The sequence below is a fragment of the Bacillus sp. RK1064 genome (genome assembly GCF_051488405.1).
Taxonomy (GTDB): domain Bacteria; phylum Bacillota; class Bacilli; order Bacillales; family Bacillaceae; genus Bacillus.
In genome coordinates this window covers 2292476-2350146 of the sequence record NZ_JBPSCZ010000001.1, presented here as the reverse complement: position 1 = coordinate 2350146, position 57671 = coordinate 2292476, and the positions used below count along the sequence as shown (strand labels likewise).

54 protein-coding genes (2 of these 54 running past the window's edge) are annotated in these 57671 nt (G+C 41.7%); 25 read left to right on the top strand and 29 right to left on the bottom strand.

Features of this window, described 5'->3' with window-relative positions; genetic code table 11:
• Nucleotides 1–55, bottom strand: partial view of a DUF4885 family protein gene (locus ACSSTM_RS12025; protein ID WP_334750656.1) — the beginning only. 902 nt of this gene lie to the left of the window's left edge; only the first 55 of its 957 coding nucleotides appear in the window; the start codon lies at nt 53–55; its stop codon lies off the left edge, out of view.
• A 108-nt stretch (nt 56–163) separates the two neighbouring features.
• Between ACSSTM_RS12025 and ACSSTM_RS12020 the strand changes: the two genes are divergently transcribed.
• The 13 genes from ACSSTM_RS12020 to ACSSTM_RS11960 all read left to right on the top strand — a co-directional run bounded on the left by ACSSTM_RS12020 (nt 164) and on the right by ACSSTM_RS11960 (nt 19598).
• A complete protein-coding gene (locus ACSSTM_RS12020; RefSeq protein WP_420735000.1) occupies nt 164–1021 on the top strand; it encodes a hypothetical protein in 858 nt (285 codons plus the stop codon).
• Nucleotides 1022–1615: 594 nt separating this feature from the next.
• Complete coding sequence (locus tag ACSSTM_RS12015; RefSeq protein WP_420735001.1) at nt 1616–2497, top strand: alpha/beta hydrolase; 882 nt, start codon at nt 1616–1618, stop codon at nt 2495–2497.
• 7 nt (nt 2498–2504) lie between these two features.
• Entirely contained in the window at nt 2505–3290 is a 786-nt protein-coding gene (locus ACSSTM_RS12010; protein ID WP_095286163.1) for a 2,3-dihydro-2,3-dihydroxybenzoate dehydrogenase, read from the top strand.
• Nucleotides 3291–3316: 26 nt separating this feature from the next.
• A complete protein-coding gene (dhbC, locus tag ACSSTM_RS12005; RefSeq protein ID WP_095286164.1) occupies nt 3317–4498 on the top strand; it encodes an isochorismate synthase DhbC in 1182 nt (393 codons plus the stop codon).
• A gap of 23 nt (nt 4499–4521) precedes the next feature.
• The gene (locus tag ACSSTM_RS12000) at nt 4522–6141 is read left to right on the top strand and encodes a (2,3-dihydroxybenzoyl)adenylate synthase (protein ID WP_095286165.1); all 1620 of its coding nucleotides are present in this window, start codon (nt 4522–4524) and stop codon (nt 6139–6141) included.
• A 19-nt stretch (nt 6142–6160) separates the two neighbouring features.
• The gene (locus ACSSTM_RS11995; RefSeq protein WP_095286166.1) at nt 6161–7066 is read left to right on the top strand and encodes an isochorismatase family protein; all 906 of its coding nucleotides are present in this window, start codon (nt 6161–6163) and stop codon (nt 7064–7066) included.
• A gap of 15 nt (nt 7067–7081) precedes the next feature.
• The gene (locus ACSSTM_RS11990; protein WP_420735003.1) at nt 7082–14230 is read left to right on the top strand and encodes an amino acid adenylation domain-containing protein; all 7149 of its coding nucleotides are present in this window, start codon (nt 7082–7084) and stop codon (nt 14228–14230) included.
• Nucleotides 14231–14250: 20 nt separating this feature from the next.
• Nucleotides 14251–14478 carry an MbtH family protein gene (locus ACSSTM_RS11985; RefSeq protein ID WP_025093680.1) on the top strand — a complete coding sequence of 76 codons (228 nt, stop codon included), beginning with the start codon at nt 14251–14253 and terminating at the stop codon, nt 14476–14478.
• A 124-nt stretch (nt 14479–14602) separates the two neighbouring features.
• On the top strand, nt 14603–16228 hold the full coding sequence (locus ACSSTM_RS11980; RefSeq protein WP_095286168.1) for an AraC family transcriptional regulator: 1626 nt from the start codon (nt 14603–14605) through the stop codon (nt 16226–16228).
• 98 nt (nt 16229–16326) lie between these two features.
• A complete protein-coding gene (locus tag ACSSTM_RS11975) occupies nt 16327–17292 on the top strand; it encodes an ABC transporter substrate-binding protein (protein ID WP_095286169.1) in 966 nt (321 codons plus the stop codon).
• Nucleotides 17293–17407: 115 nt separating this feature from the next.
• A complete protein-coding gene (locus tag ACSSTM_RS11970) occupies nt 17408–18142 on the top strand; it encodes an alpha/beta hydrolase (protein ID WP_060597691.1) in 735 nt (244 codons plus the stop codon).
• Nucleotides 18143–18214: 72 nt separating this feature from the next.
• Entirely contained in the window at nt 18215–18361 is a 147-nt protein-coding gene (locus ACSSTM_RS11965) for a YycC family protein (RefSeq protein ID WP_003214589.1), read from the top strand.
• 22 nt (nt 18362–18383) lie between these two features.
• A complete protein-coding gene (locus ACSSTM_RS11960) occupies nt 18384–19598 on the top strand; it encodes a CynX/NimT family MFS transporter (protein WP_095286170.1) in 1215 nt (404 codons plus the stop codon).
• A gap of 41 nt (nt 19599–19639) precedes the next feature.
• Here the strand turns inward: ACSSTM_RS11960 and rplI are convergent, their stop codons facing one another.
• From rplI to ACSSTM_RS11945, 3 genes are read right to left on the bottom strand one after another with little or no spacing between them, the layout of a single operon-like run.
• Nucleotides 19640–20089, bottom strand: a complete 450-nt coding sequence (gene rplI / locus ACSSTM_RS11955) for a 50S ribosomal protein L9 (protein ID WP_095286171.1) — start codon at nt 20087–20089, stop codon at nt 19640–19642.
• A complete protein-coding gene (locus ACSSTM_RS11950) occupies nt 20086–22065 on the bottom strand; it encodes a DHH family phosphoesterase (protein ID WP_034660639.1) in 1980 nt (659 codons plus the stop codon). The genes rplI and ACSSTM_RS11950 overlap by 4 nt, the downstream gene beginning before the upstream one ends.
• A 30-nt stretch (nt 22066–22095) precedes the next feature.
• Nucleotides 22096–23034, bottom strand: a complete 939-nt coding sequence (locus ACSSTM_RS11945) for a YybS family protein (RefSeq protein WP_034660744.1) — start codon at nt 23032–23034, stop codon at nt 22096–22098.
• A 302-nt stretch (nt 23035–23336) separates the two neighbouring features.
• Here ACSSTM_RS11945 and ACSSTM_RS11940 point away from each other — a divergent pair, with 302 nt between their 5' ends.
• Complete coding sequence (locus tag ACSSTM_RS11940) at nt 23337–24263, top strand: manganese-dependent inorganic pyrophosphatase (protein ID WP_095286172.1); 927 nt, start codon at nt 23337–23339, stop codon at nt 24261–24263.
• A 47-nt stretch (nt 24264–24310) separates the two neighbouring features.
• Here ACSSTM_RS11940 and ACSSTM_RS11935 read toward each other — a convergent pair whose 3' ends face one another.
• The 3 genes from ACSSTM_RS11935 to ACSSTM_RS11925 all read right to left on the bottom strand — a co-directional run bounded on the left by ACSSTM_RS11935 (nt 24311) and on the right by ACSSTM_RS11925 (nt 26469).
• Nucleotides 24311–25168 carry a DUF3298 and DUF4163 domain-containing protein gene (locus ACSSTM_RS11935; RefSeq protein WP_034660641.1) on the bottom strand — a complete coding sequence of 286 codons (858 nt, stop codon included), beginning with the start codon at nt 25166–25168 and terminating at the stop codon, nt 24311–24313.
• On the bottom strand, nt 25169–25663 hold the full coding sequence (locus tag ACSSTM_RS11930) for an RNA polymerase sigma factor (protein WP_034660642.1): 495 nt from the start codon (nt 25661–25663) through the stop codon (nt 25169–25171).
• Between the two features lie 149 nt (nt 25664–25812).
• Nucleotides 25813–26469 (bottom strand): hypothetical protein, encoded by a 657-nt coding sequence (locus tag ACSSTM_RS11925; RefSeq protein ID WP_034660643.1) that lies wholly within the window; start codon nt 26467–26469, stop codon nt 25813–25815.
• A gap of 194 nt (nt 26470–26663) precedes the next feature.
• Between ACSSTM_RS11925 and katX the strand changes: the two genes are divergently transcribed.
• Nucleotides 26664–28163, top strand: a complete 1500-nt coding sequence (gene katX, locus ACSSTM_RS11920) for a catalase KatX (protein WP_254637664.1) — start codon at nt 26664–26666, stop codon at nt 28161–28163.
• Between the two features lie 48 nt (nt 28164–28211).
• Here katX and wrbA read toward each other — a convergent pair whose 3' ends face one another.
• From wrbA to ACSSTM_RS11870, 10 genes are all read right to left on the bottom strand, one after another.
• Entirely contained in the window at nt 28212–28826 is a 615-nt protein-coding gene (gene wrbA / locus ACSSTM_RS11915) for an NAD(P)H:quinone oxidoreductase (RefSeq protein WP_003215063.1), read from the bottom strand.
• A gap of 72 nt (nt 28827–28898) precedes the next feature.
• Nucleotides 28899–29507: an alpha/beta hydrolase gene (locus ACSSTM_RS11910; protein ID WP_080869564.1), complete on the bottom strand. Its 609-nt coding sequence runs from the start codon at nt 29505–29507 to the stop codon at nt 28899–28901.
• Nucleotides 29504–30475 carry a ring-cleaving dioxygenase gene (locus tag ACSSTM_RS11905; RefSeq protein ID WP_342689352.1) on the bottom strand — a complete coding sequence of 324 codons (972 nt, stop codon included), beginning with the start codon at nt 30473–30475 and terminating at the stop codon, nt 29504–29506. Before ACSSTM_RS11905 ends, ACSSTM_RS11910 begins: the two co-directional genes overlap by 4 nt.
• Before the next feature lie 190 nt (nt 30476–30665).
• The gene (locus ACSSTM_RS11900) at nt 30666–32183 is read right to left on the bottom strand and encodes an ABC transporter permease/substrate-binding protein (protein WP_342689353.1); all 1518 of its coding nucleotides are present in this window, start codon (nt 32181–32183) and stop codon (nt 30666–30668) included.
• Nucleotides 32176–33141: an ABC transporter ATP-binding protein gene (locus ACSSTM_RS11895; RefSeq protein WP_342689354.1), complete on the bottom strand. Its 966-nt coding sequence runs from the start codon at nt 33139–33141 to the stop codon at nt 32176–32178. Before ACSSTM_RS11895 ends, ACSSTM_RS11900 begins: the two co-directional genes overlap by 8 nt.
• Nucleotides 33142–33353: 212 nt before the next feature.
• The gene (gene rpsR, locus ACSSTM_RS11890) at nt 33354–33593 is read right to left on the bottom strand and encodes a 30S ribosomal protein S18 (protein ID WP_008347556.1); all 240 of its coding nucleotides are present in this window, start codon (nt 33591–33593) and stop codon (nt 33354–33356) included.
• A gap of 40 nt (nt 33594–33633) precedes the next feature.
• The gene (gene ssbA / locus ACSSTM_RS11885; protein WP_034660649.1) at nt 33634–34179 is read right to left on the bottom strand and encodes a single-stranded DNA-binding protein SsbA; all 546 of its coding nucleotides are present in this window, start codon (nt 34177–34179) and stop codon (nt 33634–33636) included.
• Between the two features lie 36 nt (nt 34180–34215).
• Complete coding sequence (rpsF, locus tag ACSSTM_RS11880; protein WP_003215073.1) at nt 34216–34503, bottom strand: 30S ribosomal protein S6; 288 nt, start codon at nt 34501–34503, stop codon at nt 34216–34218.
• Nucleotides 34504–34611: 108 nt separating this feature from the next.
• Nucleotides 34612–35712, bottom strand: coding sequence for a redox-regulated ATPase YchF (gene ychF, locus ACSSTM_RS11875; protein WP_034660650.1), 1101 nt, complete (start codon nt 35710–35712; stop codon nt 34612–34614).
• A 216-nt stretch (nt 35713–35928) separates the two neighbouring features.
• Complete coding sequence (locus tag ACSSTM_RS11870) at nt 35929–36135, bottom strand: DUF951 domain-containing protein (RefSeq protein WP_012011910.1); 207 nt, start codon at nt 36133–36135, stop codon at nt 35929–35931.
• Nucleotides 36136–36429: 294 nt separating this feature from the next.
• Here ACSSTM_RS11870 and ACSSTM_RS11865 point away from each other — a divergent pair, with 294 nt between their 5' ends.
• Complete coding sequence (locus ACSSTM_RS11865) at nt 36430–37749, top strand: phage hydrolase (protein ID WP_034660651.1); 1320 nt, start codon at nt 36430–36432, stop codon at nt 37747–37749.
• A gap of 15 nt (nt 37750–37764) precedes the next feature.
• A complete protein-coding gene (locus tag ACSSTM_RS11860; protein WP_095286176.1) occupies nt 37765–38175 on the top strand; it encodes a hypothetical protein in 411 nt (136 codons plus the stop codon).
• 25 nt (nt 38176–38200) lie between these two features.
• Here the strand turns inward: ACSSTM_RS11860 and ACSSTM_RS11855 are convergent, their stop codons facing one another.
• Nucleotides 38201–39256, bottom strand: coding sequence for a YkvI family membrane protein (locus tag ACSSTM_RS11855; protein ID WP_095286177.1), 1056 nt, complete (start codon nt 39254–39256; stop codon nt 38201–38203).
• Between the two features lie 72 nt (nt 39257–39328).
• Between ACSSTM_RS11855 and yyaC the strand changes: the two genes are divergently transcribed.
• Entirely contained in the window at nt 39329–39955 is a 627-nt protein-coding gene (gene yyaC, locus ACSSTM_RS11850) for a spore protease YyaC (protein ID WP_034660655.1), read from the top strand.
• A gap of 25 nt (nt 39956–39980) precedes the next feature.
• Here yyaC and ACSSTM_RS11845 read toward each other — a convergent pair whose 3' ends face one another.
• From ACSSTM_RS11845 to rpmH, 11 genes are all read right to left on the bottom strand, one after another.
• A complete protein-coding gene (locus tag ACSSTM_RS11845; RefSeq protein WP_034660656.1) occupies nt 39981–40835 on the bottom strand; it encodes a ParB/RepB/Spo0J family partition protein in 855 nt (284 codons plus the stop codon).
• Nucleotides 40828–41589, bottom strand: a complete 762-nt coding sequence (gene soj / locus ACSSTM_RS11840; protein ID WP_034620351.1) for a sporulation initiation inhibitor protein Soj — start codon at nt 41587–41589, stop codon at nt 40828–40830. Before soj ends, ACSSTM_RS11845 begins: the two co-directional genes overlap by 8 nt.
• A 237-nt stretch (nt 41590–41826) precedes the next feature.
• Entirely contained in the window at nt 41827–42651 is an 825-nt protein-coding gene (locus ACSSTM_RS11835; protein ID WP_034660658.1) for an orthopoxovirus pf05708 family protein, read from the bottom strand.
• Nucleotides 42652–42769: 118 nt separating this feature from the next.
• A complete protein-coding gene (gene noc / locus ACSSTM_RS11830; RefSeq protein WP_034660661.1) occupies nt 42770–43645 on the bottom strand; it encodes a nucleoid occlusion protein in 876 nt (291 codons plus the stop codon).
• Nucleotides 43646–43750: 105 nt separating this feature from the next.
• Nucleotides 43751–44470 carry a 16S rRNA (guanine(527)-N(7))-methyltransferase RsmG gene (gene rsmG / locus ACSSTM_RS11825; RefSeq protein ID WP_034660662.1) on the bottom strand — a complete coding sequence of 240 codons (720 nt, stop codon included), beginning with the start codon at nt 44468–44470 and terminating at the stop codon, nt 43751–43753.
• A gap of 13 nt (nt 44471–44483) precedes the next feature.
• The gene (gene mnmG, locus ACSSTM_RS11820; protein WP_420735004.1) at nt 44484–46370 is read right to left on the bottom strand and encodes a tRNA uridine-5-carboxymethylaminomethyl(34) synthesis enzyme MnmG; all 1887 of its coding nucleotides are present in this window, start codon (nt 46368–46370) and stop codon (nt 44484–44486) included.
• Between the two features lie 17 nt (nt 46371–46387).
• Nucleotides 46388–47767, bottom strand: a complete 1380-nt coding sequence (gene mnmE / locus ACSSTM_RS11815; protein WP_060597707.1) for a tRNA uridine-5-carboxymethylaminomethyl(34) synthesis GTPase MnmE — start codon at nt 47765–47767, stop codon at nt 46388–46390.
• A gap of 402 nt (nt 47768–48169) precedes the next feature.
• Nucleotides 48170–48793 carry an RNA-binding cell elongation regulator Jag/EloR gene (jag, locus tag ACSSTM_RS11810; protein WP_420735005.1) on the bottom strand — a complete coding sequence of 208 codons (624 nt, stop codon included), beginning with the start codon at nt 48791–48793 and terminating at the stop codon, nt 48170–48172.
• On the bottom strand, nt 48790–49572 hold the full coding sequence (spoIIIJ, locus tag ACSSTM_RS11805) for a YidC family membrane integrase SpoIIIJ (protein ID WP_420735007.1): 783 nt from the start codon (nt 49570–49572) through the stop codon (nt 48790–48792). Before spoIIIJ ends, jag begins: the two co-directional genes overlap by 4 nt.
• Nucleotides 49573–49730: 158 nt before the next feature.
• Nucleotides 49731–50090 (bottom strand): ribonuclease P protein component, encoded by a 360-nt coding sequence (gene rnpA, locus ACSSTM_RS11800; RefSeq protein ID WP_034660668.1) that lies wholly within the window; start codon nt 50088–50090, stop codon nt 49731–49733.
• A 78-nt stretch (nt 50091–50168) separates the two neighbouring features.
• Nucleotides 50169–50303, bottom strand: a complete 135-nt coding sequence (gene rpmH / locus ACSSTM_RS11795; RefSeq protein WP_008360908.1) for a 50S ribosomal protein L34 — start codon at nt 50301–50303, stop codon at nt 50169–50171.
• Between the two features lie 619 nt (nt 50304–50922).
• Here rpmH and dnaA point away from each other — a divergent pair.
• The 7 genes from dnaA to gyrA form a co-directional block, all read left to right on the top strand.
• A complete protein-coding gene (gene dnaA / locus ACSSTM_RS11790) occupies nt 50923–52263 on the top strand; it encodes a chromosomal replication initiator protein DnaA (RefSeq protein WP_034660669.1) in 1341 nt (446 codons plus the stop codon).
• Nucleotides 52264–52459: 196 nt separating this feature from the next.
• Nucleotides 52460–53596 carry a DNA polymerase III subunit beta gene (gene dnaN, locus ACSSTM_RS11785; RefSeq protein WP_034660670.1) on the top strand — a complete coding sequence of 379 codons (1137 nt, stop codon included), beginning with the start codon at nt 52460–52462 and terminating at the stop codon, nt 53594–53596.
• A gap of 150 nt (nt 53597–53746) precedes the next feature.
• Nucleotides 53747–53962 carry a S4 domain-containing protein YaaA gene (gene yaaA, locus ACSSTM_RS11780; RefSeq protein WP_003215257.1) on the top strand — a complete coding sequence of 72 codons (216 nt, stop codon included), beginning with the start codon at nt 53747–53749 and terminating at the stop codon, nt 53960–53962.
• A 16-nt stretch (nt 53963–53978) separates the two neighbouring features.
• The gene (gene recF / locus ACSSTM_RS11775) at nt 53979–55091 is read left to right on the top strand and encodes a DNA replication/repair protein RecF (protein ID WP_034660671.1); all 1113 of its coding nucleotides are present in this window, start codon (nt 53979–53981) and stop codon (nt 55089–55091) included.
• A 17-nt stretch (nt 55092–55108) separates the two neighbouring features.
• Nucleotides 55109–55354 carry an extracellular matrix regulator RemB gene (gene remB, locus ACSSTM_RS11770; RefSeq protein ID WP_008360920.1) on the top strand — a complete coding sequence of 82 codons (246 nt, stop codon included), beginning with the start codon at nt 55109–55111 and terminating at the stop codon, nt 55352–55354.
• A 57-nt stretch (nt 55355–55411) separates the two neighbouring features.
• Nucleotides 55412–57328, top strand: coding sequence for a DNA topoisomerase (ATP-hydrolyzing) subunit B (gene gyrB, locus ACSSTM_RS11765; RefSeq protein ID WP_095286181.1), 1917 nt, complete (start codon nt 55412–55414; stop codon nt 57326–57328).
• Between the two features lie 232 nt (nt 57329–57560).
• Nucleotides 57561–57671: the 5' end (the start) of a DNA gyrase subunit A gene (gene gyrA, locus ACSSTM_RS11760; RefSeq protein WP_034660673.1), read on the top strand. 2394 nt of this gene lie beyond the right edge of the window; the window shows 111 of its 2505 coding nt (coding positions 1–111); the start codon lies at nt 57561–57563; its stop codon lies beyond the right edge, outside the window.

Below are 57671 nucleotides of genomic sequence, written 5' to 3'. Positions count from 1 at the left end.
CGATTCGGTTCTGATTGTTTGAAGCACCTGCCGTGTATGACGTATTAATATTCATTTTGATTCTCCTTTTTAAAAAAATAGTGATTATTAAATATATCGGCAATTCAGTTAAAATTTGTTAGTTTTGATCCGATATAGTAATTATTACAAGGAGGGTTAAAATATGACAAATACTATCTTCAAACGTTTTTTATTACCTGCATTGGTATTAGTGCTTGTTACTAGTTTTTTTGCACCTAATTCTGCGGAAGCAGCTATTACAGGGAATAACAGTCCTAACACAGCAAGTTCAATGGGATATTGGAAAAATAGTCGTCCAGATACAACAATCTTACCTGAAGGTGAAAATGAAGCGTATTATCAGTTTACGATCAATAAAGGTGAAAGAGTTTATGTCAGAAGTTCTTATAATAAGCAATATACAGGGATGAATATCGAGGTGTATAATTCTAAATATTTTAGGACAGGGTCCGAAGTTATTAATCCTGATTCAGTAACGCCTTTTATTTTTGCTAATACTGGTGAAGTTACATCAACTTCAGAGACTTATTTTGTGAAAGTGACCCGTGGTACATATACAGGGAATATGTACTTTACTGTTTCCATTCAAGATCGTATTAAATCTGGTAATGGGACATTCAATTTTACGGGGACTTCTACCAACTTGGGGAATTCTTCTTTAAATTTTTTAGGAGTTGATTCTTCAGTCATTACAATGGATTTAACTAATAATTCCACAGTTCCTAAACGTGCTGTAGTTAAATCGATTACGACAACTAGTACCCAAACACCCAACCAAGGGAATGTCACACACAAACTGATGGCTGATGAAAACAAGATTTGGAACGAATCCGTTTTTTCCTCTGCAACAAGTGGTTCTTACCGTATTTCTCTGGAAGATCAATTAAAAGTCGCTCAAAAATGGAGCTTTAAGTACAATGCAAAAGCTACTGCGAGATCTACTATGAGCAATGTCAAAGCCGATATCCGTTACGAATATGATGTCACAGATGGATTCTAATTTAATGGTGTTTACAGACATGTTCACCAATTGATCAAAAAGTAAGGGTACATCCCTTACTTTTTTAATTGTGGCATTTTTGATGCTATACTTCGCCACTCTTAAAACAGCTACGCATGATATTGAATAAGTTGTGAGATATGATCACCAGCTTTTTGAAAAATCCTCCTCTTTTTTCCTAAAAATACAAGCGGGTCTATAGACTTATTTTTCCTCAAAATTATTTCAAGAAGAAAAGCCTATATTTATTCCTGAATCAAACAGAAGAAAATAGTAAATATTCCAAGGCAGTCAAGGTCTTTTGACATTTCTCCTCTTTTTAAATGACAAGGTCCGGTATTCCCTATTTCAAATCATTTGTTAGTGAGTTAGTCCGTTATTTTCTGAATATTAAGATTAAAATATCAAATACACAACTTTATGAACATTTGACTTCATAATTGATAACCATTATCATTTGATTTGCTTGCGTGATAGTTGAGAATCATTTTCATTTGGAGGAACCATTCTTCAATTACTACACTCTTCCAATATCCGCAAGCCTGCTTTTATCATTGTATGAGGGTCGAATTTGAGGAAGGAGATTTTCTAAATATGTCCAAACGCCCTGAAGGAATGGGTACTGAGGATTCACTTTTCGGAGAAAGCCGTCCTTTTTTTATACCTGGGACGGAGCAACTGGATATCACAGCGCACCCATACAGACTTTTTATATTTAAACCGAATACTACTCCTCCAGCGGCTGGTTTTCCAGTCATGTACGTGCTTGATGGGAATTCACTTTTTGGCACAATGGTCGAAGCCATTCGTTTACAGTCAAGAAGACCTGAAAAAACAGGTGTCGTACCTGCCATCATTATTGGAATTGGCTATCAGACAGAAGCGCCCTATCATCCGCTCAGGCATTATGATCTCACTCTTACCAGCCCTGATGCTTCCATTGGGGGCAAAAGAAAGGACTTCTCCATCCATACATATGGCGGGGCCTCTGCTTTCTTTTCTTTTTTAGAAAAGACTGTAAAGCCTTATATCGAGCAACGCTGTCCGATCAACCTGAGTCGTCAAACACTGTTTGGGCATTCTCTTGGCGGTCTTTTTGTATTACACACACTATTTGAGCACCCTGATGCTTATCAGACATATATTGCGGGCAGTCCTTCTATCCACTGGAATAAAAAATTATTTCTAGAAAAAGAATACCAATTCACCAACCGTATACGTCAGGTGCCTATGGATGTAAGGCTGTTTGTAGGTGTAGGTGAGCTAGAAAAACATCATCCATGTCAAATGAATGATCATGCAAAGTCACTAGCAAATCGTATGTTGCCTTTATCCTCATATGGCTTACATACGGCCTATCATGAGTTCCCTGAAGAAGGACATACGTCCGTTTTACCGGTGCTGATGAATTACGCTTTCCGTTTTGCACTCTATCATGATGATCCTTTAACAACCACAGACATGAAAGAAAGGTAGTGAACACATGAAACATAGTGGTCTATCTCAAAAGATTGCCCTTATCACAGGCGCAGGACAAGGTATTGGGCAAGCAGTCGCAAAAAGACTATCCGAAGAAGGTGCGATCATTGCAGCAGTTGACGCAAATGAAGATCAGCTGCAAAGCACCATCCAACAAATGAATGATGAAGGCATACGCGCCTTTGCCTATCCAGGTGACATTACCGATCAAGCTTCTGTTCAGCACATTGTCGATCAAATTGAAAAGCAGCTCGGACCCATTTATTTACTAGTCAATGTAGCAGGCATTCTTCGAATCGGTTCTATTGACCAGCTTTGTGCAGATGACTGGCACCAAACCTTCGCAGTCAACACACATGGTGTCTTTTACGTATCTCAAGCTGTCTCCAAATACATGATGAAAAGATCAGAAGGGGTCATTGTGACCGTCAGCTCTAACGCAGGTGCCATCCCTAGAATGAATATGGCTGCCTATGCCGCATCAAAAGCCGCAGCTACTTCCTTTACAAAAACGCTTGGATTAGAGCTAGCAGCCTATGGAATCAGATGCAATGTCGTCTCTCCTGGCTCTACCGCAACACCTATGCAATGGGCTTTATGGTCTGATGATCAAGGAGCAGATCAGGTGATTAAAGGTTCATTAGAGACGTATAAAACCGGTATTCCTTTACAAAAAATCGCTGATCCTCAAAACATCGCTGATGCAGTAATCTTCTTTGCATCTGAGCAATCCAGTCATATTACGATGCAGAATCTCACGATTGATGGTGGCGCAACACTCGGAATCTAGCATTTCATCAAAAAGGAGGCCTTTTCATGAAACATTCATTATTGTCGTCAGAAGAAAAAGTACAGTTGATTCAAGACTATCAGCCAGGCGCTTTTTTCCTTGCTTCCCCTAAACGTACGATACTGGCAGAAGGGATTTTCCAGCATATTGAAACCAATCAGCTAAATGAACTATCCACAAGGGTAGCTCACGTATTTGACGCTGCCAAACAAGCTGGTATTCGAACACCGATTGTTGCTGGTGCTGTTCCGTTTGATCCGGCGCAACCCGTTCGTTTAAGTGTTCCAATCCATGTACAGTTTAGTGATCCACTCGAATTTCATCAAGGAGATGAGGAGTCGGAAGTGGCAGCTCCATCCTATGAGGTGACGCCTGTTCCCTCTCCAGATGTCTACATGAATGGTGTTAACGAAGGGTTAGCTAAAATTGAGAAAGGAGAGCTTAGCAAAATCGTACTCTCTAGATCTCTCTATCTCAAATCAAATCGAGAAATTAATACGAAAGCAATACTTGAACGACTTGCTCGTCATAATACGACTGGCTATACGTTTGCTGCAAATGTAGCTGACCCGGAATCTTCCCAAAAGCGCACACTGCTTGGGGCAAGCCCTGAGCTGCTTCTTTCAAAAACTGGTTCATCTGTTATTTCCAATCCACTTGCTGGTTCTCGGCCACGCAGTTCAGATCCAGTAGAAGACCAGCGTCGTCACGCTGAACTCCTTACTTCAGCGAAGGATTTACACGAGCATGCAGTGGTTGTCGATGCTGTCACTAAAGCGCTTGCTCCTTACTGTCATACACTAGATGTGCCTGCATCACCATCCGTCATACAAACAGAAACGATGTGGCATTTATCTACTGTCGTTAAAGGTGAATTAGCAGATGCAGGTGTATCCTCAATTGATTTAGCGCTTAGTCTTCATCCAACACCCGCAGTATGCGGAACACCTACAGCAGATGCTCGTGAAGCAATCCAAGCGATTGAACCCTTCGATCGAGGATTTTTCACAGGAATGATCGGTTGGTCAGATGCAAATGGTGATGGTGATTGGATTGTCACCATTCGTTGTGCAGAAGCTGAGGGGCACTCCCTTCGCCTCTTTGCTGGTGCAGGAGTGGTCAAAGGATCAAAGGCAGAAGAAGAGCTAGCCGAAACATCTGCAAAATTCAACACGATGCTTCATGCGATGGGCATCCATCAGTTATAAAAATACATAGGAGATGACAAAACATGTTTGTTCAACCACCTACATGGCCAGAAGAATTTGCAAAACGCTACCGTGAAAACGGCTGTTGGCGTGGGGAAACCTTTAGCGGCATGCTTCGTGAACGCGCCGCATCGTTAGGGAATAAAACAGCAATTACATACGCTGATACGCACATGAGCTACCAAGAACTTGATGAGCGCGTCAGCAGTCTTGCCGCCGGTTTTCATCAGCTTGGAATTCAAAAGGGAAGTCGAGTTGTCGTTCAGCTTCCTAACATTCCTGCTTTTTTTGAAGTCATTTTCGCTTTATTTCGAATCGGTGCTTTACCCGTCTTCTCGCTACCATCTCATAGAAGCAGCGAAATCACTTATTTTATTGAGTTTGCCGAAGCAGACGCATATGTCATACCAGATATCGATGGTAGCTTTGATTATCGATCACTCGCACGTCAAGTGAAAGAAAAGCTTCCCTCATTACCTCATGTCATTGTTGCAGGGGAAGCTGAGGAATTCCTTGACTTGGATGATCTGCGCAAGGACCCATCACTTGATCCTCAAATTCATGTAGAGGCAAGCGATATTGCGTTTCTTCAGTTATCTGGAGGCAGCACAGGCCTTTCAAAGCTCATTCCTCGCACACATGATGACTATATTTATAGTCTTTGGAAAAGCAATGAGGTGTGCGAGCTTACACAAGATAGTGTGTATCTAGCTACACTTCCAGTTGCACACAACTATCCATTAAGCTCGCCTGGAGTCCTTGGGACGTTATACGCAGGTGGAAGAGTCGTTCTTGCACCTGGATCAAGCCCTGATGTAGTCTTTCCACTCATTGAAAAAGAACGAGCGACCATTACCGCTGTGGTTCCACCTATCGCATTGATTTGGCTAGAGGCCGCTCCTCATCGATCAGATGACTTATCGAGTCTTGAGGTCTTACAAGTCGGTGGTGCTAAATTAAGTGCTGAAGCAGCAAAACGAGTGATGCCTGCCCTTGGGTGTAAATTACAGCAAGTTTTTGGCATGGCAGAAGGTCTGGTCAACTATACCAGACTAAATGATCCTGAACATGTCATTATTCATACACAAGGACGCCCGATGTCTGAATATGATGAGGTACTAGTGGTAGATGATGAGGACAAGCCCGTCCCGAATGAAGTGGCTGGACATCTTTTAACAAGAGGACCTTATACGATTCGTGGCTACTATAAAGCTGATGAACAAAACAAAAAAGCATTTACACCCGATGGCTTTTACAGAACAGGTGACATCGTGCGATTAACCAAAGAAGGAAATGTTGTTGTAGAAGGCAGAGACAAGGATCAAATCAATCGTGGTGGCGAAAAGGTTGCCGCTGAAGAAGTCGAAAACCATTTACTTGCGCATGCTGACATTCATGATGCCGCCATGGTGTCCATGCCAGATCCGTTTCTTGGCGAACGCTCATGTGCCTTTGTTATTGCGAAAGGAAACAACAAGCCAGCACCACACGCATTAAAGTCATTTCTAAGAGAACGCGGGCTCGCTGCCTATAAAATTCCCGACCGCATTGAATGGATCGATGCGTTCCCACAAACAGGTGTAGGCAAAGTCAGTAAAAAAGCATTAAGAGAATTAGCTGCAATCCATACTGCCAACGTATAAAAAAAGAGGAGTGAAAACCATGGCAATCCCTACTATTCCTGGGTATCCAATGCCGAGCACACAAGATTTACCCGAAAATAAAGTGAACTGGATACCGGATCCGAAACGTGCTGTTCTGCTGATACATGACATGCAGCAATATTTTTTAAATGCATTTCAACAAGATACATCACCAATCACAGAGTTAGTTCAACATATTGAACAATTACGTAATACATGCAATGAACTTGGAATTCCAGTCGTCTATACAGCTCAACCTGGTGACCAAGACCCGAAGGATCGTGCCTTATTAACAGATTTTTGGGGACCTGGACTTGGTGATGATGAAGCATTGACAAAAATCATTGATCAGCTTGCTCCATCTGAAGCAGATACAATGCTGACAAAATGGCGTTATAGCGCTTTCAAAAAATCCAATTTTTTAGATATTCTTCAAGAAGGCGGGCGTGATCAACTGATCATTACTGGCGTATATGCACATATTGGCTGTATGCTGACAGCCGCAGAAGCATTCATGCTCGATATTGAAACCTTTTTTGTCGCCGATGCCGTTGCTGACTTTTCACTTAAGCATCACAAAATGGCAATGACCTATGCAGCTGAACGCTGTGCGGTCACCACAACGACAAACCAAATCATTAGTCGTTTAACAGGACAGGAAGCAGACGATGACCTATCTTTTGAGGCCATCCTTCACCAAGTAGCTGAGTATCTCGAAATCGAGCCGAATGAAATACCGCTTGACGAGAATCTCGTCTACCTTGGGCTTGATTCTATTAGAATGATGAGCCTAGCGGAAAAGTGGAGACAGCAAGGAATGACAGTCAATTTCGTTGAGCTTGCAGCAAATCCAACGCTCACTCATTGGCGAGCTCTTCTTTTCCCAGAAAAACAGCCATCTATCCCAAATATCGATTACATGTAAAGGAGGTATAGACTCTTGTCGATCCAGTCAGTCGATTCATTCCCACTAACCGGTGCCCAATCAGGCATATGGTATGCGCAGCAGCTTGATCCATCTAATCCCATTTTCAATACAGCTGAGTATATAGATATTAAAGGTTATATTGACCCCATACACTTTGAAGCAGCCATTAGAAAGACTGTCTTAGAAGCAGATTCCTTGTATATGCGCTTCGTTGAGGATACTGACGGTCCAAAGCAATGGTTTACATCTAAGAAGGAGATTCCATTTCAATATATCAATTTACAATATGAAAAACAGCCGCTTGATGCGGCTAAAGCATGGATGAATGCAGATCTTTCAACACCAGTCTCTTTAGAGAAAGATGTATTATTCCGTGAAGTACTTTTTCAACTTGCTGACGACCGATTTATCTGGTATCAGCGCATTCATCACATTGCCATTGATGGATTCGCCTTTTCGCTCATTGCACGCCGTGTTGCTGAGGTCTATTCAGCCCTATCGAAAGGGACACCTGTGCCTCCTCAAACATTTGGAGCCTTACATGACGTAGTCCAAGAGGAGATCACCTATCAACAGTCCAATCGGTATGAAGATGATCGAGCGTTTTGGAAAAATCGCTTTGCTGATCAACCTGAAATTGTGAGCCTTGCTGAGCTTGCCCCAAGAACTTCAGATGATTTTATCCGAAAAACCGCTAGCTATGATGCCGAAAAGGTAAGCAAAATGAAAAAAATTGCTCAAGCTTTCGGTTGTACCTGGCATGAAATGATTCTTGCCGCATCCGCTCTATATATGCATCGTATGACTGGTGCACACGATATTGTTTTAGGATTGCCTGTTATGATGCGCCTTGGATCTTGCGCCTTGCAAACACCCGGAATGGTCATGAACCTAGTACCGCTTCGTTTAACATGCAAACCAGAAATGACGCTCTCAGCACTTGTTCGCCAAGTATCTGATGAACTGAAAGCCATTCGGCCTCATCAAAGATATCGTCACGAAGACATGCGGAGAGACTTTAAACTCATCGGAAGAAATCAACGATTATTCGGCCCACAGATCAATATCATGCCATTTGATTATGATCTCATGTTCGATCAGAGCATTGGTCAAGCACATAATCTTTCAGCAGGACCCGTAGATGATTTATCGATCAACATATACGACCGCGCGGACGGGAACGGATTTCAAATCGACTTTGATGCAAACCCTGCCGTTTACAAAGAGCAAGCAGTTGACGCTCATCAGCATCGTTTTCTTCAATTGCTCGAGGAAATAACTGGACTAGAACAAGATCAGACAATCAGTCAATTCAACCTTCTTTTGTCTAAAGAAAAAGAGAACATCCTCAAGCACTGGAATGATACAAAACGAGAATTACCAAAAGAATCTTTACGGGAACTATTTGAAAAACAAGTCAGCAAAACACCACAAGCAAAAGCAATACAGTTTGAAGGAACCACTTTGACCTACGAAGAGTTAAATCAACGGGTAAATCAATTAGCTCATTATTTGAAAAGGCATGGCATTGGACCAGAACAATTTGTCGCAATTGCTCTGCCTCGATCCATCGATATGGTCGTAAGTCTGTTGGCCGTCGTCAAAACAGGAGCCGCATATCTGCCATTAGACCCTGATTACCCTAGCGATCGTGTCGCCTATATGCTAAATGATGCCAAACCAGCGTGCTTGCTCACAGTCAAAGAGACAGCAGACCGTTTGGACCATCCACACATCGTTCAACTGGATGATTCAACTGTTTATCAGGAGATCGTAGGCAGCCCGCATCTCAATCCGACCTGGAACGAAGGCTCTCCACATCACCCGGCTTACATCCTCTACACGTCAGGATCGACAGGCAAACCAAAGGGTGTTGTTGTAACGAAACGAAATGTGATCAACTTTATATTGTCCATGCAAGATTCATTTTTATTAGATCAAGGAGACCAGCTTTTAGCGGTAACGACCATTGCCTTTGATATTTCCGGGCTAGAAATGTTCCTCCCACTCTTACATGGGGCTGCTCTTTTATTGGCAAAAAAAGAAATCATACAAGAGCCAGCAAAGCTTTCAGACATGATTCGTTCTCATCATGTCACAATCATGCAGGCAACACCAACGTTGTGGCATGTATTGGCAGATGAATACCCTGACGTGATAACAGGTATGCGTGTTCTTGTTGGAGGAGAAGCACTCCCTGCTTCCCTTTTGCACACATTGCAATCTCTTCAATGCGACATTACCAATTTGTACGGACCTACAGAAACGACGATCTGGTCTACGATGGAAAATGTCACAGCACATCAAGAGAATAGCGGGCCGCCAATTGGCAAACCCATTTGGAATACGAGTATTTACATTTTAGATGAAGGGCTAAACCCTGTCCCAGCAGGATCAATCGGTGAACTTTATATTGCAGGTGAAGGAGTATCCAGAGGATATCTTGGACGATATGATTTAACGGCTGAACGTTTTGTGGCTGATCCATTCGGTACAAAAGGCACGAGAATGTATCGTACTGGTGATTTAGCCAGATGGCATGAGGATGGTTCAATTGATTATATCAGCCGTGCCGATCATCAAATTAAAATCCGCGGCTTCCGTATTGAACTAGGTGAAATCGAAACCGTGATTATGCAACACCCATCCATAAAGCATACATCTGTTATCGTTCGTGAGGATCAACCTGGACAACAGCTGCTTTGTGCGTATGTTGTGCTGACAGATGGCACTTCTCTGCACCCTTCAGAGCTCAGGCAGTTTGTGGCTGCATCACTTCCTGATTACATGGTGCCTTCTGCTGTTGTCGTTTTGCCAGAACTTCCACTTACACCAAACGGCAAAATCGATCGCAAAGCATTACCAGCACCAAATATGTCTTTAGTTAGTTCTGAGCGTACACCTAGAACACCCCAAGAAGACATGTTATGTAGTTTATTTGCAGAAACCCTTGGCCTATCTCAAATTGGCATAGATGATAGTTTCTTTGACTTAGGCGGACATTCCTTACTCGCCGCTCGTCTGCTTAGACGTATACGCGATACACTTGGTGCAGACCTAAGCATGAGTACCATTTTTGAATCACCTCGAGTTGCTGAGCTTGCGCAGCACATTGACAAAGCGAAGGACATTCGGCCGCCGCTTCAGGTAGAAAACAAGCCAGATGAGATTCCGTTATCCTTTGCCCAAAAACGGCTCTGGTTCCTTCATTGCCTTGAAGGGCCAAGTCCAACTTACAATATCCCACTTGTCATTCAGCTGACAGGTACACTAGATCAAAAAGCTCTAATTGGTGCATTGGCAGATATCACTGAAAAACATGAAACCCTTAGAACCATTTTTCCAAATAAGAACGGCATGCCAAGACAGGTCATTTTACATCCAAAAAGTGTTCAGCCTGAACTCCATGTCACAGCTTCAAGCGATCAACAAATTGAGAATCAGTTAAACGAAGCCATTCGCTATAGCTTTAAGATTGAAGAAGAACCCGCACTGCGAGCAGATTTATTCATGCTTGATGCAAATCGATCCGTACTGCTTCTATTGCTGCATCACATCGCTGGTGACGGCTGGTCACTTGCACCATTGACACGAGACTTAGCTGCTGCTTACGAAGCACGTATACAAGGGAAATCACTCTCCTTGCCAGCCGAACCTGTTCAATATGCTGACTATGCTATTTGGCAGCAGAAGCTGTTGGGCAGTGAAGAAGAGACGGATAGTCTATTTGCCAAGCAACTAAGCTATTGGACAGGTGCCTTACATGACCTGCCAGAAGAACTGGAGCTTCCCTATGACTTCCCGCGTCCACAGGAAGGAAGCTTCAACGGTGCTACGATAGACTTTACGATTGAGCCCGCTTTACACCAGCTGCTCCTTGAGCTTGCAAAGCAGCATCAAGTGAGTTTGTTCATGGTGCTTCAAGCATCACTTGCAGCATTACTGACACGCCTTGGGGCGGGGACAGATATCCCAATTGGCAGTCCAATTGCTGGACGGAATGACGATGCACTTGACGACATTGTGGGATTGTTTGTGAACACACTAGTATTACGTACAAATACAGCTGGTAATCCAACCTTTAGTGAGCTATTGAAGCGAGTTCGAGACGTTGACTTAGCAGCCTATGAGCATCAGGATCTGCCATTTGAACGGCTAGTCGAAATCCTAAATCCAACCCGATCCAGATCACGCAATCCATTGTTCCAGGTCATGCTTGCCTTCCAAAATACACCGAAGGCGGAAATGAAGCTGACACAACTTGACTCAGATCTCTACGTGAAACCAGTAGGGTCAGCTAAATTTGATCTGACCATCGAATTGACAGAACAAAGAACTGAAACTGGATCAGCAGCAGGATTAACAGGTTTGTTTGAATTCAGTACAGATGTATTTAAACAAAGCACCATTCGAGCAATCGCTGACAGAATGAAGCGCTTTTTAACAGAAGTAGCTGAGCGCCCACACCTGCCGATTGGTCAAGTGAACATTTTGTCGGATAAAGAACGACAAACATTTCTCCCTGACAAAAAGACATTCGCTCAGTTAGACCAAGCACCTAGTCTCCCAGCCTTATTTGAAAAAACGGCGCAGCAATACCCTGTTCGAGTGGCTGTAACGGATGGCAATCAACAGCTTACCTATGAAGAGTTAAACAACAAAGCCAATCGTCTTGCTCATTTATTAATAGAAAGAGGCGTTGGACCAGAACAGTTCGTTGCACTTGCCCTGCCTAGATCAATCGATATGCTCGTAAGCTTATTAGCCGTTCATAAAGCAGGCGCAGCCTATGTTCCGCTTGATCCTGACTATCCAGCAGACAGGCTGGCATACATGATACAAGATGCCAAACCCGTTTGCAGCATCACAACAAAAGCAGATGCAGTGCATCTCCCTGCTGATTGTGATTTGATTTTGTTAGACGAAAAAGAAACGAGCGATCAATTGCTCACTACACCAAATCACAATCCGGCTGATATAGACAGAATTGAGCCACTATCTTCTCTGCATCCGGCCTATATTATTTATACATCCGGTTCTACAGGGAAACCAAAAGGGGTGGTCATCCCACACCAAAATGTCATCCGTCTTCTGACATCTACTGCACATTGGTTCCATTTTGATGAAGAAGATGTTTGGACAATGTTTCATTCGTATGCCTTTGATTTTTCAGTATGGGAAATATGGGGACCACTTTTATATGGAGGTCGACTTGTCATTGTACCTCATACCATCTCTCGCTCTCCAGAAGAGATGCTGCAGCTTCTAGTCGAGGAAGGTGTGACTGTGCTTAATCAAACACCTTCTGCCTTCTATCAGCTCATGCAGATAGACAAGGAACAACAGACACTTGGTCAAGCATTATCACTCCGCTATGTCATCTTTGGCGGTGAAGCATTAGAGCTTAGCAGATTAGAAGATTGGTACAGCCGTCACCCAGACTGTAAGCCAAAGCTAATTAACATGTACGGCATTACAGAAACCACCGTACACGTTACGTACAATATACTCAATCGAGACATGATCGCAAAGAAATCCAGTAGCTTAATAGGCGAACCGATTCCTGATCTACACGTTTACGTACTAGATGAATACCTACAACCTGTTCCCCCTGGGACGACAGGTGAAATGTATGTAGCTGGAGCTGGCTTGGCAAGAGGTTATCTAAGCAGGCCTGACCTGACCTCAGATCGATTCCCTGCCGACCCTTATGGAGCACCTGGCACAAGGATGTATCGTACAGGTGACCTCGCACGCTGGACAGAAGAAGGGGCACTTGATTACATTGGCAGAGCTGATCATCAAATTAAAATACGCGGGTTTAGGATTGAACTTGGAGAAATCGAAGCCGTTCTGGCACGCCACGATGCAGTTGCACAAGTTGCCGTCATTATGCGAGAGGATCAGCCTGGTGACAAACGCTTAGTCGCATATATCGTAACAACTGAAGAAGACTGTTTCGATACAGAGACCCTTCGTCATTTTGCCGCAGCCAGTCTTCCTGATTACATGGTGCCTGCGGCATATGTACAGATTGATACCATGCCACTTACAACAAACGGGAAGCTTGATCAAAAATCACTGCCGGCACCTCAATTGCATATAAAGCAAACGGATGGCCGCGGCCCAAGAAATCCGAAGGAGGAAATCCTATGTCATCTCTTTGAAGAGGTGCTTGATTTGCCAAAAATCAGCATTGACGATCGCTTTTTTGACATTGGCGGGCATTCCTTACTTGCGGTTCGTTTAATCAGCCGCATTCGTGATGCACTTGGTGTCAAACTAAGCATCGGAACGTTGTTTGAAGCACCAAATGTTGCAAGTTTGGCAGAGAAACTAGAAACAGGAAGCGATGAAAACGCACTAGAAATCTTGCTGCCACTACGAACAAATGGAGAAAGATATCCTCTCTTCTGTGTTCACCCAGCAGGTGGTCTTAGCTGGTGCTATGCTGGTCTCTTGAATACATTAGAGAAAGACATCCCTATTTATGGATTACAGGCACGAGGAATCGCAAGAAAAGATGACTACCCGCGCACACTAGATGATATGGCTGCGGATTATATCAAGCACATCCAAACGATTCAGCCAAAAGGCCCTTATCATCTTCTTGGCTGGTCACTAGGCGGAAACGTTGTACAGGCAATAGCTACACAGCTCCAGCAGCAAGGTGAAGAAATCTCACTCGTTGCGATGCTGGATGCCTATCCGAACCATTTCTTACCGATTAAAGAAGCACCTGATGAAGAAGAAGCACTAATCGCTCTTCTTGCGCTCGGCGGTTATGATCCAGATACCTTAACAGATGAACCGCTCACAATGAAAAGTGCCATCGACATCTTGAAAAAAGATGGCAGTGCACTAGCAAGCTTAAGTGAAGATGCCATTAGAAATCTAAAAGAAACCTATGTCAATTCAGTTCGATTGCTCGGAGAATATCAGCCAAAAACTTATCATGGAGACATATTATTCTTTAGATCTACCATTATCCCAGATTGGTTTACACCAATTGATCCCGAAGCATGGGCACCTTATATCAACGGAAAAATTGAACAGCACGACATTCATTGCCGGCACAAAGACATGTGCCAGCCTAAACCCCTAGCAGAAATTGGTGTCATCTTAGACAACACACTGCATCGGGTCAAACAAAAGCACTAAGAATAAAGGAGAGATGACAAATGACAAATCCCTTTGATCGTGAAGACGGTGTCTTTCTTGTGCTTGTCAATGAACAAGGACAGCATTCACTTTGGCCATCATTTGCACCAGTGCCAGATGGATGGGAAAAGGTCTTTGGTGAAGACACTAGAAATGCCTGCATCGATTATATCCAGACACACTGGCAGGACTTACGGCCTTTAAGCTTAACAAAAGAACCTGCCCTAGCACATGGAAAAACGGAATAAATCATCGCACCCTGATCTCACTCAGGGTGCTTTTTTGACAGAATAAACATCACCATCTTTCCAGCCCTTTCTGCTACAATTTAATTGAGAATGTTTATCAATCATTAAGAGATCAGGTGGTTTTATGGGAAATAACAATCAATTACGTACAATGGCAAATGCCGAACAATTCATCTATCGATTAACATATACTGAAAAAATAAATAATGCAGAGCTTCCGCATACGGAGCAACAGCTATCAGATACATTCTGCCTCCTCTTCAGCATAAGCGGCAGCGGTTTACTCACATTGAACGATCAAAAATGGCGATTGAAAAATCTGACACTCTATACGATCATGCCTGGGGAAACATTTATGTTGAAAACAGAGCCTTATCAAAAACACGAGCTCTATCTGCTTCGCTTTCAGCTCTACACACTGCAAGATCAAAACATAGGAGAAGTATCAACTGAACATGCCCGTTCTTTACTGAATGTATGGCAATTTATCGATATTAGCTCGATTGAACAAATTCATTCTTTACTGCCTGAAATGACAGAGGAATGGAAAAGACCTGAATCCATTAGCTTTTTTAGAAGCCAAACTCTTTTTCAACAGCTCATTATGCAGCTTTTCACACTGCATAAAGAAGATATTTGTGACACGGCACATGCCCTTTTCAAAACAAAACAATATATTGATCAACATTCCGAAGAACCCCTCAGCCTTACAAGTCTATCTCATATGGCTCGCATCAGCGCCAATCATTACAGTGAGCTATTTAAAAAGCATTTTGATGTGAGTGTCACTGATTATATCACCAAGAAAAGGATGGCTAGAGCCAAACAGTTAATGGCAAAAAGCAATGCAAAGCTCAAAGACATTGCACTGGAAATCGGCTATCAAGATCCCTATTACTTTAGCCGCATCTTTAAGAAAAAAACTGGCATGACCCCTTCTGCTTATATGAAAAGCCGTCAGCGGAAAATTGCAGCCTATGGTCATTCCATACTCGGTCAGCTCACACCAATTCATATCATCCCATATGCTGCCCCTCTTCATCCTAAATGGACAGCACATGATTTTAAGCATCATGCAGAAGAAATTCCGATTCACCTGAGTGCACATCGTATCAACGAGCACGCTGAAGCCAATTTACAGCAATTAAAGGAAACAAAACCTGAGCTGATCATTGCCAATGATCATGTGACAGAGGAAGAAAAACAAGTGTTGAAAACCATCTGTCCTGTTCACTTTGTTCCATTCACACAATTGAATTGGCGCGCTCAATTCAGACAAACAGCTATGTTCCTGAACGAAGCGAAGGAAGCAGAAGAATGGTTGCTTCATTACGAGGAAATCGTCATTCAAGCGAAAAAGGCATGCCTTGTTGATCATCCACCAAAAACCGTCCTGCCTCTTCGTATCTTTCAAGATCAGCTCTACTTGTCTGTAAATCGCACCATGTCAGAAGTGATTTTTCATGACATTGGTCTTCTGCCAGCTTTTCAGAATGATGGTCAGCTAATAGAAAAAAAAATCAGCATTCGCTCCATACAACAGCTAGACCCAGACGCCATCTTCCTCTTCTTGCATAAGGAGCCAAAAACCATTGCATTTTATCAAAAGTTAAAGCAACAGGAGGCTTGGCAAAATCTCAAGGCTGTGAGTCAACAAGCAGTCTATCCACTCGCTTCTGACCCTTGGCGTGAATACACAGCAGCCAGTCATCAACGAGTCATTCAGGACCTTTTATCTTTTTTTCCGTAAAAAGTCCATCATTTGATAGAGAATTGTCTATGGCTAAAAGGACGAAAGCCTAATACAATCTTTAATTGAGAACAATTATCAGTTAAAGGAGAAAACAAATGAAAAAATGGTTAGCATTGCTTACCCTTTGTATCATGACGATGACCACAGCAGCCTGTGGTGCTACAGAAAATAAACCTGCTTCAAACACAGCCAAAAGCAAGTCAGCTGAAGCAACAGAAACAAAAATCAATTACTTAGATCAAACGTACAAGCTCAAAACACCAGTGAAACGAATCGTCATTGCTGGAAGCCTAGAATCAATGGAAGATGCAAAATTACTTGGTATCCAACCTATTGGTGCTTCTACCGTAGGCGGCACATTCCCTGAATTATTTAAAGACATCACAGCGAAAACAGAAGGCATCGGTGAAAAAACAGAACCAAACCTAGAGAAAATCTTAAAACTAAAACCAGACGTGATACTCGGATCAACAAAGTTCCCGCCTGCAACAATTAAAAAACTGGATAAAGTCCAAACGACGATCCCAGTATCCCATGTCTCTTCTGACTGGGAAAGCAATCTTTTATTGCTCGGTACACTGACTGGAAAGAGTGAAGAAGCCAAAAACATCATTTCTGATTATCAGAAAGATCTCAAACAAGCGAAAGAAACCCTGAAAGACAAAAGCAACAACAAAACAGCTGTCATTTTGCGCATTAGACAGGGCGACCTGTACGTGTATCCAGAAGACGTATACTTCAACTCAACCTTATATGGGGACTTAGGATTTTCAGCACCAAGTGATATCAAAAAAGCCAAAGCACAAGCGATGATTTCGATGGAGCGCCTGGGCGAACTAAATCCTGACTATATTTTTGTTCAGTTCTCTAAAGCGGAAAACTCATCGAATCCAAACGCATTGAAGGACTTAGAGCAAAATAAAATTTGGACAAGCCTAAAAGCTGTGAAAAATGGGCACATCAATGCAAATGTCGTTGATCCTATGCTTCAAGGAGGAACAGCACTAAGCAAAACAACCTTCCTTGATAAAGCTGTCAAATGGTTAGAGAAAAACAACTAAAAAAAGAAGCGCCAATTTGCGCGATCAGATTGTTGACAAAGGGCTAAAATGATCTTTATTTTTAGCTCTTTGTCTTCTTTTCAGCGTAGTTGAAAACCTTGAGGAGAGAATACACATGAACGGAACGTTTCTATATGACGAGTTTAATGGGCGTCAGCTTGATATTTACCTTCCACAGGACACCTCTATTGATGTTCCAGCTGTCTTTGTACAAGATGGCTCTTCTTTGTTTAGAACACACCTGCTAGAGATCGAAAGAATGATCGAAGCCAATACCATCTCGCCAATCATCATTGTCGGCATACACCCCTTCAATCGACTTGATGAATATACACCATGGAAGGCGTCATCACTGCGTTCTGAGTTTCCTGACTTTAATGGCGAGGCACAGACGTATATGTCATTTTTAGCAAATGACTTGCTCCCATATATCAAAAGAGAATATCCAGTCAAGCAGACCTGTCATCAACATAGTCACGTAGGTGCTTCATTAGGTGGACTATTTGCTATTTATACCCTATTGATGCACCCTGCCCTTTTTAAAAACATCGCATCTATCTCTGGGTCATTTTGGTATCAAGATTTTCTACCGTTTGCTAAACAACAAAGCATTCAGTGTGTGGAGCACCTTGTCTATTTATCTGTAGGCAGTGAAGAAGGTAAAGGCAAAACATCTGCTCAACAGCACATGCCTTTATTCAACAAACAACTACATGACCTTTTATTACAGAAAGGGATGCAGGATTGGCAGCTGCAATATCACATCGAACAAGGGGAGGGCCATCATCTGAAACAATTTCAAAAAAATTTCTTATCGGCCATAAAGTGGTTTTATAAAAGAGAACTCTAATTTTTTATCAGCATAGCACAAAGCCGATATGTTATATTGGAACGTATAGATTGAAAGAGGAGGGATTTGCTCATGAGACCTTTACAAATCTCAGCCGATACAGCACAAAAACTTGCGGCATCACTCAATGTACCCATTGAACAAATCATGCATATGCCGCAGCATATCTTAATCGCTAAACTAGCAGAACTTGAACAGAAGAAAGATCGTTCTTCTTAAAGAAATAAAGGAGTTTACATTCATGGAACAACATCTAGAACAATCAACATTACATCCTCGCAGTAAAGGACAAACCATCCTGCTGATTGCTGGGATTTTACTCATTGCATTTAATCTACGGCCTGCCATTACGTCCGTGGGGCCTCTCATCGGCGCCATTCGTTCCGATTTACAGCTTTCAAATGGACTTGCGGGTTTTCTCACAACATTACCACTGCTCTCATTCGCATTGCTTTCTCCAATTGCACCTAAAATCGGAAAACGTCTTGGCAATGAACGAACCCTTTGGCTTGGGCTTGCTGTCCTTTTATTTGGGATTGTGATTCGCTCGTTTGGCACGATCACCTTCTTAATGATTGGAACCGCGCTTGTCGGTGTCGGGATTGCAATATGTAATGTGCTCTTACCGGGGCTCGTGAAGCATAAATTTCCTGCACATGCTGGATTGATGACGAGCGTGTATACGACCTCGATGTCCGTCTTTGCGGCACTTGCATCAGGTATCAGTGTTCCACTCAGTCATACGATGCCTGGCGGCTGGAATACATCATTCCTCGTATGGGCTGGCCTTGCTCTTCTCGCTATGATGGTCTGGGCGCCACAGCTTCTTCATCAGAACACAGCGGCCGTCAAAAGCATTTCGCTCACAGAGCAGCCGATATGGCGTTCACGTGTCGCATGGCAGGTGACCTTTTTTATGGGGTTGCAGTCATTCCTTTTCTATAGCAGCATCGCCTGGTTTCCTGATATTTTAACATCACATGGAATGAACCTGTCGACAGCCGGCTGGATGCTGTCCATTATGCAGTTTGCTGGTCTGCCATCCACCTTTTTAACGCCTGTTTTTGCAGAAAAATTAAAAACACAAAGACCGCTTGTCTTCGGACTTGTCCTTGTGTATTTACTTGGCATGATCGGACTTCTTCTCGGAGGATCGACGCCTATTCTCGTGATCTCTGTTTTATTGATCGGTATTGGACAAGGTGCCAGCATCAGTCTGGCGCTCACATTTATCGGGTTACGAACGACCAATATGGAGCAAGCCGCTGCCCTTTCCGGAATGGCGCAGTCTCTCGGTTATTTATTAGCCGCCGTTGGTCCGTTCATGATCGGTATCCTTTTTGATCTCACACATACATGGACGCCATCCATTATCATCTTTATCATCATCCTATTTTTTATGTTTTTATCCGGTATGCGAGCCGGACGAAGCGTCTATATTTCAGATCCATCATAAAAAAAGAACCCGCCTCCTCGTGAGACGGGTTCTTTTCTGCTTTATGCTTGTTCTGTCACATGAACCTTTAACGTTGCTTGTACCTCTGGATGAAGCTTCACCGGTACATTTGTGTAACCTAATGCACGGATGGCGTCATTCAGCTCGATTTTGCGCTTATCGAATTTGATTTGATGATCTTTTTGCAATTTATCAGCGATTTGTTTGCTTGTAATCGATCCAAACAGACGACCGCCTTCACCTGATTTTGCAGTGAGCTCCACTGTTAACGCCTCAAGTGTCTCTTTTAGTTGCTTCGCTTGTTCAAGCTCTTGGATGGCATTCTTTTTCTCTTTGTTTTTCTGCCCTTCCAATGCGCTTAGGTTCGTTGGATTTGCTTCAACCGCTAACCCTTGTTTGATGAGAAAGTTGTGAGCGTATCCGTCAGCTACATTCTTGACTTCGCCTTTTTTCCCTTTGCCTTTTACGTCTTTTAGAAAGATGACTTTCATCTTTGAACCCCTCCTTCGAAATATTCATCAATGGCAGCTTTTAACTGCTCTACCGCTTCTTCAATGGTTATACCATACATTTGGGTGGCAGCGTTAGTCAAATGACCGCCGCCATCTAACGCTTCCATGATAATTTGGACGTTGATATCTCCTAATGATCTCGCACTAATGCACACCGTGTTGTCATCTCGTCTAGCGACAGCAAATGACGCTTCTACCTCACTCATTGACAATAGAGAATCAGCCGTCTGGGCAATCGTAATTTGATCATAATACTCCGAGCTGTCTGACGGCAATGAAGCAATCGCCACTTGATTTTGATACAAATCTGTATGCTGAATGAGTTTTGCCCGTTTGATGTAATGATCAACTGTCTCTTTTAGGAATTTTTGCACAAGGACAGGATCTGCCCCCTTCGCACGAAGATAGGATGCTGCATCAAACGTTCTTGATCCCGTTCTCAGCGAGAAACTCTTCGTATCCACGATGATCCCTGCGAGAAGCGCAGTAGCTTCAATCATGTTAATACGCAATTTCTTCGGCTGATACTCTAGAAGCTCTGTCACAAGCTCTGCTGTGGATGAAGCATACGGCTCCATATAGACAAGTAATGGATCACGGATAAACTCTTCGCCGCGTCTATGATGGTCAATGACCACGATATTTTCAATCTTATTGAGCAGTCGTTCTTCCATGACGAGAGACGGTTTATGTGTATCCACGACCACAAGCAATGTATCATCCTCTGCAAGCTCCATGGCTTCCTCTGGGGTGATAAAACGTGACCAAAGATCTTCATAATTCTTAATCTCACTAATCAAGCGTTGAACACTGTCACCAATTTGGTTGGCATCAATGACAATATAGCCTTCTTTCCCATTGGCCTGGGCGACCTTTAAAATTCCAATCGATGCACCGATCGAGTCCATGTCTGGGAACTTATGCCCCATGATCATGACATTTCCGCTTTCAGATACAATTTCTTTTAAAGCATGAGAAATGACTCGTGCGCGTACACGTGTCCGTTTCTCCATTGGATTCGTTTTCCCGCCGTAGAATTTCACTTTTCCATTTGGCTGCTTAATGGCTACCTGATCCCCGCCTCGTCCGAGGGCAAGATCAAGACTCGACTGCGCAAGTGCCCCAAGCTCTTTTAAAGAAGGAACGGACGCTCCAATCCCGATACTCAGAGTAAGTGTCGCACTATGCGCCCCTGTTTTCTCACGGACCTCGTCTAAAATGGAGAACTTCGACGCTTCAAGCTCTGCTAAGATGCTCTCATTTAGAACCGCCATAAATCGTTCAGACGAAATTCGCTTCAGGAAAATGCCATATTCTTGTGCCCAATTGTTTAACAGCGACGTCACTTCACTATTAATGGTGCTGCGCACCTGATCATCAAGACCCTGCGTGACATCATCGTAATTGTCTAAAAAGATATAAGATAACACCGTTCGTTCATTTTCGTACTGTCTTTCAATCTGCACCTGTTCCGTGACATCAAAGAAATATAAAAGGCGCTCTGACCGTTTAATAATGACTTTGAATTTCCGGTCATTCAGCGTCACATTTTCTGTCTCGACCTCTTGTTTAATAAGAGGCACAACGGACTCGAATGTATCATACAAGGATCTGCCGACAAGCGTGCTTTCATGAAAGCACGAAGCGAGAAATGGATTTGTCCATTCGATATAATACTGGTCATTAAACAGCATAATACCAATTGGCATTTCCATTAATGCTTCTTCTCCAACCTTTTTGACTCGATAGGATAATGTTGAAATATATGAATCAATCTCTTTTTGCACTTGCGTATCTGCCCACTTTAAGAAGTAGAGCACACCTGCAAGAACGAAAAGACCAACCGCTCCTATGATCCAATTATAATAAAGGTTGAGGAGGACTGTGACCACCGCAAGGACAATCAAAGCGATGATCGGATACTTGATGACAGGTTTTCTATAGAAGCTTGGCACTGATATCAACTCCTCAACATTCAGAGTGAATTATTTGTTTTTTACTTTCTCTCTTAAATCAAAGCCTATGTCAGCAATCCCTATAATACGCACAATCACACCGACTGGCGGATAGAGAACCCCTAACACGATAGCGAAAATGGGCACCGCTTTTGAGATGCTTTTTTCGTGGCAATAATAGAAGATAAAGGAAAATCCCTGAATAAGCACCAGTATAAATAAAATTTGAAAAGCACTCGTTTGAACAAGCCATAAAAAGCTGCCTTTTTCCGTCTGAATCAGCATCAAAAGCAGTGTGAGTAAATAATACCATACCATGCTTTTTGGCAGCCGCATATCCTTAAATTTCTTCAAGACCGGCATGTCTTTGACAAACCGTTTGATCAGAGGCTGCACGAACCAGTGATTCACGAACGCCAGCAATGTGACACCAATTAACAGCGCTACAGGCAAAGCACTCAATGCAGCATCCTGCATCTCTCTGAACTGCTTCAGCTGCTTCGCAATGTTCTGCTCAGAAGCGCCGGATTGCTTTAAGACACTCTCTAACATCGGAATCATTTGTTCAACCGACTCTTTCGCGATACCCATGATATCGACTTGAAAAAGCTGAACACTGACAATAAAGGAGATAAGAAAACTGAATAAATAGATCAGCGCACCTGTAATGATGGCATTCCCAGGCTGCCTTCTGCTGTAGAAAACACCCATGCCTAATCCGGCAGCAATCAGAATTGGCGCACTCATGAGTCCAGCAAGAGACCCAATTAAAAAGCTGATCACTATCCCAATAGCGCCAGCAGCAATTCCTTTTTTCAAGCCGTGCCTGATTGTATAGAGGATAATCGGTATCGGAGCAGCTAGAAAGAAAATAATGGATAATAGCGGCACATACAAATAAAACAGCATCATGACAGAAAAAATACTGATCATGATAGCGCCCTCTACTAACGCTTTTGTTTGTTTCACACCTTCACCTCTATCCAATCCTTTTTCTATATCTTGCTCAATGTGTCCTTCTATGTATACGTACGATGTAAGCTACACCATGTCTTACCCCAACCTTTATTTTACCATAGCGGCAAATCGCAAGTAAAATGCAGGCTATCTTAGGAGCGTTTCACGTGGAACACCAATATAGATTCGTACATGCAACTTTTCAATCAGCATGTTACAATTTTTTAGATTATTCTTAGCTATAAACCCTGAATTCAAGGTCAAAAGCTGTTAGAATAGAAACATCATCAATAAATGTAAGAAGGAGAATTCACATGGGAAAAACACTCGTATTCGGACACAAAAACCCTGACACAGACACGATTTGCTCTGCTATCGCTTACGCTGATCTGAAAAACAAAATCGGCGTTCAGGCAGAAGCGGTCAGACTTGGAGAAATCAATGGAGAAACACAATACGCATTAGATTTCTTTAAACAAGAAGCACCTCGTTTCATTGAAACGGCTGCAAACGAAACAAAGCAAGTCATTCTTGTCGATCATAACGAATTCCAACAAAGTGTAAGCGATATTGATCAAGTACAAGTGACTGAGGTTATTGATCATCACCGTATTGCCAACTTTGAAACAAGTGAACCTCTTTACTATCGCGCTGAGCCTGTTGGCTGTACAGCAACAATCTTAAACAAAATGTACAAAGAGAACCAAGTGAAGATTGAAAAAGAAATCGCTGGTTTGCTTTTATCTGCAATCATTTCTGATTCCTTGCTATTCAAATCCCCAACATGCACACAGCAAGACATTGATGCTGCGCATGAGCTAGCTGAAATTGCAGGGGTAGATCCAGAAGTTTACGGCCTAGACATGCTGAAAGCTGGCGCTGACCTAAGCCAAAAAACGGTTCAAGAATTAATTACAATTGATGCAAAAGAATTTGCACTAGGCAATAGCAAAGTGGAAATTGCGCAAGTTAATACAGTAGATATCGCGGAAGTAACAGCAAGACAGGCTGACATTGAAGCGAAAATCAATGAAGTCATCGCAGCGAAAGGTCTTGATCTCTTCGTTCTTGTGATCACAGACATCCTAGAAAATGACTCCCTTGCTCTTGCACTCGGTACCGAAGCTGAAAAAGTAGAAAAAGCATTTAATGTCACACTTGAAAACAACACCGCTTTACTAAAAGGTGTTGTATCAAGAAAGAAACAAGTGGTACCTGCACTAACAGACGCACTTTCTTAATCAACACAACAAGACTGCTGACATGTTCAGCAGTCTTTTTTCTTCTTTTAATGAATGTACATATCGCTGACAAGAATATCCTTTAGCACACTTGTTGGAATCGTGAATTCAACTACACCCATGTAACCAGGTGCCACATCATATTCATTAAAGGAAATCACCAGTTTGCCTTTTGAATTGATATAGAAGCTTTGATCCGGCTTAATTTTCTTAAATGGATCCGCCATATCTTGCTTGCCAATCCAGTAAATCTTATTTGAATCCTCTTTCATCTGTTTCTTCATTTGATCTTTAATATTTTCACTAATGACATCTATATACCGATCATCTTTAAACAAACTTGGTAATGTAATCAGTACATGATTTTTCTTATCCACCGTATCATATGTCATTTCCTCTGCCGCAGAAGCTTGAGTCGTCACCTTGTATCGACCTAACGAGAGAATTTGGTCATTGTTCGTTCTCACTTCATATCCGCTCTCTACACTTAAATGACCATTTTTATAACCCTTTGTTTCCTTTTCAAAATCTTGATACAGCTTTTTGTTTTCAGCTAAATATTTTTGATTCAGGCTGTCTTGTAATTTTCCGTCCCCAAGCCCTGAAACGTGTGGTGTTTTAAGGTCAATATTCGTTCCTTGATCACTCTTTTTAAATTCTGTGAATGTCACGACTTTCACCAGCTCGCCAATGACAGGCACCTCTGAAATGGCTCTTGCCGCCTGTGGACTGACATTAACAGTCGTGACAAATAGAGCAGCCGCAGCAACAAGTCCGATGGTCCATTGCTGAAAATGAGTTTTTTTGTTTTTTCGTTTCAATGTCCGTTCAACCATAGCATCATATTCCGGTGGAATTGGGATTTCTAAATATTCCTCTTTTAACTTTTCCAAATGCTTATCCATTTATATTTCCTCCTGCGATAATTCTACTTTTAAAAGCCGCAACGCCTTATATAATCTTGTTTTGATGGTGTTTTCGTTTTCTTCGAGAATATGGGCGATGTCCTCTAATTTTAAATCTTCAAAGAATCTCAAAATGATGATAACCCGGTACATCTCAGGCAAATCCTCTAGGGCTCGTCTGACATCTTGATCCTCATAGACATCTGACTCACCCTTTGACAAGAATTCGAGTGTGTCATCATCTGTCACTTGCACCCGCTTCTTTTTTCGTAAAAAGTCTAGGGCAGCGTTCACCACGATTTTATAAAACCAGCTATGCATCTTAGTTGCATCCTCTAATCGGTGAACAGATTTGAGTGCTTTATGAATCGCCTCTTGAACGACATCCATCGCATCCTCTGGGTTTTTGACATAACTATAGGACAATCGATAAAAACTGTGTTTATGCTCCATTACGTAATCAGCAAATTGATCCTCAATCTTTCGTTTCTTCATTTTACAAAGAGCTCCTTTATCTTAAATGCGCATCGGTTATTTCTTACAATGGATAGACGCGCGCCTTTGGAAAATAGTTTGCGCTCGGTTATTTTTTTAACATGTCATCCCATTTCCGTTTCTATACAAAAAGAGCGAACCAGACAGGTTCACTCTTTCAAAGCAGATATTGTTTGATGGACAAACTGTTTAAGTGGAGAAAGCGGATGAATGATCGGAACGCCTGTCTCCTCTTCCATCTGCTGTGCCGCATGAACCATCGATAGCTGCATCACGCAAATATCTCCGCTTTGTTTCATACATCTTCTGAGCTGCTTTTTGATTTGCTCCTCATAAGCCTGCATATCACCATTTAGGCAAAGGTGAAAGACATCCTCCATCACCATAACTTCTGCATCAATCTGTTTGCCGTGCTCTTTTGCATATGATTTAAGCCGCTTCATTGTCCCTTCCACTGTATCCGGGTTTGAAAACACAAGTTGAAGAGGCCCTTTTCCCTGACAAATCAGCTCAAATAACGGTTCATCGATCGGAACAATCGGTTGTTTAAAAAGATGCTGCTGATCACCCAAAGCGGCAATGTATTGTGTACACGTGAGCAGAATGAGATCGGCTTCATCTTCTTGCATCAATTTGTTGATGACATAGGCTTGCTGCTTGTGTTGATCAAAAGTGGGATCTTGTGTAGCGCGTTCTATAAATGATGAATCGACCGTGTGATAAAGCGCAATATCGGTATCGCCAAAAACATCTTCTATATATGACTGATTGGACGGATGGGCGTGAAGGCAGTGTAATCGAATCATCAGGTTCGCTCCTCGTGAAAGTTTTCAATCATTATATCAATCCTTGTATGAAATAGGGAGCATGATGACCATATTGTTAGGGAGATATTGAAGGAGGGATTTAATTGAAAGAAGAACAACACCCTAAACCATCTTCAGAGTCAGAAGACACTTTAACAAATCGGCAAGGTCATCCCGTAACAGACAATCAAAATATGAGAACCGTTGGAAATAGAGGACCAACTACGCTTGAAAACTACGATTTCCTAGAGAAAATCAGTCATTTTGATCGTGAACGCATTCCTGAACGTGTCGTCCATGCGCGCGGGGCCGGAGCTCACGGTTATTTTGAAGCCTATGGCACATTCGGTGACGAACCCATTTCCACTTATACAAGGGCAAAATTATTTCAGGAAAAAGGAAAAAAGACACCTGTTTTCGTTCGTTTTTCTTCTGTGATTCACGGCGGTCATTCACCAGAAACATTGCGTGACCCTAGAGGATTTGCGATTAAATTTTATACAGAAGAAGGCAACTGGGATCTCGTGGGGAACAACCTCAAAATTTTCTTTATCCGAGATGCTTTGAAATTCCCTGATTTGGTTCATGCCTTTAAGCCTGATCCTGTCACCAACCGTCAAGACGGCGAGCGTATTTTTGACTTCGTCTCGCAATCACCTGAAGCGACGCATATGGTGACATTTCTCTTTTCACCATGGGGCATCCCCGCAACCTATCGGCACATGCAAGGCTCAGGTGTCCATGCCTACAAATGGGTGAACCATGAAGGAAAAGCAGTGCTGGTCAAATATCACTTTGAACCGAAGCAAGGCATTCGCAACCTGACGCAAGAACAAGCTCAAGCGATTCAAGGAGAAAACTTTAATCATGCCACACAGGATTTGTATGAAGCCATTGAGCAAGGAGATCATCCTGAATGGGAGGTATATGCGCAGATCATGGAAGATGATGCCCATCCTCACCTTGACTTTGACCCGCTTGATCCGACAAAGCTTTGGTACAAGGATGACTATCCATGGAAACCGATTGGACGAATGGTGTTAAACAAAAATCCAGAAAATTATTTCGCAGAAGTCGAGCAGGTCGCCTTTGGGACTGGCGTTCTCGTAGACGGTTTGGATTTCTCAGATGATAAGTTGCTTCAAGGGCGCACCTTCTCCTATTCTGACACGCAGCGATATCGTGTGGGGCCAAACTATTTACAGCTGCCGATCAATGCACCGAAAAAGCATGTGGCCACGAATCAAAGAGATGGGCAAATGGAATACCATGTCGATCAAGGCAAAGAGCAAAACCCTCATGTGAATTATGAACCATCGATCCTCGGCGGATTAAAAGAAGCCAAGCAGGATGGAAAAGATCATACGCCTTTTGTAGAGGGTGACGTCAAACGAGAAGCCATTGACCGCCCGAACAACTTTGGCCAAGCCGGAGAAACGTATCGCCGCTTCAATGATTGGGAACGTGAGGAACTGATTAAGAACTTAGTCAACACCCTTGCGACCTGTCAAAAGGACATTCAAGAGCAAATGATCGAAAACTTTACAAAGGCTGACCCTGATTACGGGAAGCGTGTCGCTGACGGCTTAAAAGCCTTCAAACAAGAACAGCCAAGCGGACCTATAGGCTCTACAGGCGCCGCACAAGCCGTGAACGAAGCGATTAACAACAGCACACCTTCAGATCCTTATTAAATAAAAAAGAATGCAGCACCTAGGCTGCATTTTTTTTGTATCCATCGATTAAGCGTTTTGACCTTTTTTGATCCATTCTGCCACATTGACTGTACGTTTTGCCTGATGTTTTGCAGCAGCTTCTGCATCCTCTTGGATCTTTCCATTTTGGTCAACAGTGACACTCACGCCGTAAGGGTTGCCCCCTGCACCGTATAATGAGTCATCTGTGTATCCAGGAGCGGCAATAATCGCTCCCCAGTGGAACATCGTTGTGTAAAGGCTAAGAATGGTCTGTTCCTGCCCGCCATTTGGGTTTTGTGCAGAGGTCATCGCACTCACTGCTTTGTTTGCCAATTTCCCTTGGAACCATAAGCCGCCAGTTGTATCTAAGAATTGCTTCATTTGAGCCGGCAAGTTACCGAAACGTGTCGGCATGCTAAAGATGATGGCATCTGCCCACTCTAAATCACTTAATTGAACCTCTGGAACATCCTTTGTTTCGTCTAAATGTGCTTTCCATGCTGGATTTGATGCTACAACTGCTTCTGGTGCCAATTCAGCAACCTTTAATACTTTCACTTCGGCGCCAGCTTCTTTCGCTCCAGCTTCAGCCCATTTTGCCATCTGATAGTTTGTACCTGTTGAACTATAATAAATAATCGCTAATTTTACGTTTTCCATTTGTTCCATCTCCTTTTGTTTGGTTTGCCCAAAAAGCTTCTGTAAAAATCCCACCTGTATTCCCTACCTTCATTAAAATTGACGACGATACCATAATGCCGCAGCATCGACTTCTTCTCTCGTTAGCTGATGCCCGCGATTTTCCCAATGTAGTGTGACCGAAGCGCCTGCGCCTTTCAGCAATTGCTCGAGCTCTTGTGATTCCTCTGGGCGGCACATTGGGTCATTTTCACCAGCTGCGATAAAGACTTGTTTCCCCACCAATGAAGGCAATGAAACTCCGCGTCTTGGAACCATTGGATGATGCAGGATCGCTCCTTTTAACGCATCTTCGTAATGGAATAAAAGACTTCCAGCAATGTTTGCCCCATTAGAATATCCGATAGCCACCACATTGTGACGATCGAACCCATATTCATCTGCTGCTTCTCCGATAAATGTATATAGTTCCTCTGTACGCTCAATTAAATCCTGCTCATCAAATACACCCTCTGCCAAACGCCTGAAAAAGCGCGGCATACCGTTTTCCAACACATTTCCTCTCACACTAAGAACGGATGCGTCAGCATCTACTAAATCGGCAAGCGGCAATAAATCTTCTTCCGTCCCGCCAGTACCATGCAGTAATAACAAAACAGGTCTTTGTTCATTCTTTCCTTTTCGAAAAAGATGCTTCATCATGAATCTCCTTTCCCTTTAATCTCTCTCACTTCTATTGGCAGCACAATTTGTTCAATCTGACTGCGCTGCGCCTCATATTGCGGTGGCAGTTTCAATGCTTCACCCATTGTTTCCACTGATTCATCGTGTGCAAACCCTGGAGGATCAGTCGCAATTTCAAATAATATGCCGCCAAGCTCTCTAAAATAAATAGCATTGAAGTAATTTCGATCTTGCACAGGTGTCACTTGATACCCGCTTTGCGCAATATGTCTTTGCCAATCTAATTGATCCTGATCATCTGTCGCTCTCCATGCAATATGATGCACAACCCCAACACCCATACGTCCGCGTGCAACAGGTGTCTTGTTCACATCAATCACATTGCCTATCTCACCAAACGAACGGAATCTCACATAGTCCTCTTCTGCTCCAACTCGTTCAAAACCCATTGTTTGTTCTAGCAGCTGCATCGTTTGCTCCGGCTGTGATGTTAACAAAACAGCTCCGCCAAATCCTTTTATCGCGACATCTGGTGTGACCCCGTTAAAAGTCCACTCATTTTGTTTTCCCTCCGCACGTTCTACTAGCTCAATCAACAAGCCGTGTGGATCTTCAAATGAGAGAAAGGCTTCATCAAAACGTTCAACCATTTCATAAGAAATATCAAACTGCTCAAGACGTTCCTTCCAGAAAGAGAAAGCGCCTGGCGGTACGACATATGTCGTCACGCCCACTTGACCTGCGCCAATTTGTCCCTTTTGTGCACCTGGCCATGGGAAAAACGTGATAATCGTCCCCGGAGATCCCCCTTCATTTCCAAAATATAAATGGTACGTACCCGGATCATCAAAATTAACGGTCTTCTTCACGAGACGAAGTCCTAAAACACCTGCATAAAAATCAACGTTCTCCTGAGGATGCCCTACAATTGCTGTGATATGGTGAATTCCTTCTATTTTCTTCACTTCTAATGACCTCCTCATCATGAAGTACAAGCCTCTATTCATTATGTCTTTACTGACGTCTTTATATTATCTCGAATTCGAGATATTAAATCAAAAAAATATATTTATCTCGAATTAAGGATATGATGTTTTTAAATAAATGTCAACGGTTTTTGTTTTCCCTTTTAAAAAAGCAGGTCTGCTTTTTACATAACAGACTTGCTCTTCCTGATTATTGCAGTAATTTTTTCTTTTTTAAATAGGCTTTCGCAACCTGAAATGCATCCTTACCTTTCACATTTACTTCATAATTCATTTCTCTCATCTCATCATCTGTGATTTGACCACCAAGCTTATTGAGAGAGGTCCCGATCTCAGGGAACTCAGTTAATGTCTCCTGTCTTAGCAGCGGTGCTCCTTGATATGGCGGGAAAACATGCTGATCATCATCAAGCACCTTTAATTTGTATTCCCTCAATTCACTGTCTGTCGAATACGCATCGACTAAATTGATATCTCCTTTTTGAAGCGCTCGATACCGAAGCTTCGGTTCCATCGTCACCACATCGTCAAAGGAAAATTGATAGGTCTTTTGAATACCTAGATACCCATCCTGTCGATCAGAAAATTCTAAGGTGAATCCAGCCTTTATGCGATTCTTGATCTTGCCTAGATCTGAAATATTGGATACATCATATTGATCAGCCAGCGACTGAGGCACGGCTAAAGCATACGTATTGTTGTAAGCCATCGGCTCAAGAAGGCGGAGCTGAAAGGATGATTCCAAACCACGCCGCGCTTGCTCATACACTTTTTCTTTATCTGTGCTTTTCGCTGTTTGTTTGAGGAACTCAGAAATCGCAGTACCGGTAAACTCAGGATAAATATCAATATCACCAGACCGTAAAGCTTGAAAAACAAAGGACGTCTTGCCAAGACCAGGCTTAAGATTGACTTGAATATCCGTATCCTGTTCAATTAAAAGCTTATACATCGAGATCAGGATTTCAGGCTCTGATCCTAACTTTCCACCGATGGTGATTTCTTTCTTTTCTTGTTGAAACAGTAATGGGCCCGCGACAACTGCTCCTGCAATCACAGTAAAAACCGTCACAGAGATCACAGTCTTTTTAAAAGAGATTTTCTCAAAAGTGTGCAGCACCACATCAAATAAGAGTGCGAGTAAGGCAGCTGGTATAGCCCCAATGACAATGAGCGACATATCATTTCGATCAATTCCCAGCAAAATCAGACTTCCTAACCCCCCAGCTCCGATCAGTGCGGCAAGAGTGGCAGTTCCCACAATGAGAACCATCCCGGTTCTGATACCTGCCATGATTACTGGCATGGCCAAAGGCAGCTCCACCTTTAATAACCGTTTGCGGTGATTCATTCCCATGGCAAGCGCCGCTTCTCTCAGGGAAGGGTCGACCTCCTGAATGCCTGTATATGTATTTCTTAAAATAGGGAGTAAGGCATAGACGACAAGCGCAATAATGGCAGGCACTTGTCCAATCCCAACGAGAGGAATCAACAAGCCAAGCAGCGCGAGCGACGGAATTGTTTGCAAAACCGCCGTCACCCCAATCACCCACTCTGCAAGCTTTGGCACCCTCGTTAAATAGATACCTAATGGAATGGCAATCAAAATCGCTAAAAATAAAGCAATAAAAGAAATTTGAATATGCTCAAGTAAGGCGTGTCCCAATTGTTCTTTTCGGTCCAATAACACACTGATCCAATCATTCATGTGACTCGCCCCTCTCTCTAGGAGAATCAGCTAAAAACTGAATCACCGCTTGACGATTCACTAGTCCAATTCGCTCCCCATCCTTTTCCACAGCCAATTCCTCATGCTTTGCCAATTGGGATAAGACATCGTCCAGCGTGGCATGTGCTGTGATCGCTTCATAGCCTAAAAGAGCCTCATGAGCCATTGGTCTAGCCATGGCCTCTAGCTCAAACGCTTGATGTCCCACATGGCGAGCAGCCCCTGAGACAAACTCCTGAACAAAAGCATTGACTGGGTGTTGAACCAATTCCTCTGGACGACCAATCTGCACCACTTTCCCTTCCTTCATGATACAAATTCGATCACCAAGCCTCATCGCTTCCTGCATATCATGCGTCACGAAGACAATGGTCTTTTGAATACGGCGCTGCAAATCAAGCAGATCATCCTGCAATTTCTCCCTCGTTAGTGGATCTAACGCACTAAAGGGTTCATCCATCAGGACAATCTCAGGATCAGCTGCAAGTGCACGTGCCACACCGACACGCTGCTGTTGTCCGCCAGACAGCTCTGACGGCTTTCGATGTCGATACATAGCAGGATCAAGCCCAACCATCTGCATCAATTCATCGACACGCTTATTGGTCTCATTCCGGCTCCACTGTTTGAGCTCTGGTACCACGGCGATATTTTCTTCAATGGTCATATGAGGAAAAAGGGCAATTTGCTGCAGAACATACCCAATATCCCAGCGCAGCTCATACATATCATAATCATTTATTTTTTGACCTTTTATGTAAATCTCACCTTCTGTAGAAGAAATGAGACGATTGATCATTTTCAATGTCGTCGTTTTCCCGCTTCCACTAGGTCCAATAAATACAAAAAATTCACCTTTCTGAATCTCTAAATCAACCGATTGAACGGCATAGCGCTCATCAGAAAATTGCATCGATACCTTCTTAAATTCAATCATCTTCCCACGCCCTGACTGCAATTATTTTCTAGACTATCAATATGACAGATTGACCCCGTATTTGTATAGAACAAACTGTCACTTTCTCTCTCTTTTACATACTTCCCCTAGGATGCCCGCCAAAAACAGCTCTAGCCAATTCGGATGAGATTCTTAGTGAGACAAATAAAAAAAGCGAAGAGCTCGAGGCTCTCCGCTTTTAAGTCAACGACTTACTCACCAGTAACGTATGGAAGTAATGCCATTTGACGTGATTTTTTAATCGCTAATGTCAATTTACGTTGATACTTAGCGCTAGTTCCTGTTACACGACGAGGTAAAATTTTACCACGCTCAGAAACAAACTTTCTAAGAAGATCAACATCTTTGTAATCGATGTGCGTGATACCGTTAGAAGTAAAGAAACATACCTTACGACGTTTCGCACGACCGCCTCTGCGTCCACCTGCCATTTGTTTTCACACCTTTCCTTTAGTCAATTTTTCAGATCAATTAGAATGGCAAATCATCATCGGAGATGTCAATCGGTTTACCATCATTCGCAAATGGGTCATCATTGAAGCTATTTCCCTGATTACGATTTTGTTGGTTGCTTTGATTGCCATATGGATTTTGATTTGGTTCATTTCCGAATGGATTCTGATCGTTTTGGCTACCGCCATAATACTGGCCTCCGCTATTGCCACCGCCGCTGTATCCACCTGAACCAGCACCGCCGCTCTTAGGCTCAAGAAATTGAACACTTTCAGCTTGAACCTCTGTCACGAAGACACGCTGTCCTTGCTGATTTTCATAGTTTCTTGTCTGCAAACGACCGTCTACACCGGCAAGACTTCCTTTTTTCAAGAAATTAGCCACGTTCTCGGCTTGTCTTCTCCAAGTAACACAGTTAATGAAATCGGCTTCACGCTCTCCAGATTGATTCGTAAACGTACGATTCACAGCTAGAGTAAACGTGGCTACAGCCGCACCATTAGGCGTGTAGCGAAGCTCAGGGTCTTTTGTTAGTCTTCCGACCAATACAACACGGTTTAGCATATTGAAAGACCACCTTTAAATATATATTTCAATGATTTATACTTCTTCTTTAACAACAATGTGGCGAATGATATCGTCACTGATCTTAGCTAAGCGGTCAAATTCTTGAACTGCTGCAGCGTCAGATTGAACGTTTACGATTTGGTAGAAGCCTTCACGGAAATCGTTGATTTCGTATGCAAGACGACGTTTACCCCAATCCTTTGTTCCAGTGATCTCCGCACCGTTAGAAGTTAACACGTTATTGAAACGCTCGATAACTGCTTTTTTAGCCTCATCGTCAACTGTTGGGCGGATGATGTACATAACTTCGTACTTTCTCATCTGATTGCACCTCCTTTTGGTCTAAGCGGCCCTAAACGGGCAAGGAGCAATAAATTATATTACTCACAATTGTATATTATAACAAATCTCTTGGCCTATGACAAGAACCTATACATTAAAACGGAAATGAATGACGTCTCCATCTTTCACTACATATTCTTTACCTTCTAGACGAACTTTTCCTGCCTCTTTTGCAGCAGACATGCTTCCGCCAGCAAGTAAATCCTCATATGCAACCGTTTCAGCACGAATAAATCCACGCTCGAAGTCTGTATGAATGATTCCAGCACATTCCGGTGCCTTCATTCCTTTTTTAAACGTCCAAGCGCGTACTTCCTGCTCACCTGCTGTGAAATAAGTAGCTAAGCCAAGAAGTGAATAAGATGCTTGAATCAGCTGATCTAGACCTGACTCTTTGATGCCAAGCTCTTCAAGGAACATCTGCTTCTCTTCTCCTTCAAGCTCTGCAATTTCAGACTCGATCTTCGCACAAACGACGATGACTTCAGCATTTTCACCAGAAGCAAACTCACGGATTTGCTGCACATATTCGTTACCGTCATGATCCGCTACTTCATCCTCACTAACATTTGCTACATAAAGAACTGGTTTAGATGTGAGTAAATGAAGCTGTTTCACAAGCTTCTGCTGCTCATCTGTAAATTCTACAGATCTTGCCGATTTCCCAGCTTCAAATGCGTCCATTAGCTTCGACAAAATATCAAATTCAGCTACCGCTTCCTTATCCTTTTGTTTTGCAAGCTTACTCACACGAGCCAAACGCTTTTCAACTGTTTCTAAATCAGCCAAAATTAATTCTAAATTAATGGTTTCGATATCTGACACAGGGTCAACCTTACCTGATACGTGTGTGATGTTATCATCTGCAAAAGCTCTCACCACGTGACAGATCGCATCTACTTGACGAATGTGAGAAAGGAATTTATTTCCTAAACCTTCACCTTTAGAAGCCCCTTTGACTATACCGGCAATATCAGTGAATTCAAAAGCAGTCGGAACTGTCTTTTTCGGCTGCACCAATTCTGTTAGTTTTTGCAAACGCTCGTCTGGAACTTCTACAATTCCGACGTTTGGATCAATGGTACAAAACGGATAGTTAGCAGACTCCGCTCCAGCCTGTGTAATTGCATTAAATAGCGTTGACTTCCCGACGTTAGGTAAGCCAACAATACCAGCTGTTAAAGCCATTCTTTCATCTCCTCTATATCAAACGTGCTCGTTAGACTGCGTAATATGAACCTAGAGCAATTATAAGTAGGTTTACATGAAAAGACAAGCTAACCGTTATGCATTATCAATAGAAGAAACATTGCCAAAAAGGATTAATCAGTGCTTTAAAACGCGAATTTACACCTGCTTCTTCTATACAAAAGACGAATTTCATCAAAAAAGCATGAGGCCTGCTTAAGCAGTTGGCTCCTCATGCTTGACGAGAATTTTCTTCATTTTTCGTTCAAAGTCTCTTCTTGGGATCATCACGCTGTGCCCGCAGCCTTCACATTTAATGCGAATATCCATGCCCAATCGAATAACTTTCCACCGATTGACACCACATGGATGGGGTTTCTTCATTTCAACGACGTCATGTAACCCAAACGCTTTGTCTGCCATCAGCCTTCACCTCTCTTGCTCACTTCATTGAATCTATTGTACAAAAAAACGGCGATGAAGAGCAATGTACAAAACAAAGAACCTCTTTCAATCATTCATCCTATTCTTTTTTATAGAAAAAACCCTTCTTTTAGATCATTTTATTTGTGACCAATAGTTACTTAAACTCCGCTTTTTTTCAATATTGTCACAAACACTGTAGGTCAAAAGGTTTTTATTGGTAGAACGCTGTGGTTTTTCCATATTTTTTGATTTATGATATCTGCATAAATGTTATGTGAGGGAGCAGGTACGATGGTCAATCGAAAGGATAGATTAACTGATAAAGAATATAAAATCATATCCGATCATGCTGGAAACATAGACAATTACCAGCAGCACCATACGATAGAAATAGGTCAGCAAACGCTCACTGTCCATGATTTTCTCAAGGTCGATCATCAATTATATGGTTTAACGATGCAGCCGGAACAATCAGACGAGTTCATCGTCGCTTTTCACTGTCCGCAGCCAAATCAAATGCCGGTGACCTCGCCACAAGATGTACACACCGCGGCACAGTCATTGCTCAAAACGGATTATGCCTATCCCATTGAAAGGAAGTCCCTTGATGGCAATCAAGATCATGTCTTTTTTAAAGGAAAGGAATACATAGAGCAAGTCTGTCAGCAGCATCCAAATGCAGGTATCTATCTCACTGGACAAGCCCTTGCCGGTGCTGTTTGTGCTTATGTTGCAACAGAACAGCCAGCTGTCAAAAAAGCCGTCACCTTTGATAGCCCAAATATATGGAGCAGTCTGTCGCCTGCGATTCAGCAGAAAGCGCAGCAAGGTCAATACACACGGATATTGACTGAATATATTCAACCTAGTCATTATGTAGGTTTACTCAATCGTCATGATCATGGGGTTGGTCAAGTCAAGTATACTGTACCGCCACGGCAGCAAGACGCCGTCCAAGAACCCGTTACATACAAAAAAAGAGAAATTGACACCTTTTTAAAATCAGCGTTTGCGTCTATGAATATAGAATGGAACGAATCCTTTGATACAAATGCTTTTTTAGCTCTTATTTCTGGGAGTTACAAAGTAAATGGGTATTCATTTCACACAGATGGGTCTGCCCGTATTTTAGATGAACAGCTTGATCATAATACAAGTTTTACAGCCATGCTGTTGCAAGAAATCCATTCTGGACGTGCATATGCACAAAGCGGCCTTGAAATTATCATAAAATCCCATTTACTGAAAAATTCATCCTACGATCTCCAAAGTGTGATTGAACATGAAGTACACACTATATTTGAGAAAATCGATGGGATCGATGAAAGTGTAAAAGACGCCGTCCAGCATGTAAAACAGGAGCTCAAAGGACTCGTCGGCTTTGGTCACTATGATTTACTAAGTCCTAGTGATGTGGAAGCACTAGTAGAGGAAGTGAGGATGGAACAACATCATTCCTCCTTTTATTCACACGAAAAACAGCTGAATGCCTTGTACACCCTGAGAGATTACGAACAAGAACTTTCTACCCTTTCAAGACATATGTACACAATGGGTGATGACTACGCCAAGGCAGATAGACGCCTTGCGATGCAAATGGGTATTCATTAAGAAAGGAGTCATCGCATGATCAATCAAAATAAACCTCCTAGTGACGCCCAGCGTTTCTTGCAAAATGTGAGTGCCCGCCGCTCCATGTCTGTATTTGAAAGTCAATCGGCACCGCAAACACAGACGCAGTCCCCCGAAGAAATGGCCGCAATTCAGGCCATACGCAGAGAAGGACAGCGAAAGGATCTAAAACGGCTGCTCAAAATGCGGCTTCATGACGAATTAGCAAACACTCGCGTGCACTTGGAGTATCAATTGTCTAAAACCGAAGACATGATCAACCAAACGACCATTGTCAAACAACACATCTCCCAGCATTTAAAGGGACAAGCCATTTCAGAATTAGAGGAACGACTTCAGCGTCTCAAGCAAATGCCAGTCTATGATGATATCAAAGACGCCATTGATTCTATTCGGATAAAATAAGCACCGCTCTGACAAAGAGAGGTGCTTATTTTATTTTACCAATATAATTTTTAGAGCGGGAAAATATCTTTTTACTTAAAATCGGATATAGCATTAAACAGACAAGCAAATAAAGATTCAGCAAACTATATATCGGATACAAGAAAGCAATCAAATCGGCAAACCCAAGAGATGTTAAAGGCGCCATCAAAAGAAGCATCACAAGCACAACCAGCCAGCGAGGCAAGGGGACAAAAGAGAGCATCCGGCTGGATAGACCAAATAAACCTGCAGCTGTCGTCGTATAAATAGCTAGACAAAGGACAACCGTCATAAACACAAACAATGATGTCGGTGCTCCTTCTAATACTGTAAACAAAGGAATGCCTTCTGCTGATAGACTCCCAGAAATATCAACCAGTATTTCGTTATACACGTACGAGATGACCCCAAAAATCAGGCCGCTTAATATACTCGCCACTTTGGCCTCTCCAAGCCCCTTCATTTCTTTCCCAACCGAAGACAGCACTGCCACCACAGATAATATATTCAAAGAGGCAAAGACAATGCTGGCAGGCCAATTGTACTGCTGCCCAAAATCAATCCGCCACATATGATCATGGTTCATATAATAAAAAACAAACGCATAGATGAGCCCCGCCACCAAAATTGGTATAATGAAAGCATTCACAGATAAGAGCCCTTTCACATCCCAGAAAAAAATCATAAATGAAAACAGACAAAATGCACCGATGCCAATCCAAAATGGTACATGATACATCTCGAGTGTCACCCCGCCACCGGCAATCATGACTGTCGTTGTCGTGAATAAATAAAGGACAATTAAAACGTCATACACTTTAGCCAGCCATGGACCGACAAGCCGCTCTAGCACTGGCACAAAGTGATCGGCACGTACCTCATAACTGATTTTCAACACCACATAGGTAGACAGCATAAACATCAATGTAAACAGTAGAATGGCTAGTCCGCTATCAATGCCAAAAAACTGCCAAATTTCTTGGCCGGAAGCATACCCCGCTCCTATTAAGCTTCCTAAAATTAAAAGCGTCCACCTTGAACCAGCCTTCCACACAATCATCACCTCATAGGTATAGAATTAAGCTTGTTTCCGTATACTGTTACTAACTACTATGACAAGGAAGTGAGACCTATGAATAGCAAGAACGGTCTTTTTTTTAGAAATAGGGTGAAAGAATACGTGTCCCATACGGATACAAATGCCATTCAACAGCTTAAAAGTATTTTATTCTCGCATCTTCAGAAAGCAGGAAAAAGACCCGTTGCCATCGTTTGTATTGGAACAGACCGCTCAACTGGCGACTCTCTAGGTCCACTTGTTGGTACAAAGCTTTCAGGTCTGGATTTGAAAAAGCTTCATGTATATGGAACGCTCTCTGACCCAGTTCATGCGGTCAATTTAAAAGAAAAGCTCGCTGAAATTGAACAAGCTCATAAACATCCGTTTATTGTAGCGATTGATGCCTGTTTAGGAAGAGTGAAAAGTGTAGGCTCCTTCCAAATTGGAGATGGACCGTTAAAGCCTGGGGCGGGTGTACAAAAGGAGCTGCCAGAGGTAGGAGATATTCATATTAATGGAATCGTCAATGTGAGCGGTTTTATGGAATACTTCGTTCTCCAAAACACACGTCTTCATCTTGTCATGTCTATGGCCAATACACTTTCTGAAAGTCTATCTCACATTGATCAAATGGATTGGACAAGAGAAAAAAATCGGTCCCTTTTCGCTCCTATTCAAAATATCACCGGCAGAATATAAAAAAGACCATCTCGTATCAAGATGGTCACTCTGATGATTCTCTCGTAGAAAGCAATTCGAGGATTCTTTCTAAATCTTCGTTGGAGAGAAATTCAATCTCAATTTTTCCTTTTTTCTTCTGTTTCTTGATCGTCACTGAAGTGCCAAAGTAGTTTTGTAAGAAAGACTCTCTTTCTTTCAAGACTCGATCCTTTGGTGCTTCTTTTTTCTTTGTTTCACGTGGAACATTTTCGTTTAACTGCTGAACAAGTTTCTCAACCTGGCGTACGTTTAACCCCTCATCCACGATTTTCTTTACCAATGGCGCTAGCTTATTTTTGTTTTTCAAGCTAAGCAATGTTCTTCCATGTCCCATCGACAACGTTCCATCTTCAATCAGCTTTTGTACTTCATCCGGTAAAGTCAAAAGACGAAGATGGTTCGCAATATGCGGTCTGCTCTTCCCTAATCGCTTCGCTAATTCCTCTTGCGTCACACTGAGGTGATCTAGCAAGGAAGCATAGGCTTCCGCTTCTTCTAATGGAGATAAATCCTCGCGCTGCAGGTTTTCTAAAAGGGCAATCTCTCTCATCAGCGTTTCTGAAAATTCTCTGACGATCGCAGGAATCGTTGTCAGACCAGCTTGCTGTGCTGCACGGAAACGACGTTCACCTGCTACAATGTCATATCCTTTAATCGATTTACGGACAATGATCGGCTGTAAAACTCCGTGCTGCTGAATTGATTCTTTCAGATCAGCCAATGCATCATCATCAAACGTTTTCCTTGGCTGATACGGGTTCGGACGCAAATCCTTTAATTTGATTTCTTCGACCGTTTCTTCATTTGAGTCTACATTGTTAAATAGTGCATTAATACCCTTTCCAAGACCTTTAGCCATTCGCATCCACTTCCTTTGCTAAGTCTAAATAGACATCTGCACCTCTTGAACGTGGATCATACAAGATAATCGGTTTCCCATGACTAGGCGCTTCACTCAGTCTCACATTTCGCGGAATCACGGTCTGATAGACTTTATCTCTAAAGTATTTCTTCACTTCTTCAATGACCTGAATCCCAAGATTTGTTCGTGCATCAAGCATTGTCAGCAAGACACCTTCAATGGCAAGATCAGTATTTAAATGTTTCTGCACGAGACGAACTGTGTTTAACAATTGGCTCAATCCTTCAAGCGCATAATATTCACACTGTACCGGAATTAAAACGGAATCGGATGCTGTTAACGCATTAATCGTCAGTAATCCGAGTGATGGCGGGCAGTCAATAATCATATAATCATAATTTTGCTTAACAGATTCAAGTGCTCTCTTCAATCTCACTTCACGTGAAATCGTAGGCACAAGCTCTATTTCAGCCCCTGCAAGCTGTATCGTCGCAGGAATGACATCAAGATTTTCGACCTCTGTCGTCTTAATCACATCAAGGACATCTGCATCATCAACTAAAATATCATACACACACTTCTCTACGTCGGCCTTCTCAATCCCAATACCACTCGTGGCATTGCCCTGCGGATCAATATCAACTAACAACACTCGTTTACCTATGTATGCTAAACACGCACTCAAATTAACAGAAGTTGTCGTCTTCCCGACGCCGCCCTTCTGGTTGGTAATCGCTATGATTTTTCCCACGATGTCACCCACTTTCAACTTAACAAGTTTCTCATTTTATTCATACTTCCTATTCTATCAAAAAAAGTATGAAACGTTTGCTTTTTTTGTTTCTCCATTATATATTCGTCAGCAAATGTCTATTTTCGTACATGAAAGGACGAACCAAAACGGATTAAAAAATATATCGATATATCTTTTTGGTGGAAAAGACAAGCATAAAAAACCCTCACTTTCATCAAAAGTGAGGGGCACATGTCAAAAATGTAATCCACCAATTTTACGGCCTTCGTTCACAATGACTTTAGGAGTCACTGTATGATAGCTTCTCTTTTTTAAGAATCCGTAGGGGGTTTTAATGGTATATGTCGCATGTCCCAAAGCGTCACCAGTTTTGGCATAGGCCTGCCACACAATCTTTGAACAATACGTCGGATCGAGTGATTGAATTGACAGGGTGATGGAGTATCGAGCCTTTGGATGAGTTTTCACATAATCGTGCGCCCATTCCCCTGCCAGGTCTGCTGTTTCCTCTTGATTAATTCGAATTACCTTTGTATTGGCATTATAGCGAAACCAGTTAAGAATGGAATCAAGCTGAGGATGCTGTCGAAACCCTGGAATAGAAGCAAAGCTTTTCTCATTAATGACGATACCTGCATGTCCAACGATACCCTTCAAAGCATCAGTACTTGTCACCAATATATCTCCTTTTTTAGGCATAATATCGGTACCAGGATACGGCTTTCCTAAAAGGTGCTTGATGGTGTGCGGCTTTTCATCCGTTACCAACTCATCCTGCTTGTTTTGTTGTAAGCCATAGTCCTTCAAATCATCGCTAGCTGAAATCAAGTCAATTGTGTCGTCCTGAGACTCATGCTCATGATTTAATTGCTGTAAAGTGACCTCCTTAGAAACAACACCTTGTTTCTTCAGAACGTTCAGTTCTTTTTTGGCCAGCGGGCTTTCTTCTGCAGGAGCCGTTGGCGAATTCACAGCAAATATGGTTGTTTCATTTGTAAAAAGAAAAAAAGAAAATAGTAAATAACAAATAATAACAAATTTCGTCTTTTTCATTTTCATCGAGTCATGTCACCTCCTTTCTTCTATGAAAATCATATTCTACCAATTTATGAATAATAAGTAAATATATTGTGGAACCAATAAAAAAAGCTGACGAGTGGCTCTCATCAGCTTTTTTCTATTTAGGAATCCGAATCGTTAATTGGATATATTCCTCAAACTCTTCTTCCTCGGTATTTATTTTAAGCCCGCTGTCTTCTACCATATGGAGAGACTGACGAATGGTATTCATCGCAATTCGTGTATCACGACTAAACGCCTTACGTTTTGGCTTCGGTTTGCGATCTGTTTTTTGTTCAAGCATTTTCACTACACGCTCTTCAGTCTGTTTTACATTCAGCTGCTTTTCGATGATTTCCTGCAATAGCGCGATTTGTAATTCTGGAAGCTTTAGGGGTACAAGTGAACGTGCATGCCTTTCAGAGATTTTTTTCTCTAAAATGGCCTGTTGTACCTCTTCAGGCAACTTTAAAAGTCTTAATTTGTTTGCAACAGTTGATTGTCCCTTGCCTAAACGCTGAGCAAGCGCCTCCTGTGTTAAATCATGAAGCTCTAAAAGGCGTGCATAAGCATGAGCCTCTTCAATAGCAGACAGCTCTTCCCTTTGCAAATTTTCAATCAATGCCACAGATGCCGTTTCCGTATCAGTAAAGTCTTTTATAATAGCGGGGATTTTCTCCCATTGAAGAGTCTGTACCGCTCTCCAACGTCTTTCGCCGGCGATCAGTTCATATTTACCTTCTTCTTCTGTTGGTCTGACAACAATAGGTTGGATAATGCCATGGGTATGAATCGTCGTGGCCAGCTCATGTATCTTTTCTTCTGAAAAAATGGTGCGTGGCTGAAAACGGTTTGGCATAATTGTGTCGACCGGGAGCTCCTGTATCTCTTCCTTTAATGTATCATGCTCAGCAATCTCTGCCTCTATTTCGGTTTCACGCTCAGGATGTTCTTTGTCACCAAGCCCGAAGAAGCGTGAGAGTGAATGCTTCATGAACCTACACCACCTTTAAAAACTACCTTTTTATAATTCTATTTTCTCATGTTTTTTCCTTCTGTAAAATCTTAAATATTGAAGAAAAACCGACCTTTTACATGATCAACCTTCTATTGGTGATTTATTAGGTGTTCCTGGTTTTCTAGGATATTTTTTTGGTGTTTGCTTTTTCTTTTCAATGACAATGATGTTCCGTTCGCTTTCTTCTAAAGGAAGAACAAAGGAATGCTTTTCAACAACCTCTCCTCCGAGGACAGTAACAGCTTTTTTCCCTGCTTGCATTTCTTCATCAGCGGCAGATGCTTTTAATGCAACAAACAATCCTTCCTTTTTTACAAGGGGCAGACATAGTTCGCTCAAGACGGATAAACGCGCAACCGCTCTAGCAGTGACAAGATCATAGCTTTCACGCTTTTCCTTACGTTGTCCAAACGTCTCCGCACGATCATGATAAAAAGTAGTATCTTGTAAGTTTAACCCTTTTGCTAACTCATTGAGAAACGTAATTCGTTTCTGAAGAGAATCAACAATGGTTACATGTAGATGAGGGAAGCAAATTTTAAGAGGAATGCTTGGGAAACCAGCACCAGCTCCAATATCGCAAATCGTCGTCACTTTGTGAAAATCAATAAAAAATGCTGCTGAAATTGAATCATAAAAATGCTTTAAATACACTTCTTCCTTTTCAGTAATGGACGTTAAATTCATCTTCTCGTTCCATTCTACAAGCATGCGGAAGTAAGTTTCAAATTGTTCAAGCTGCACAGGAGAAAGAGTCATCCCTTTCTCCTCTAGTGCTGCTGTAAATTGTTCAATGTTCATGCCGACATCCTTTCTATTCTGCTATCTTCGCAATACGTCCCTGCTCTAAATATACTAAAAGGATAGAAATATCAGCAGGGTTAACGCCTGAAATACGAGAAGCCTGTGCAACAGAAAGCGGTCGGACTTCTTTCAGCTTTTGTTTCGCTTCAGTTGCAATTCCTTTGATGGCATCATAATCAATACGATCAGGAATCTTTTTGTTCTCCATCTTTTTCAGCTTTTCAACTTGTTGGAGTGACTTTTCAATATAACCTTCGTATTTAATTTGAATCTCTACCTGCTCACACACATCAGAAGGAAGTGGTGTTTCAGCAGGAGCTAACGTCACAACAGATTCATAGTTCATTTCTGGACGCTTCATCAAATCACTTGCACGAATACCGTCCTTCAGCTCACTTCCACCAAGTGTACGAATAAATTCTTGTGTCTCTGCTGTAGGTTTGATGATGACAGAATATAAACGTTTTTTCTCTGCTTCAATGGCTTCTTTTTTCTGCTGGAATGTCTGGAATCTTTCTTGAGAAATTAATCCAATATGATAGCCAAGTTCAGTTAATCTTAAATCCGCATTGTCATGACGAAGAAGCAAACGATACTCTGCACGGGATGTTAAAAGACGGTAAGGTTCATTTGTTCCCTTTGTGACAAGGTCATCAATGAGAACACCGATATATGCATCAGATCGGCTTAAAATGACTTCTTCTTTACCCAATGCTTTTCTTCCTGCATTAATACCTGCCATAATTCCTTGACCTGCTGCTTCCTCATAGCCAGACGTACCATTAATTTGGCCCGCTGTATATAATCCAGAAATTTTCTTCGTCTCAAGTGTAGGCCACAATTGAGTAGGCACAATTGCATCATACTCAATGGCATAACCCGCTCTCATCATTTGTACATTTTCGAGCCCTGGGATGGTGGAAAGCATGCGCTGCTGTACATCCTCTGGAAGACTTGTAGATAATCCTTGAACATACACTTCCTGCGTATTACGACCTTCTGGCTCTAAGAAAATTTGATGTCTCGGTTTGTCATTGAAACGAACCACTTTATCTTCAATGGAAGGGCAGTATCTAGGACCAGTTCCTTTAATCATACCTGAATACATTGGAGAACGGTGAAGATTCTCATCAATAATTTGATGTGTTTCTAAACTCGTATATGTTAACCAGCATGGCAGTTGGTCTGTAATATATTCAACCGTTTCATAGGAGAACGCCCGCGGAACATCATCACCTGGTTGAATTTCTGTTTTACTATAGTCAATCGAGTGACTATTCACTCGAGGAGGTGTTCCTGTTTTAAAGCGAACCAAATCGAATCCTAACTCTGCTAGGTGATCCGATAATTTGATTGATGGCTGCTGGTTATTAGGACCACTTGAATACGATAGATCCCCTAAAATAATGCGGCCTTTTAAGAAAGTCCCAGTCGTTAATACAACAGACTTCGCACGATAGTTTGCTCCTGTTTGGGTAACGACACCTTTACATTCATCATCTTCTACAATTAAATGATCCACCATACCTTGAAGCATTGTCAGGTTCGGTTCATTTTCCATTGTTTTTTTCATTTCATGCTGATATTGGAACTTATCTGCTTGCGCTCTTAACGCACGGACAGCAGGTCCTTTCCCCGTATTCAGCATGCGCATTTGGATATGCGTCTTATCTATATTTCGTGCCATTTCTCCGCCCAGTGCATCAATTTCTCTAACGACAATCCCTTTTGCAGGACCGCCTACGGACGGATTACATGGCATAAAAGCAACCATATCGAGGTTGATAGTCAATACAAGTGTTTTGGCGCCCTGTCTTGCAGAAGCAAGAGCAGCCTCAACCCCAGCATGACCGGCACCCACGACGATGACGTCATAATTGCCAGCTTCATAACCCATTTCTTATGTTCCTCCCTTTACTTTCCTAAACAAAATTGAGAGAATAGCTGATCAATCAAGCTTTCATGAACAGCATCTCCTATAATTTCACCGAGCTGTTCCCAGCAGCGTGTTAAATCTATTTGAACAATGTCGATCGGTACGTCCATTTCAATGCCTTCAAGAGCATCCTCAATTGATTGTTTTGCTGCCTGAAGGAGGGCAATATGCCTTGTATTACTTACATACGTTAAATCTCCACTTTCAATTGATCCAGTGAAGAACAGTGATTGAATCGCCATTTCAAGCTCATCAATGCCCTTTTCTTGTAATAATGATGTGGTGACGACCGGACGATCCTTCGCTAACTGCTTGACCTTTTCTACATCAAGCTTAGGCTCAAGGTCTGTCTTATTCACAATCACGATGATATCCATACCTGAGACAGCCTCAAAAAGCTTCATATCTTCTTCTGATAATTCTTCGCTATAATTGAGCACAAGTAAAATCAGGTCAGCTTCTTTTAAGACCTGTCTAGATCGTTCAACCCCTATACGCTCAACAATGTCCTCAGTCTCACGTATACCCGCAGTATCGACTAGACGAAGAGGTACACCTCTTACATTCACATATTCCTCAATGACATCTCTCGTAGTTCCAGGAATATCTGTGACAATCGCCTTTGTTTCCTGTACAAGGCTATTCAGCAAGGAAGACTTTCCAACATTCGGTCTTCCTATAATCACAGTGGATAAGCCCTCTCGAAGGATTTTCCCTTGCTGAGAAGTCGAAAGCAGCGACTCAATTTCTTTTTTGACCGATGTCGCTTTTTCCACTAAGACGCGATGTGTCATTTCTTCAACATCGTCATACTCAGGGTAGTCAATATTGACTTCAATATGCGCCAGTGTTTCTAGGATCTCGCCGCGCAGTCGCTGAACCAAACCGGAGAGGCGTCCCTCCATTTGAGTGATTGCTACGTTCATCGCACGATCAGTCTTTGCCCGAATCAAGTCCATGACAGCCTCTGCTTGCGAAAGATCTATTCTTCCATTTAAGAAAGCACGTTTTGTGAACTCACCTGGCTCCGCTAATCTTGCTCCTTCTCTTAAAGCAAGCTGCAATACTTTATTGACCGTTACAATTCCGCCATGGCAGTTAATCTCAATAACGTCTTCTCTCGTAAATGTTTTTGGCGCTCGAAGTACTGACACCATGACCTCTTCTATTACTTGATCAGTACTTGAATCCACAATATGACCATAATGAATTGTATGGGAATCCACTGATACAAGTTTTTTCTCCTTAGGCCCTTTATACATCCGATCAGCGATCTGTACCGCATCAGGCCCACTTAAACGAATAATCGCAATTGCTCCTTCACCCATCGGTGTAGAAATGGCTGCAATTGTATCCATCACTCAATCACCTCTTTCTCTACTTAATAGACAGTCTTTTATCTATTAAATGGACGTTGTCCATCTCTATATCAAAAACGCTTAATCCAAAATTTAAAGATACCATAAATGAAAGCGAAGTGAAAGTATTCCATATCTAATTATCCACAGCTTTGCATCCTATCTATTTTAACACTTAACTTATCCACATGTGAATAACGACGTTCTAAACTTATCTTCACATCTTACACCGAAATCCAATAAATTTAAACGCCCTGATCCCTTTACTTACTTGTAAAAATGGCGTTTTCCACTCATATCACACACTAATTTTTTAGAAATAAAGGATGAATCTTCTATAGAAAGACAATTTTTCAATAAAAAAAGACTAAAATCCAGCTTTGCTGAATTCTAGCCTTTCTGTTATTTTTTATACAGCACCACAACATGACGCTTGCTGCCTGTATCTTCCGATGCCGTTGCAAGTTCTTTAGAAAATGCGGCGATCGTATCATGAATTACTTTTCGTTCATTAGAAGGCATTGGTTCTAAATGAACCTTTCTCTTCGTTTTTAAAACTCTGTTTGCTGTCTTGACGGCATATTGTTCAAGTGCTTCTTGTCGCTTCTTCCTATAATCTCCAATATCAATGGTAATATGATGATACTGATCAGAATAGCGATTAAATACTAGCTGTACCAATGTTTCTAAAGAGTACAAAGTTTGTCCTCTTTTTCCAATCATTAATGACGTTTTATCTCCATCAATGTGGAAAGAAATCTTTTTCGGTTCCTTTTTGGAAACAATCTTCACTTTAGGATCAATTGATTTAACAATATTATCTAAATACTGTGTAGCTAATTTAAGAGCATTTCTCTTTTCTATCAACTTGACTACAGCTTGTCTTTTGCCAAATAATCCTAAGAAACCTTTATTTCCTTCATCAACTATTGTGATATCTACTTCTTCTTTTAGAAGTTGAATTTGTTTAAGTCCGGAATCTACTGCTTCTTCGATTGTGCGACCGACAGCAGTTATTTCCTTCATTTTTTATTCCCGCCAGCTTTTTCTTTTGTATCCAAATTTACTTGAGGAGTTTTAATCACTAATGTTTGGATGATCATGAAAATGTTACCTACAACCCAGTACAATGAAAGTGCTGCTGGGAAACTAATGGCAAATACAATGATCATAATCGGCATAACCCATAGCATGATAGCCATTTGAGGGTTGTCCGAAGGATTTCCAGCCATCATCAGTTTTTGCTGAATGAAAGTAGCTACCCCCGCAATGATCGGTAATAGGAACAATGGATCTGGACTGCCTAAGTCAAACCATAAAAATGTATGCTTTTTAATTTCTGCTGTTCTCATAATCGCATGATAAAAACCAATTAGGATTGGCATCTGAATTAAAATCGGGAAACATCCAGCTAATGGATTGACGCCATTTTTTTGGAAAAGGGCCATTGTTTCCTGTTGAAGCTGCTGCTGAGTTTTTTGGTCTTTAGAGCTATATTTTTCACGAAGCTTTTTCAATTCAGGCTGCAATGCTTGCATTGCTTTTGTACTTCTTAACTGCTTAATCATTAATGGTAGAATGAGCAAGCGGATTAACAGTGTCACAATAATGATCGCAACCCCGTAGTTTTCACCAGTCAAATTTGCCATGTACGTGATTAATTGAGATAGCGGGTAAACAATATAAGAATTCCAGAATCCCTTACTATCTGATGTGATTGGTTCATTGATTTGTGTACATCCTGCCAATAGAACCAACACGCCAATCAAGCTAAATATTAGTAATAATCGCCTTTTCAACAAGATTCCTCCCATTACTTCAAACTTTATTTAAGTTGGAATTGATTACGAAAGTGACTCACCTAATCAGTATGGTAACATTTTTTCATTACAAAGTGGTGGTTTCATTTTAATTCACTAGATGAAGGAAGCGCTTTTAAAAATTGATTCAACGAAAGTTTCTATTACGAAGACTTTTTCGGTTGTTGTTGATAAACAGCGGATTTTCTAAATAAATGTTGGAGAGACTTCTTTGTTTCTTCAAAGGTCAATTCACTTGCTGGTTTTCTTGCAATGACAATGTAGTCTTTTTCTTGCTTTAACTTATGACCTTCCTCTAAAAACACCTGGCGGATCAGTCGTTTAATTCGATTTCTCATCACTGCATTACCAATCTTCTTACTGACAGACAATCCCAAACGCAGTTCATCTTGATTTGGTTGATCCAGCTGGTAAATAACGAATTGACGATTCGCCATTGATTGACCTTTTCTGAACACTTTTTGAAACTCTTCATTTTTTTTTAGCCTGTTTCGCTTCTTCATGTTTTCTTCCACTCCGATAAAAACTGACAGTTCATTTACGATTTTATGTAAAAAAGACCACTGACATTATTCAGTGGCCTAAGCTGATAATTTTTTTCTACCTTTGCTGCGGCGTCGCTTTAAAACTAGACGTCCGTTTTTAGAACTCATACGGCTGCGGAAGCCATGAACTTTACTACGCTTACGGTTATTTGGTTGAAACGTTCTTTTCATTTATGACACCTCCCTGAGGAATAGCTGTTTAAGACAGTCTAACTCATTATATTTGTGTAACCCATCGATTGTCAATATCAATGATAAAACTCTTATTATCAACCTTATAAGCATAACATAATTTATCAAACGAAGAAACCTTCTTTTTCAGTTTCCAGCATTTTATTCTTTTTTCCTCCTAAAAGGCCTGCAAAACAAGGGTGTGGATATTTTTCCGGCATATTTAGACTATCCACATCCATTATCGACATTTTTTTCACACAAATAACCGATGTGGATAATTATTTTTCAACAGGATGTAAAGTGTGTGGATAAGTTTGTGACACCCATTGCACCATCTTGTTTATTTTGATATTATATTTGTGTTTTAACTCTTAATTACTTATCTGACCTATTTGCGTTATCCACAAATTGTGGATAAGCTGTGGAAAGATATTACACAGGCTGTTGAATTATTTATCCACAGACTGTGTAATTTGTCGAAAAGACGTTTTTCTACTATATTATTTGTTTTCAACAACGTATGTGCACGAATGGTGATGACCATTTGCTCTTTTTCGTGTTCTATAACAGTTTGATATTGGTCATTTTATAAAGAAAAGGAGGGGGGAGAAGCCTTATGGAAAATATTTTGGATCTGTGGAATAAAGCACTTCAAAAAATAGAGACAAAGTTGAGCAAACCCAGTTTTGAGACATGGATGAAATCGACAAAAGCCCATTCTCTTCAAGGCGATACGCTTACAATTACGGCACCTAATGAATTTGCTAGAGACTGGCTGGAATCAAGATATCTCCACTTAATTGCTGATACCATCTACGAACTGACAGGTGAAGAGCTCAGCATTAAATTTATTATTCCTCAAAATCAGGATGAAGTGGAAGCCATGCCAAAGTCTCCAATTAAAAAAATGTCTAAAGAAGAGGCCGTTGATATTCCACAAAATATGCTGAATCCAAAATATACATTTGATACTTTTGTTATTGGTTCAGGCAACCGATTTGCGCATGCCGCTTCACTTGCAGTTGCGGAAGCACCGGCAAAAGCATATAACCCGCTCTTTATTTATGGGGGCGTTGGTTTAGGAAAGACTCACTTGATGCATGCGATTGGTCATTATGTCATCGACCATAATCCATCAGCCAAAGTGGTCTATCTATCATCTGAAAAATTTACAAATGAATTTATCAACTCAATCCGAGACAACAAAGCTGTCGATTTCCGTAATCGCTATCGGAATGTAGATGTGCTTTTGATAGATGATATTCAATTTTTAGCAGGAAAAGAACAAACACAAGAAGAGTTTTTCCATACATTCAACACACTTCACGAAGAAAGTAAGCAAATCGTCATTTCTAGTGACCGGCCGCCGAAAGAAATTCCGACACTTGAAGACAGATTACGCTCTCGATTCGAATGGGGCTTAATCACAGACATTACCCCGCCAGATTTAGAAACACGTATTGCAATTTTGCGAAAAAAGGCAAAAGCAGAAGGCTTAGACATTCCGAATGAAGTCATGCTTTATATTGCCAATCAAATCGACAGCAACATTCGTGAACTGGAGGGTGCTTTGATTCGTGTCGTTGCTTACTCTTCTTTAATTAATAAAGACATCAATGCGGATCTAGCAGCTGAGGCCCTAAAGGACATCATTCCTTCATCGAAGCCAAGAGTCATTACAATTAAAGATATTCAAAGAATTGTAGGGCAGCAATTTAATATACGCTTAGAGGATTTCAAAGCGAAGAAACGTACGAAGTCAGTTGCTTATCCAAGACAAATTGCCATGTATCTCTCTAGAGAAATGACCGATTCCTCTCTGCCTAAAATAGGAGAAGAATTTGGAGGTCGTGATCATACGACTGTCATTCATGCTCATGAGAAGATTTCGAAATTAATGGTTGAGGATGAACAGCTTCAGCAGCATGTGAAAGAAATCAAAGAACAATTAAAATAACCAAGCTGATATAATAAGTACGGGAAAATGTGAATAACTAGAGCATAGTCATACACAGTCTGTCCACATGTGGATAGGCTGTCTTTCCTTTCTTTTTACCGACTTATCCACATATTCACAAGCCCTACTATTACTTCTACGATTTTTATTAATAAAATATATATACATGTCATTAAGAAAATTTAGGAGGACCACTATGAAATTCACGATTCAAAAAGATCGTCTTGTCGAAAGTGTCCAAGATGTATTAAAGGCCGTATCCTCTAGAACAACGATACCTATTTTGACAGGGATTAAAATTGTTGCATCTGATGAGGGGGTTTCTCTAACAGGAAGCGACTCTGATATCTCAATTGAATCCTTTATTCCTCAAAGAGATGGAGATTTAGAAGTAATCACGATTGACCGTCCAGGGAGTATTGTGCTTCAGGCCCGCTTCTTTAGTGAAATTGTGAAGAAACTGCCAATGGCTACTGTCGAAATTGAAGTAGAACAAAATCACCTCACGATCATCCGTTCTGGTTCAGCGGAATTTAACTTAAACGGCTTAGATGCTGAGGAATATCCGCATCTGCCGCAAATTGAAGAGCATCATGCATTTCAAGTCCCGACAGATTTGCTTAAAAACTTAATTCGTCAAACCGTTTTTGCAGTGTCCACCTCAGAAACACGACCTATCTTGACAGGTGTAAACTGGAAGGTAGAGAAAGGTGAATTAATATGCACAGCGACGGATAGCCACCGTCTTGCTTTAAGAAAAGCGAAGTTGGATATTGACGAGGAAAGCTCATACAATGTCGTAATTCCAGGGAAGAGTTTAACAGAGCTAAGTAGAATCCTTGATGACGGACAAGATCTTGTGAGCATCGTGATTACAGAAACGCAAGTTCTCTTTAAAGCACAAAACGTGTTGTTCTTCTCAAGATTGCTGGATGGTAATTATCCAGATACAGCTCGCCTGATCCCGCAAGAAAGTAAAACGGATGTCGTGGTCAACACGAAGGAATTCCTTCAAGCTATTGATCGTGCATCACTTTTGGCAAGAGAAGGACGCAATAATGTCGTAAAACTGTCAGCTGATCCTGAACAAAGCCTTGAGATTTCTTCTAATTCACCTGAAATCGGTAAAGTAGTCGAAACGGTTCAAGCGGATGACATTAAAGGGGAGGACCTCAAAATCTCCTTCAGTCCAAAATATATGCTGGATGCGTTAAAAGTATTAGAGGGAACAGAAATTCATGTAAGCTTCACTGGTGCCATGAGACCGTTCCTGTTGCGCACGCCAAATGATGATTCAATCTTGCAGTTGATTCTCCCAGTCAGAACATATTAATCCAATCTAAAATAGCTGCTGTGTGAGTGCACAGCAGCTTTTCTTCTCGTTTACCATGCTTTCTTTCATCCTAGTTCGCTTTCCCCCTTTCCTTCTTGTCTTGTTTTTTAGTACAATTAGATATTAGTGATATTGAAAGAGGTCGATATAATGCCTAATCTTATAACCATTGAGAAAGAAATGATTACTTTAGGGCAGTTTTTGAAATTAGCCGAAGTCATCCAATCTGGCGGAATGGCGAAATGGTTTTTAAGTGAACATGAGGTGTTCATTAATCAAGAGCCAGATAATAGACGGGGACGCAAACTATACCCAGGAGATGTTGTCGAGATAGAAGGTTATGGCACATTTCAAGTTGTGAATTAGAAACGGGTGACAATACATGTACATTCAAAGTCTGGCGTTAACTTCATACAGAAACTATGAACACACTGAGCTTCAATTCGACAACAAGGTGAATGTCATGATCGGTGAGAATGCCCAAGGTAAAACGAACTTGATGGAAGCGATCTACGTATTGTCGATGGCAAAGTCGCATCGTACGTCAAATGATAAAGAACTTATCCGATGGGACCAAGACTATGCTAAAATAGAAGGTAGAGTCATCAAAAAAAATGGTCCACTCCCAATGCAGCTCGTGATCTCAAAAAAAGGGAAAAAGGGCAAGGTCAATCACATTGAACAACAGAAGCTCAGTCATTATGTTGGTGCGTTAAACACCATCATGTTTGCACCAGAGGACTTAAGTCTTGTGAAGGGCAGCCCGCAAATCCGCAGAAGATTCCTCGATATGGAGATTGGACAAGTTTCGGCTGTCTATTTGCATGATTTATCGCTCTATCAAAAAATCCTCTCTCAGCGGAATCATTACTTGAAACAATTGCAGACAAGAAAGCAAACGGATCAAGCGATGCTGGAGGTTTTAACAGAGCAGTTGATTGATGCGGCAGTGAAAGTTGTCAAAAGACGACTGACTTTTACGAAACAGCTCGAGAAATGGGCGCAGCCGCTGCATTTTGGCATTTCTAGAGAGCTAGAAACACTCACGCTCCAATACCAGACTGCGATAGAGGTATCAGAAGCGTCAGACTTGTCGAAAATAAAGAATAGCTATGAAGAATCGTTTCAGAAACTAAGAGACAGAGAAATAGACCGAGGAGTGACACTGTGGGGACCTCACAGAGATGACCTTCTTTTCTTTGTGAATGGTCGGGATGTTCAGACATATGGCTCTCAAGGGCAGCAAAGAACAACAGCTCTTTCACTAAAGCTGGCAGAAATCGACCTGATACATGAAGAAATCGGAGAATATCCCATTCTTCTACTCGATGATGTTTTATCTGAACTTGATGATTACAGACAGTCTCATTTGCTCCATACCATTCAGGGACGTGTACAGACCTTCGTCACCACAACAAGTGTTGAAGGCATCGATCACGCCACCTTGAAAGAAGCGGAAATTTTCAGAGTAGCCAGTGGAAAAGTAATTGACTGATAAATGAGGTGTGAGTCTTGTATATTCATTTAGGTGATGATTGTGTTGTTTCTACACGAGAGATTGTCGCAATTGTTGATTACAAAATGAGGTCGTCTTCTGTTGTAGAAGAGTTTCTCCAAAAACAAGAAGAACAAATCATTTCGTTATCACAAGGAACACCCAAATCCATCGTCGTCACAACTGAATCTGTTTATTACTCTCCTCTTTCCTCAAGCACGCTCAAAAAACGTGCTTCATTTGTGATTGAAATTGAAGTCTAAAAGCTCAATTCATATAAATATATCGTTTAAGAAAAGTGTAGGTGAATGTACGTGGCAATGGAACAGCAACATAATAGTTATGATGAAAATCAGATACAGGTGCTCGAAGGACTAGAAGCTGTTAGAAAACGTCCAGGAATGTACATCGGGTCAACCAGTGCAAAAGGACTTCACCATCTTGTATGGGAAATTGTTGACAACAGTATTGATGAGGCTTTAGCTGGATATTGCACAGATATTACGGTGCAAATTGAAAAGGATAATAGCATTACAGTGAAAGATAATGGCCGCGGGATTCCGGTTGGGATTCATGAGAAAATGGGACGTCCTGCTGTAGAGGTCATTATGACTGTTCTTCACGCTGGCGGTAAATTTGACGGCAGCGGTTATAAAGTATCTGGCGGTCTGCATGGCGTAGGGGCATCTGTTGTTAATGCGTTATCTACGACCTTAGACGTGACCGTATATCGTGACGGGAAAATTCATTATCAACAATTCAAACGCGGTGTTCCAGCTGGAGATTTAGAGATCATTGGTGAAACAGATGTTACAGGGACAACCACTCATTTTGTGCCAGATCCAGAAATTTTTACTGAAACCATTGAATTTGATTACGACACACTTGCCAACCGTGTACGTGAGTTAGCTTTCTTAACAAAAGGTGTAAACATCATTATTGAAGATTTACGTGAAGGTAAAGAACGACGAAATGAATACTGCTATGAAGGCGGTATTAAGAGCTATGTAGAACATTTAAATCGCTCAAAAGAAGTCGTTCATGAAGAACCCGTTTACATCGAAGGTGAAAAAGACGGAATCACGATTGAAGTGGCGTTACAATATAACGATTCCTATACAAGCAACATCTATTCCTTCGCCAACAATATCAACACGTATGAAGGCGGAACGCACGAAGCAGGCTTTAAAACAGGTTTGACGCGTGTTATCAATGATTATGCTCGTAAGAATGGCGTATTCAAAGATGGAGACTCGAATTTGAGCGGTGAAGATGTGCGAGAAGGCTTAACAGCCATTATCTCCATCAAACATCCAGATCCTCAATTCGAAGGACAAACGAAGACAAAGCTTGGGAACTCAGAAGCAAGAACCATTACCGACTCCCTTTTCTCCGAAGCACTTGAGAAATTCCTCTTAGAGAATCCTGATGCTGCAAAGAAAATTGTGGAGAAAGGCGTGATGGCAGCTCGTGCAAGAATGGCTGCCAAAAAGGCACGTGAGCTGACAAGACGTAAAAGTGCACTGGAAGTCTCCAGCTTACCGGGGAAACTGGCGGACTGTTCTTCTAAAGACCCTTCCATCTCTGAACTCTATATCGTAGAGGGAGATTCTGCGGGCGGATCTGCTAAGCAAGGCCGTGATCGTCACTTCCAAGCGATCTTACCGTTAAGAGGGAAGATCCTAAACGTTGAAAAAGCGCGACTAGATAAAATTCTATCGAACAACGAGGTTCGTTCAATGATTACAGCATTAGGAACTGGAATCGGAGAAGACTTCACTTTAGAGAAAGCTCGCTATCACAAAGTTGTGATCATGACGGATGCCGATGTGGATGGAGCGCACATTCGAACGCTGCTTTTAACATTCTTCTACCGCTACATGCGTGAAATTATTGAAAACGGTTATGTGTATATTGCACAGCCGCCTTTATATAAAGTGCAGCAAGGAAAACGTGTTGAGTACGTGTATAACGACAAACAGCTAGATGAGCTGTTAAAATCACTTCCTCAAACACCAAAACCTGGACTTCAGCGTTATAAAGGTCTTGGAGAGATGAATGCTACTCAGCTTTGGGAAACAACAATGGATCCTGATGCGAGAACACTTCTTCAAGTCACACTTGAGGATGCGATCGATGCTGATGAGACATTTGAAATGCTCATGGGAGATAAAGTAGAGCCGAGAAGAAACTTTATCGAAGAAAACGCGCAATACGTGAAAAACCTCGATATTTAGATAGATCCCTACTGAGAACAACCTTATTTCTTGTTTGGAATAAGGTTGTTTTTCAAGAAATAGGGGCGTATAACCAATGTCCTGTTTTTCCGTGTTTTCGTTGATTTTCTAGTAAATAAATGTGTATAAAGACGAGATTATTGATATAATGGAGAATAGTCTTGTGAAGATAAATACATATTTTACTCCCACATAATTTATTTCATGTGATACGTAAAGGGAGGTTCTTATAGTGAGTGAACAACATACACCAAATGTACGCGAAGTGAATATTAGTCAAGAAATGCGTACGTCCTTTTTAGATTATGCAATGAGTGTGATTGTGTCGCGTGCATTACCAGAT

Bases quoted from the DNA above. Each gene is read 5' to 3' on its own strand.
- ACSSTM_RS12020 (WP_420735000.1), top strand. From the start codon at position 164: ATGACAAATACTATCTTCAAACGTTTTTTATTACCTGCATTGGTATTA.
- ACSSTM_RS12015 (WP_420735001.1), top strand. From the start codon at position 1,616: ATGTCCAAACGCCCTGAAGGAATGGGTACTGAGGATTCACTTTTCGGA.
- ACSSTM_RS12010 (WP_095286163.1), top strand. From the start codon at position 2,505: ATGAAACATAGTGGTCTATCTCAAAAGATTGCCCTTATCACAGGCGCA.
- dhbC (WP_095286164.1), top strand. From the start codon at position 3,317: ATGAAACATTCATTATTGTCGTCAGAAGAAAAAGTACAGTTGATTCAA.
- ACSSTM_RS12000 (WP_095286165.1), top strand. From the start codon at position 4,522: ATGTTTGTTCAACCACCTACATGGCCAGAAGAATTTGCAAAACGCTAC.
- ACSSTM_RS11995 (WP_095286166.1), top strand. From the start codon at position 6,161: ATGGCAATCCCTACTATTCCTGGGTATCCAATGCCGAGCACACAAGAT.
- ACSSTM_RS11985 (WP_025093680.1), top strand. From the start codon at position 14,251: ATGACAAATCCCTTTGATCGTGAAGACGGTGTCTTTCTTGTGCTTGTC.
- ACSSTM_RS11980 (WP_095286168.1), top strand. From the start codon at position 14,603: ATGGGAAATAACAATCAATTACGTACAATGGCAAATGCCGAACAATTC.
- ACSSTM_RS11975 (WP_095286169.1), top strand. From the start codon at position 16,327: ATGAAAAAATGGTTAGCATTGCTTACCCTTTGTATCATGACGATGACC.
- ACSSTM_RS11970 (WP_060597691.1), top strand. From the start codon at position 17,408: ATGAACGGAACGTTTCTATATGACGAGTTTAATGGGCGTCAGCTTGAT.
- ACSSTM_RS11965 (WP_003214589.1), top strand. From the start codon at position 18,215: ATGAGACCTTTACAAATCTCAGCCGATACAGCACAAAAACTTGCGGCA.
- ACSSTM_RS11960 (WP_095286170.1), top strand. From the start codon at position 18,384: ATGGAACAACATCTAGAACAATCAACATTACATCCTCGCAGTAAAGGA.
- rplI (WP_095286171.1), bottom strand. From the start codon at position 20,089: ATGAAAGTCATCTTTCTAAAAGACGTAAAAGGCAAAGGGAAAAAAGGC.
- ACSSTM_RS11940 (WP_095286172.1), top strand. From the start codon at position 23,337: ATGGGAAAAACACTCGTATTCGGACACAAAAACCCTGACACAGACACG.
- ACSSTM_RS11935 (WP_034660641.1), bottom strand. From the start codon at position 25,168: ATGGATAAGCATTTGGAAAAGTTAAAAGAGGAATATTTAGAAATCCCA.
- ACSSTM_RS11930 (WP_034660642.1), bottom strand. From the start codon at position 25,663: ATGAAGAAACGAAAGATTGAGGATCAATTTGCTGATTACGTAATGGAG.
- ACSSTM_RS11925 (WP_034660643.1), bottom strand. From the start codon at position 26,469: ATGATTCGATTACACTGCCTTCACGCCCATCCGTCCAATCAGTCATAT.
- katX (WP_254637664.1), top strand. From the start codon at position 26,664: ATGAGAACCGTTGGAAATAGAGGACCAACTACGCTTGAAAACTACGAT.
- wrbA (WP_003215063.1), bottom strand. From the start codon at position 28,826: ATGGAAAACGTAAAATTAGCGATTATTTATTATAGTTCAACAGGTACA.
- ACSSTM_RS11910 (WP_080869564.1), bottom strand. From the start codon at position 29,507: ATGATGAAGCATCTTTTTCGAAAAGGAAAGAATGAACAAAGACCTGTT.
- ACSSTM_RS11905 (WP_342689352.1), bottom strand. From the start codon at position 30,475: ATGATGAGGAGGTCATTAGAAGTGAAGAAAATAGAAGGAATTCACCAT.
- ACSSTM_RS11900 (WP_342689353.1), bottom strand. From the start codon at position 32,183: ATGAATGATTGGATCAGTGTGTTATTGGACCGAAAAGAACAATTGGGA.
- ACSSTM_RS11895 (WP_342689354.1), bottom strand. From the start codon at position 33,141: ATGATTGAATTTAAGAAGGTATCGATGCAATTTTCTGATGAGCGCTAT.
- rpsR (WP_008347556.1), bottom strand. From the start codon at position 33,593: ATGGCAGGTGGACGCAGAGGCGGTCGTGCGAAACGTCGTAAGGTATGT.
- ssbA (WP_034660649.1), bottom strand. From the start codon at position 34,179: ATGCTAAACCGTGTTGTATTGGTCGGAAGACTAACAAAAGACCCTGAG.
- rpsF (WP_003215073.1), bottom strand. From the start codon at position 34,503: ATGAGAAAGTACGAAGTTATGTACATCATCCGCCCAACAGTTGACGAT.
- ychF (WP_034660650.1), bottom strand. From the start codon at position 35,712: ATGGCTTTAACAGCTGGTATTGTTGGCTTACCTAACGTCGGGAAGTCA.
- ACSSTM_RS11870 (WP_012011910.1), bottom strand. From the start codon at position 36,135: ATGGCAGACAAAGCGTTTGGGTTACATGACGTCGTTGAAATGAAGAAA.
- ACSSTM_RS11865 (WP_034660651.1), top strand. From the start codon at position 36,430: ATGGTCAATCGAAAGGATAGATTAACTGATAAAGAATATAAAATCATA.
- ACSSTM_RS11860 (WP_095286176.1), top strand. From the start codon at position 37,765: ATGATCAATCAAAATAAACCTCCTAGTGACGCCCAGCGTTTCTTGCAA.
- ACSSTM_RS11855 (WP_095286177.1), bottom strand. From the start codon at position 39,256: ATGATTGTGTGGAAGGCTGGTTCAAGGTGGACGCTTTTAATTTTAGGA.
- yyaC (WP_034660655.1), top strand. From the start codon at position 39,329: ATGAATAGCAAGAACGGTCTTTTTTTTAGAAATAGGGTGAAAGAATAC.
- ACSSTM_RS11845 (WP_034660656.1), bottom strand. From the start codon at position 40,835: ATGGCTAAAGGTCTTGGAAAGGGTATTAATGCACTATTTAACAATGTA.
- ACSSTM_RS11835 (WP_034660658.1), bottom strand. From the start codon at position 42,651: ATGAAAATGAAAAAGACGAAATTTGTTATTATTTGTTATTTACTATTT.
- noc (WP_034660661.1), bottom strand. From the start codon at position 43,645: ATGAAGCATTCACTCTCACGCTTCTTCGGGCTTGGTGACAAAGAACAT.
- rsmG (WP_034660662.1), bottom strand. From the start codon at position 44,470: ATGAACATTGAACAATTTACAGCAGCACTAGAGGAGAAAGGGATGACT.
- mnmG (WP_420735004.1), bottom strand. From the start codon at position 46,370: ATGGGTTATGAAGCTGGCAATTATGACGTCATCGTCGTGGGTGCCGGT.
- mnmE (WP_060597707.1), bottom strand. From the start codon at position 47,767: ATGGATACAATTGCAGCCATTTCTACACCGATGGGTGAAGGAGCAATT.
- jag (WP_420735005.1), bottom strand. From the start codon at position 48,793: ATGAAGGAAATAACTGCTGTCGGTCGCACAATCGAAGAAGCAGTAGAT.
- rnpA (WP_034660668.1), bottom strand. From the start codon at position 50,090: ATGAAGAAGCGAAACAGGCTAAAAAAAAATGAAGAGTTTCAAAAAGTG.
- rpmH (WP_008360908.1), bottom strand. From the start codon at position 50,303: ATGAAAAGAACGTTTCAACCAAATAACCGTAAGCGTAGTAAAGTTCAT.
- dnaA (WP_034660669.1), top strand. From the start codon at position 50,923: ATGGAAAATATTTTGGATCTGTGGAATAAAGCACTTCAAAAAATAGAG.
- dnaN (WP_034660670.1), top strand. From the start codon at position 52,460: ATGAAATTCACGATTCAAAAAGATCGTCTTGTCGAAAGTGTCCAAGAT.
- yaaA (WP_003215257.1), top strand. From the start codon at position 53,747: ATGCCTAATCTTATAACCATTGAGAAAGAAATGATTACTTTAGGGCAG.
- recF (WP_034660671.1), top strand. From the start codon at position 53,979: ATGTACATTCAAAGTCTGGCGTTAACTTCATACAGAAACTATGAACAC.
- gyrB (WP_095286181.1), top strand. From the start codon at position 55,412: ATGGAACAGCAACATAATAGTTATGATGAAAATCAGATACAGGTGCTC.